The sequence below is a fragment of the Spirosoma sp. 48-14 genome (genome assembly GCF_001898575.1).
Classification (GTDB): domain Bacteria; phylum Bacteroidota; class Bacteroidia; order Cytophagales; family Spirosomataceae; genus Spirosoma.
In genome coordinates this window covers 208948-266618 of record NZ_MKUD01000081.1, presented here as the reverse complement: position 1 = coordinate 266618, position 57671 = coordinate 208948, and the positions used below count along the sequence as shown (strand labels likewise).

At 49.6% G+C, this 57671-nt stretch carries 53 protein-coding genes and 1 tRNA gene (2 of these 54 only partly in view); 24 read left to right on the top strand and 30 right to left on the bottom strand.

Annotated features, from left to right (window positions below; translation table 11 throughout):
* Positions 1–1626 carry the 3' portion of a 7TM-DISM domain-containing protein gene (locus BGO59_RS33290; protein ID WP_293691531.1) on the top strand. 348 nt of this gene lie to the left of the window's left edge, so 1626 of the gene's 1974 nt are visible here — the last part of the coding sequence; the start codon falls outside the window, past its left edge; the stop codon is at positions 1624–1626.
* A gap of 16 nt (positions 1627–1642) precedes the next feature.
* Here the strand turns inward: BGO59_RS33290 and BGO59_RS33285 are convergent, their stop codons facing one another.
* The 3 genes from BGO59_RS33285 to BGO59_RS33275 form a co-directional block, all read right to left on the bottom strand.
* Positions 1643–2374, bottom strand: a complete 732-nt coding sequence (locus tag BGO59_RS33285; protein WP_293691529.1) for a hypothetical protein — start codon at positions 2372–2374, stop codon at positions 1643–1645.
* Positions 2375–2496: 122 nt separating this feature from the next.
* Positions 2497–3375 carry a LytTR family DNA-binding domain-containing protein gene (locus tag BGO59_RS33280; protein WP_293691527.1) on the bottom strand — a complete coding sequence of 293 codons (879 nt, stop codon included), beginning with the start codon at positions 3373–3375 and terminating at the stop codon, positions 2497–2499.
* Between the two features lie 58 nt (positions 3376–3433).
* Positions 3434–3877: an Rrf2 family transcriptional regulator gene (locus BGO59_RS33275; protein WP_293691525.1), complete on the bottom strand. Its 444-nt coding sequence runs from the start codon at positions 3875–3877 to the stop codon at positions 3434–3436.
* A gap of 394 nt (positions 3878–4271) precedes the next feature.
* On the opposite strand from BGO59_RS33275, the gene BGO59_RS33270 reads away from it, so the two are divergent.
* The 9 genes from BGO59_RS33270 (at position 4272) to BGO59_RS33230 (ending at position 16444) form a co-directional block, all read left to right on the top strand.
* Positions 4272–4532 carry an ACT domain-containing protein gene (locus BGO59_RS33270; RefSeq protein WP_293691523.1) on the top strand — a complete coding sequence of 87 codons (261 nt, stop codon included), beginning with the start codon at positions 4272–4274 and terminating at the stop codon, positions 4530–4532.
* Between the two features lie 26 nt (positions 4533–4558).
* Positions 4559–5002, top strand: a complete 444-nt coding sequence (locus BGO59_RS33265) for a DUF4395 domain-containing protein (protein ID WP_293691521.1) — start codon at positions 4559–4561, stop codon at positions 5000–5002.
* 296 nt (positions 5003–5298) lie between these two features.
* Positions 5299–8340, top strand: coding sequence for a TonB-dependent receptor (locus tag BGO59_RS33260; RefSeq protein WP_293691519.1), 3042 nt, complete (start codon positions 5299–5301; stop codon positions 8338–8340).
* A 149-nt stretch (positions 8341–8489) separates the two neighbouring features.
* On the top strand, positions 8490–9842 hold the full coding sequence (locus BGO59_RS33255) for a RagB/SusD family nutrient uptake outer membrane protein (protein ID WP_293691517.1): 1353 nt from the start codon (positions 8490–8492) through the stop codon (positions 9840–9842).
* 21 nt (positions 9843–9863) lie between these two features.
* Complete coding sequence (locus BGO59_RS33250; RefSeq protein WP_365982101.1) at positions 9864–11243, top strand: DoxX family protein; 1380 nt, start codon at positions 9864–9866, stop codon at positions 11241–11243.
* A 14-nt stretch (positions 11244–11257) separates the two neighbouring features.
* Positions 11258–12958 (top strand): hypothetical protein, encoded by a 1701-nt coding sequence (locus BGO59_RS33245; protein WP_293691515.1) that lies wholly within the window; start codon positions 11258–11260, stop codon positions 12956–12958.
* A gap of 116 nt (positions 12959–13074) precedes the next feature.
* Complete coding sequence (locus BGO59_RS33240) at positions 13075–13650, top strand: cytochrome c (protein WP_293691513.1); 576 nt, start codon at positions 13075–13077, stop codon at positions 13648–13650.
* 1 nt (position 13651) lies between these two features.
* Positions 13652–14893, top strand: coding sequence for a sulfite dehydrogenase (gene soxC, locus BGO59_RS33235; protein WP_293691511.1), 1242 nt, complete (start codon positions 13652–13654; stop codon positions 14891–14893).
* Positions 14894–14995: 102 nt separating this feature from the next.
* Positions 14996–16444: an NAD(P)/FAD-dependent oxidoreductase gene (locus tag BGO59_RS33230; protein WP_293691509.1), complete on the top strand. Its 1449-nt coding sequence runs from the start codon at positions 14996–14998 to the stop codon at positions 16442–16444.
* Positions 16445–16517: 73 nt separating this feature from the next.
* Here the strand turns inward: BGO59_RS33230 and arsB are convergent, their stop codons facing one another.
* The 12 genes from arsB to BGO59_RS33170 form a co-directional block, all read right to left on the bottom strand.
* Positions 16518–17558 (bottom strand): ACR3 family arsenite efflux transporter, encoded by a 1041-nt coding sequence (gene arsB, locus BGO59_RS33225; protein ID WP_293691507.1) that lies wholly within the window; start codon positions 17556–17558, stop codon positions 16518–16520.
* Positions 17555–18004 carry an arsenic resistance N-acetyltransferase ArsN2 gene (gene arsN2, locus BGO59_RS33220; protein WP_293691506.1) on the bottom strand — a complete coding sequence of 150 codons (450 nt, stop codon included), beginning with the start codon at positions 18002–18004 and terminating at the stop codon, positions 17555–17557. The genes arsB and arsN2 overlap by 4 nt, the downstream gene beginning before the upstream one ends.
* Positions 18005–18015: 11 nt before the next feature.
* Complete coding sequence (locus BGO59_RS33215) at positions 18016–18447, bottom strand: arsenate reductase ArsC (RefSeq protein WP_293691505.1); 432 nt, start codon at positions 18445–18447, stop codon at positions 18016–18018.
* A gap of 24 nt (positions 18448–18471) precedes the next feature.
* Complete coding sequence (locus BGO59_RS33210; protein ID WP_293691503.1) at positions 18472–19362, bottom strand: arsenite methyltransferase; 891 nt, start codon at positions 19360–19362, stop codon at positions 18472–18474.
* A 60-nt stretch (positions 19363–19422) separates the two neighbouring features.
* Complete coding sequence (locus BGO59_RS33205) at positions 19423–19752, bottom strand: helix-turn-helix transcriptional regulator (protein ID WP_293691501.1); 330 nt, start codon at positions 19750–19752, stop codon at positions 19423–19425.
* A 350-nt stretch (positions 19753–20102) separates the two neighbouring features.
* Positions 20103–20423 carry a hypothetical protein gene (locus BGO59_RS33200; RefSeq protein ID WP_293691499.1) on the bottom strand — a complete coding sequence of 107 codons (321 nt, stop codon included), beginning with the start codon at positions 20421–20423 and terminating at the stop codon, positions 20103–20105.
* A gap of 85 nt (positions 20424–20508) precedes the next feature.
* Entirely contained in the window at positions 20509–21930 is a 1422-nt protein-coding gene (locus tag BGO59_RS33195; protein ID WP_293691497.1) for a capsule assembly Wzi family protein, read from the bottom strand.
* Between the two features lie 520 nt (positions 21931–22450).
* On the bottom strand, positions 22451–22813 hold the full coding sequence (locus tag BGO59_RS33190; protein WP_293691495.1) for a LytTR family DNA-binding domain-containing protein: 363 nt from the start codon (positions 22811–22813) through the stop codon (positions 22451–22453).
* Positions 22814–22997: 184 nt separating this feature from the next.
* A complete protein-coding gene (locus BGO59_RS33185) occupies positions 22998–23258 on the bottom strand; it encodes a hypothetical protein (RefSeq protein WP_293691493.1) in 261 nt (86 codons plus the stop codon).
* Positions 23259–23803: 545 nt separating this feature from the next.
* Positions 23804–23875 (bottom strand) — tRNA-Arg (locus BGO59_RS33180).
* A gap of 71 nt (positions 23876–23946) precedes the next feature.
* Entirely contained in the window at positions 23947–25212 is a 1266-nt protein-coding gene (gene hflX, locus BGO59_RS33175) for a GTPase HflX (protein ID WP_293691491.1), read from the bottom strand.
* 146 nt (positions 25213–25358) lie between these two features.
* Positions 25359–26744, bottom strand: a complete 1386-nt coding sequence (locus BGO59_RS33170) for an MATE family efflux transporter (protein WP_293691489.1) — start codon at positions 26742–26744, stop codon at positions 25359–25361.
* A 369-nt stretch (positions 26745–27113) separates the two neighbouring features.
* On the opposite strand from BGO59_RS33170, the gene BGO59_RS33165 reads away from it, so the two are divergent.
* On the top strand, positions 27114–27887 hold the full coding sequence (locus BGO59_RS33165; RefSeq protein ID WP_293691487.1) for a Nif3-like dinuclear metal center hexameric protein: 774 nt from the start codon (positions 27114–27116) through the stop codon (positions 27885–27887).
* A 9-nt stretch (positions 27888–27896) separates the two neighbouring features.
* Here the strand turns inward: BGO59_RS33165 and BGO59_RS33160 are convergent, their stop codons facing one another.
* Entirely contained in the window at positions 27897–28712 is an 816-nt protein-coding gene (locus tag BGO59_RS33160) for an aldo/keto reductase (protein ID WP_293691485.1), read from the bottom strand.
* A 142-nt stretch (positions 28713–28854) separates the two neighbouring features.
* Here BGO59_RS33160 and BGO59_RS33155 point away from each other — a divergent pair, with 142 nt between their 5' ends.
* From BGO59_RS33155 to BGO59_RS33145, 3 genes are all read left to right on the top strand, one after another.
* On the top strand, positions 28855–30354 hold the full coding sequence (locus BGO59_RS33155; RefSeq protein WP_293691483.1) for a capsule assembly Wzi family protein: 1500 nt from the start codon (positions 28855–28857) through the stop codon (positions 30352–30354).
* Positions 30355–30478: 124 nt separating this feature from the next.
* Positions 30479–32035: a DUF4394 domain-containing protein gene (locus BGO59_RS33150; RefSeq protein ID WP_293691481.1), complete on the top strand. Its 1557-nt coding sequence runs from the start codon at positions 30479–30481 to the stop codon at positions 32033–32035.
* Between the two features lie 153 nt (positions 32036–32188).
* On the top strand, positions 32189–32605 hold the full coding sequence (locus BGO59_RS33145; protein ID WP_293691479.1) for a hypothetical protein: 417 nt from the start codon (positions 32189–32191) through the stop codon (positions 32603–32605).
* 55 nt (positions 32606–32660) lie between these two features.
* Here BGO59_RS33145 and carB read toward each other — a convergent pair whose 3' ends face one another.
* Positions 32661–35537, bottom strand: coding sequence for a carbamoyl-phosphate synthase large subunit (gene carB, locus BGO59_RS33140; protein ID WP_293691477.1), 2877 nt, complete (start codon positions 35535–35537; stop codon positions 32661–32663).
* A 469-nt stretch (positions 35538–36006) separates the two neighbouring features.
* Here carB and BGO59_RS33135 point away from each other — a divergent pair, with 469 nt between their 5' ends.
* Both BGO59_RS33135 and BGO59_RS33130 read left to right on the top strand, forming a co-directional pair.
* Entirely contained in the window at positions 36007–37440 is a 1434-nt protein-coding gene (locus BGO59_RS33135; RefSeq protein ID WP_293691475.1) for a hypothetical protein, read from the top strand.
* Between the two features lie 86 nt (positions 37441–37526).
* Entirely contained in the window at positions 37527–37982 is a 456-nt protein-coding gene (locus BGO59_RS33130; RefSeq protein WP_293691473.1) for a PA2169 family four-helix-bundle protein, read from the top strand.
* Between the two features lie 94 nt (positions 37983–38076).
* On the opposite strand, the gene BGO59_RS33125 is transcribed toward BGO59_RS33130, so the two are convergent.
* The 4 genes from BGO59_RS33125 to BGO59_RS33110 all read right to left on the bottom strand — a co-directional run bounded on the left by BGO59_RS33125 (position 38077) and on the right by BGO59_RS33110 (position 40487).
* Positions 38077–38967 carry an aldo/keto reductase gene (locus tag BGO59_RS33125; RefSeq protein ID WP_293691471.1) on the bottom strand — a complete coding sequence of 297 codons (891 nt, stop codon included), beginning with the start codon at positions 38965–38967 and terminating at the stop codon, positions 38077–38079.
* Between the two features lie 152 nt (positions 38968–39119).
* Entirely contained in the window at positions 39120–39455 is a 336-nt protein-coding gene (locus tag BGO59_RS33120) for a type II toxin-antitoxin system RelE/ParE family toxin (protein WP_293691469.1), read from the bottom strand.
* Positions 39427–39600 carry a hypothetical protein gene (locus BGO59_RS33115; RefSeq protein ID WP_293691467.1) on the bottom strand — a complete coding sequence of 58 codons (174 nt, stop codon included), beginning with the start codon at positions 39598–39600 and terminating at the stop codon, positions 39427–39429. Before BGO59_RS33115 ends, BGO59_RS33120 begins: the two co-directional genes overlap by 29 nt.
* 29 nt (positions 39601–39629) lie before the next feature.
* Entirely contained in the window at positions 39630–40487 is an 858-nt protein-coding gene (locus BGO59_RS33110) for a prephenate dehydrogenase (RefSeq protein ID WP_293691465.1), read from the bottom strand.
* 104 nt (positions 40488–40591) lie between these two features.
* Between BGO59_RS33110 and BGO59_RS33105 the strand changes: the two genes are divergently transcribed.
* Positions 40592–40984 (top strand): GxxExxY protein, encoded by a 393-nt coding sequence (locus BGO59_RS33105; protein ID WP_293691464.1) that lies wholly within the window; start codon positions 40592–40594, stop codon positions 40982–40984.
* 61 nt (positions 40985–41045) lie between these two features.
* On the opposite strand, the gene BGO59_RS33100 is transcribed toward BGO59_RS33105, so the two are convergent.
* Together BGO59_RS33100 and BGO59_RS33095 are read right to left on the bottom strand one after the other, a co-directional pair.
* Positions 41046–42221, bottom strand: a complete 1176-nt coding sequence (locus BGO59_RS33100) for an aminotransferase class I/II-fold pyridoxal phosphate-dependent enzyme (RefSeq protein ID WP_293691462.1) — start codon at positions 42219–42221, stop codon at positions 41046–41048.
* Between the two features lie 147 nt (positions 42222–42368).
* A complete protein-coding gene (locus BGO59_RS33095; RefSeq protein WP_293691460.1) occupies positions 42369–42929 on the bottom strand; it encodes an NUDIX hydrolase in 561 nt (186 codons plus the stop codon).
* Positions 42930–43035: 106 nt separating this feature from the next.
* Here BGO59_RS33095 and BGO59_RS33090 point away from each other — a divergent pair, with 106 nt between their 5' ends.
* On the top strand, positions 43036–43611 hold the full coding sequence (locus BGO59_RS33090; protein ID WP_293691459.1) for a hypothetical protein: 576 nt from the start codon (positions 43036–43038) through the stop codon (positions 43609–43611).
* An 84-nt stretch (positions 43612–43695) separates the two neighbouring features.
* Here the strand turns inward: BGO59_RS33090 and rihA are convergent, their stop codons facing one another.
* Positions 43696–44634, bottom strand: a complete 939-nt coding sequence (rihA, locus tag BGO59_RS33085; protein ID WP_293691457.1) for a pyrimidine-specific ribonucleoside hydrolase RihA — start codon at positions 44632–44634, stop codon at positions 43696–43698.
* A 180-nt stretch (positions 44635–44814) separates the two neighbouring features.
* Between rihA and BGO59_RS33080 the strand changes: the two genes are divergently transcribed.
* Positions 44815–46482 (top strand): M28 family metallopeptidase, encoded by a 1668-nt coding sequence (locus BGO59_RS33080; protein WP_293691455.1) that lies wholly within the window; start codon positions 44815–44817, stop codon positions 46480–46482.
* 17 nt (positions 46483–46499) lie between these two features.
* On the opposite strand, the gene BGO59_RS33075 is transcribed toward BGO59_RS33080, so the two are convergent.
* Positions 46500–47183: a peptidoglycan recognition family protein gene (locus tag BGO59_RS33075; RefSeq protein WP_293691454.1), complete on the bottom strand. Its 684-nt coding sequence runs from the start codon at positions 47181–47183 to the stop codon at positions 46500–46502.
* 255 nt (positions 47184–47438) lie between these two features.
* Between BGO59_RS33075 and BGO59_RS33070 the strand changes: the two genes are divergently transcribed.
* From BGO59_RS33070 to BGO59_RS33060, 3 genes are read left to right on the top strand one after another with little or no spacing between them, the layout of a single operon-like run.
* Complete coding sequence (locus BGO59_RS33070) at positions 47439–48722, top strand: TolC family protein (RefSeq protein ID WP_293691452.1); 1284 nt, start codon at positions 47439–47441, stop codon at positions 48720–48722.
* 1 nt (position 48723) lies between these two features.
* A complete protein-coding gene (locus tag BGO59_RS33065) occupies positions 48724–49683 on the top strand; it encodes an efflux RND transporter periplasmic adaptor subunit (RefSeq protein ID WP_293691451.1) in 960 nt (319 codons plus the stop codon).
* Positions 49684–49685: 2 nt separating this feature from the next.
* Positions 49686–52868 carry a CusA/CzcA family heavy metal efflux RND transporter gene (locus BGO59_RS33060; protein WP_293691449.1) on the top strand — a complete coding sequence of 1061 codons (3183 nt, stop codon included), beginning with the start codon at positions 49686–49688 and terminating at the stop codon, positions 52866–52868.
* Positions 52869–52968: 100 nt separating this feature from the next.
* Here BGO59_RS33060 and BGO59_RS33055 read toward each other — a convergent pair whose 3' ends face one another.
* The 3 genes from BGO59_RS33055 to BGO59_RS33045 form a co-directional block, all read right to left on the bottom strand.
* On the bottom strand, positions 52969–53691 hold the full coding sequence (locus BGO59_RS33055; protein ID WP_293691447.1) for an RluA family pseudouridine synthase: 723 nt from the start codon (positions 53689–53691) through the stop codon (positions 52969–52971).
* Between the two features lie 170 nt (positions 53692–53861).
* Positions 53862–54101 carry a 50S ribosomal protein L28 gene (gene rpmB, locus BGO59_RS33050; RefSeq protein ID WP_020601072.1) on the bottom strand — a complete coding sequence of 80 codons (240 nt, stop codon included), beginning with the start codon at positions 54099–54101 and terminating at the stop codon, positions 53862–53864.
* A gap of 60 nt (positions 54102–54161) precedes the next feature.
* The gene (locus BGO59_RS33045; protein ID WP_293691442.1) at positions 54162–54332 is read right to left on the bottom strand and encodes a DUF5522 domain-containing protein; all 171 of its coding nucleotides are present in this window, start codon (positions 54330–54332) and stop codon (positions 54162–54164) included.
* A 119-nt stretch (positions 54333–54451) separates the two neighbouring features.
* Here BGO59_RS33045 and rocD point away from each other — a divergent pair, with 119 nt between their 5' ends.
* Positions 54452–55705 carry an ornithine--oxo-acid transaminase gene (gene rocD / locus BGO59_RS33040; RefSeq protein WP_293691441.1) on the top strand — a complete coding sequence of 418 codons (1254 nt, stop codon included), beginning with the start codon at positions 54452–54454 and terminating at the stop codon, positions 55703–55705.
* Positions 55706–55807: 102 nt separating this feature from the next.
* Positions 55808–56869, top strand: coding sequence for a sensor histidine kinase (locus BGO59_RS33035; RefSeq protein ID WP_293691440.1), 1062 nt, complete (start codon positions 55808–55810; stop codon positions 56867–56869).
* A 5-nt stretch (positions 56870–56874) separates the two neighbouring features.
* On the opposite strand, the gene BGO59_RS33030 is transcribed toward BGO59_RS33035, so the two are convergent.
* Positions 56875–57093, bottom strand: a complete 219-nt coding sequence (locus BGO59_RS33030) for a hypothetical protein (protein ID WP_293691439.1) — start codon at positions 57091–57093, stop codon at positions 56875–56877.
* Between the two features lie 248 nt (positions 57094–57341).
* On the bottom strand, positions 57342–57671 hold the 3' end of the coding sequence (locus BGO59_RS33025; protein WP_293691438.1) for a hypothetical protein. The gene runs 585 nt beyond the window's last position; 330 of the gene's 915 nt are visible here — the last part of the coding sequence; its start codon lies beyond the right edge, outside the window — the gene reads right to left on this strand; it ends in the stop codon at positions 57342–57344.

The following is a 57671-nucleotide window of genomic DNA, read 5'->3' as shown; positions in this document are numbered from 1 at the left end:
TCGTTCGATTCCCTTCAACTTTTCATTGTCGACAGCCACAATCGGGTGTTGTCGGCCTCACCCGTAATCGGCTGGAAAACGCCCGCTACCCAACGAATTCGGTATCACCGTCATTACTGGTTTCCGTTTACTGTACCTGCCCATGAGCGCGTAACAGCCTATTTCCGCATGTATAAACAGCGGGGTACGCAGCTTGTACCCATTAGCCTGATTCGGGAGTCGGCCTATGAATCGCTGGTTCAGAAAGGCTACTTATTTTGGGGGGGCGTACTGTTTGCACTGACGTTTGTGGCGGTTATGAGCCTTATTTTTTTTCTGACCACGCTCGACCAAATTTATTCGAAATACATTTTCTGCCTGCTGGGTCTGGTCGGTTTTTTTGTCATCAACGACGGTTTTCTGAATCAGTTTGGTTTCGAGCTTCAGTTCTGGTTGCCCCGGCAGAATATCTATTTCCTGTTCCCTCTGATTCTGTTCTATTCGCAGCTAACCTTCGTTCGTACCTTTCTGTCGGTCAAAAATACGCCTTCCCGGCGCTGGCATACCATCGGAACGGTGGTGCTCTGGTGTGGCCTTTTCTGCTTGCTTGGCCTGACCATTGAACTGATTACCCCCTTTTCGCCCACGGTCGAATTGATTATGGTGCGAATCTTCTCGATTTTTTACTGGTTTCCCATGCCCGTGATTGGGGCCTATATTGTGGTAGGAATTGTTCGGCGGTATCACGTTGGCGAAGCCTGGTTGTATCTGATTGCCGTTTCGCCGTTTTACGCCCTTAATCTTGGGCAGGTCTTCGCCAATTTTGGTTTGATTCCTACCGTTGAGCCAGTCGCCAATTTTACCTATTATGCCGTAGCGGCTTTGTTTGAAGTGCTGGTGTTGACCATTGGTTTAGCCTATCGCTACAAAATGGAGCGCGACCGAACCGAGCGGCTCATTAAAGAAAGTACCGATCAGCAGCAACGGGCCTACGAAGCCGAAGTACAGGCATTGGCCTTGAAAAATAGCCTACTGGTCGAGAAAGAACGGATTGCCCGCGATTTGCACGATAACGTAGGGGCGCATCTGGCCTTCATCGTGACCAATCTGACACATATTAGCGATCAGGCCGAAAAACAATCGACGAAAGAAGGGAAGCAATGGGCGTCGCGCTTACGGACGATTGTCATGCACACCCGCGAAGCCGTTAAGCTACTTCGCGAAACCATTTGGGCCATTCACCAGGAAAGCTTTACCGTCGAGGAGTTTGACGAACGATTGAATCAGTATATCAATCGCTATTTCCATGAACCGGATGGCCTGCATGTCGATGTACAGGTCATGGGCTCGCAATCGCAACGGCTTTCATCGACTCAGGTACTAAATCTGTTTAGAATCGTGCAGGAGGCCCTGAACAACGTTGTCAAGCATGCGCAGGCTACGGTCGCCAACGTGCAGTTGCAGGTGAGTTCGGGCGGGCGGATTAACCTCAGGATTCATGATAATGGCTGCGGCTTCACCTGGAACAATACTGTTGTATCGAGTCATCACTACGGCCTTCAGAATATGCAGACCCGCGCGCAGGAACTAGGCGGCACCTTCCGGGTTTTTGCTGAAGAAGGCACCACCGTAGAAGTAGATGTATAGGCGATTAACGCATCGTTCAGCTTGGCTTGTTACGAACAACCTTCTTTATCAGCCGATAAATGGCAACCAGGTGTGCGAACAAAACGGTAGGAACAACAAAACCCGGAAGCCAGACGTAGGGGACTTTCAGAATGCCCACATTGGGTTGATCGAAACCGAATTGTTGAAAGGGGAAGGGCGCCGACAAAATAGCATGAATCACAATATTCAGCACTAAGCCCAACACCAGCATGTTCCAGACTAAAAGCCATTGGTTTGACAATTGGTGGCGTTGAAACGTAAAATAAGCCACAACAGGAGCCGTCAGGCCCGACAGAATATCAACGTTGCCTCCTTCAAATGTCATCAAGTGCGGCACCTGATGGTATAGATAAAGCCCGTACAAACTTAGCTCTACAGGAACCCGTACAGCGTGGAGAACGGTCAGTGTCGACAGTGGCAGTTTTTCGATCCAGAGCCGCCCCTGGGTTGTGATGAACAGGCCTATTATAAAAAGTAATGGTGGACCAATAACCAGTACTAAACCTGGCGGTCTGGCATCGAGGTGGAGAAAAATCTGATTGTAGGCTAGAAGGGCTAAAATGATTAGCCAGATCGATACGCCAACGAACAATCGATTCGCTGCACGTTTGGAAACCTGTCGAACCCCGCTATAGAGATAATAACCAGTTAAGAGCGTTGTTGCTCCAAAAAAAGCGTCGAGCCAGAGCGGTGTCGTGTCGTATAGATGAGAAAGATTGGGTTGCATGATAACGGCCTGTTAGAGCAAGTCCTATTACTTGCGATGGCAAAGGAAGGACAGTCGTCAGACAGAAATGCAATGGCCAGCCCTCTATGACGATGAATAGTATCCAAACGAACGATGAATGGTCAGGCGATTGGGGTAGCCTCAAACCATTTTTTAAAATCAGGACGCCGATACCGGCTTACCATCACCTCTTCGTGCGGTTGCTGCCTGTGCAGGGCCGGAACAAGCAGGACGGCCAGCTTACGATTGGTATCGTCCTGAACCGTCCGAACGGCGTTTTGGGCCGCCAGAAACTGGCGATTAAGCTGAAAAAAGGATCGGTTATCGAGTTGAGGGGTCAATTGGGCAAAGGAAGAATAGGACGTAGACACCTGCTGTCCATCGGTTTTGACCAGTAAGATCAACCCACCTGTTGAATAGAAATAGGCAATCTGATCGACAGAGAGCCGGAGTTTACCCGTATGCATGGCTATCGTAACCAGTTGGGGCACTGGCAAAGGCGTAGTGATTGGGTTGGAACCCAGGGGACTTTCGGAAATGGATCGACTTTTTATCTCGCGCTCAGTTAAAAAAGCCCGTAAAATATAAAGCCCTACGTAGCCGCCATTCAGCAGTGACGCCAATGTGATACAAACCGTTATTCCTTTCAACACCGTTGGCAGAGCTGGCCAGTGGCTTGTGTATAGCCGTTGAGCAAGTGGGAAGACAATAGCAAAGGTCACTAACGTAGCTACTCCACCCACAACAAACTGAGCCGCCAAACGCCGGGTGGGCTGCTGACCAAACGGCAGTCGGGCATCGAGCCAGTCAAAAACAGCCAGATTCACCTCCCAGCAGGAGGCCATCACCGTTGCTACCGTCAGAAAATAAGGCCATGGAAACTGATAGCCCGGTTGCCCTGGAAATAGCTGACCAAACACCACATGTGAAGCGACCAGCGCAGCGATGGGCACCAGCGCAAGGCGGAGGTAAAGGTGTTGTCGGCGCGTAAGCGGGGCCATACCGGATCAGCGTTTGCATTGCCTGTGTAGGGCAAATGTAGCAAAAGCCAGCGCTGGATTATACAGGTACCAACATAGTCGGTTCCTTTATGCCATCGACGAGCATCTGTAAGGTTGTTTTTTCGTAAACGGCCAGGTTGGCGTCCCGAACACGTAGCATGATGGGCCTGATCTTACACGTCTCTTCGCTGTCGCAGTCGTCGCAGCGGGTGTAAAAATGAAGGGACACACAAGGCGTTGGTGCTATGGGGCCATCGATAATACGAACGAGTTGGGCCAGTGTGATCCGATCCGGCTCCACCCGCAGCATGTAGCCACCCCCTTTCCCTTTCTGGCTTTGCAGCAATCCATGATTCCGCAGTTCCAGTAAAATGCCTTCCAAAAATTTTTGTGGAATGTGTTCCTGCTCGGCAATGCGTGCAATCAGCACGGGTCCGTTCCCATACGCCTGGGTCAAGGCTTTCATGGCTTTGATCGCGTATTTTGCTCTTTTAGAGATCATATAGCATTTTATTTAGTGTGTGATTCCGATAGGGTTTTAGGATAATATATTTATCCGATAAATTTTATATACTAATTTGGAAAATAAAAAATCTCCCGCTTACCTTTACGGCGTCAATGACCACAAACTCAGTTCGTAATGGACTTCTGCCTGCTCCGATGTTGTTGTAAAATGAACCATTATCCTTGTTAATGGGAGGATAGTAGCCGTGTAGTTTCATCGGTTCCAGTTCTGGTAATTCCTTGATTAACTAGCCTTCACATACATTCGATTCCTTCATCGACAGGCAAAAGTAAGAATTTACTTTAAATCTATATTAAGTACATAGATTAAATATTTTTAACAATTCACTTCGTCAACAAACAACAACGTTCAACGACAATTCGCTTCCGGTATGCTATCAGCTTCAACAACAGGAAACCGCCAACTGGTCTACCAGATTATCGGGTTCGACCGACTGAATTTCGTAGACGACGTAGCCAATGCCGTTCCACAGGATGACCAGTGTCGAATTACGGGACTGTCGTTTGTGGTCAATGGCGTTCGGGTCGATGGTCAGCTGACGGTCTGGGTACAGGACGATAATCAGCTGGCCCGAATTTACCGGCAGTTGTCTGCCATACAGGGGCTGGTTAGTGTGCGGCAGAGTGATTGACAAAGAATACCGAAAACAACTAAAACATGAGTAACCAGATTATATGTCCCACGAGTGGGGTTCAGATCAATGAGACGAAAGTTCGTCTGGTAGCGGGTCTTGTCCTGCTTATAGCCGTTGTGTATTTGCTAACGAATTGGTTGGCTTTGCCTCTTTTACTGTTTGTCGATTTTGGTCTTCGGAGCACCGATTTAGGAAAATACAGTCCATTAGGAACGATAGCCGACGGCTTGGTAAATACTTTCCATTTGCCTTATAAAGGCACCGATCAGGCTCCTAAGCAATTCGCGGCTCGCATTGGCTTCGGCTTTGCTATCCTGATTATGGTACTACATATAGCAGGCGTTTCAACTCTACTTGCAGTAAGTGTGCTGGCCGTTTTTGCCGCACTGGAATCAATTGTTGGCTTTTGCGCTGGCTGCTACGTGTATACGTATTACCTACGGTTGTTTGCTAAAGTAAATGACTAAGAAATTGTTTGCATTCGTGACGTCAGGTTCTTAAACCTGACGCGTGCGGTTTCTCAAAACCGAACGGTTTGTCTAGCTCAGTTTTGAGAAATCGTACGAGGGCAGATTTGAGAATCCACCCTCACCCTAACCGATCAAACCACTTAGGCTGGCGGCAACCGGTATAGGTGGGATGAATAAAAAAACCGAAACGGCGGCAACCGTTTCGGCAGGTCACAACAAGCTAGTTTTTGATCCATCAGGCGCTTACGACGCCGGGTGGACTACCCTGTTTCTCACGTAACCATTACAAAGTAATGCAAAAACTCTATGCAGTATGGGTAATTTTTTTACTCGTTTCGCTGGATCTGACTGCTCAATCAACCGACAGATCCGCTAATTCCTCAATAGCTACGCTTTCCGGCACAGTCCGGGCCGATAACGGTGAATCGCTTCCCGGTGTCAATATTGTTCTGAAAGGTCAGTCGAAAGGGACCGTTACCGATGCAAACGGGCAGTTTAGCTTGTCGGCTAAACCAGGTGATCAGCTCATTCTGTCGGCCATTGGCTATAAAACCATCGAAGTGCGCGTCAACGGAACGGCACCCTTACAAGTACAATTATCGGCTGATTCACGGCAACTTAGTGAGGTTATCGTAGTCGGGTACGGCACATCGGAACGGAAAAATCTGATTGGTTCCATTGCCAAAATCGATCCGGCCGATACCAAATCCATTCCTGTGGGTAGTGTGGATGCCCAGTTGCAGGGAAAAGTACCGGGCGTGCAGATTTCGAGTGCTACGGGTGTGCCGGGCGAACGGGTCAACATTCGCGTGCGTGGAGCTACATCGATCAATGCCAGTAACGACCCGCTCTACGTGGTCGATGGTGTATTTATCAACAGCAACAGCCTTCAGACAATTGGTACCGGAGGGAAAGCTACCTCACCCATTGCGGATATCAATCCGTCTGATATTGAGAGTATTGAGGTATTGAAAGATGCTGAAGCTACGGCATTATACGGCTCTCGTGGGGCCAACGGTGTGGTACTGATTACAACCAAGCGCGGTGCTTTTGGCCAGCGGTCGACGCTGAAAATCGATGCGTCGGCGGGGGCCGCGAAAGCTGCCAAACTCTGGGAGTTGACGACTGGCCCCGAACATGCCACCCTGGTAAATGAATGGTGGGTAAACACGGGTAAAGATACCCCCTCGCTGAACCGGACATTTGCCAACCGCCCATTTCGACCCGTCTCAGAAGGGGGCCGTGGTTTGCCCGAAGATCAGAAAACCTACGACCGACTGGGCGAACTGTTTCGAACGGCTCAACTCCGCAATTACGACATCTCCCTGTCTGGCGGTACTCAATCGACCAAATACTACATCGCAGGTGGCTACAACACACAGGAAGCCATTATTCGGCCCATCAACTTTAACCGGGCCAGTTTTAAGGTCAATCTGGATCAGCAGGTAAACGACAAAATACAGGTGGGTGTCAGCAATACATTCACCCGCACATACCGGAATCAGGGTCGGGCGGGCGATGGCCCTGCGGGTGGGTTGTTACAGGCGGCTTTGCACACACCTACGTACCTGTCGCCGACCAACGATCAGGGGGTGCTGGTAGGCCGCGCCGGGTTCGATAACCTAACCTTGCTGATCAACAACTACAATGTTCATACGACCAGCCTGCGCTACATCGGTAACCTGTATGCGGATGCCCAACTGCTACCCGGCCTGAAGTTTCGGACCAGCTTCGGCATCGATTACAACAACTATAACGAGTCGGAATACTGGAATTCCAAACTGATTTCGGGTAGCCCGAACGGCTATGCCACCTCGAGTATTAGTCAGTATACTACCTGGCTGAATGAGCAAACGCTGACGTATCGGAAAAAGATTGGCTCGAACCACTCATTGGGTGTACTGATCGGGAATACGTTGCAGAGCGATAACCTGACCCGTACGTATGCTGAAGGGCGGGGCTTCCCGAACGATAATTTTACGCAGATTTCATCGGCAGCGACTACGGCCAGCTCGCAAAACTGGAGCAAGAGCACGCTGGCATCGTTTTTCGCCAAGGCCGATTATAATTTCGCCGGTCGATACCTGATCGATGCCAGTGTACGGGCCGATGGGTCGTCGCGCTTTGGCTCATCCCGCAAATGGGGGTATTTTCCATCAGTAGGGGTGGCCTGGCGCGTGAAACAGGAATCGTTCCTACAGAACGTCACGGCTATCAGCGATTTAAAACTGCGGGCTAGCTGGGGTGTAACGGGTAACCAGAACGGCATCGGCAATTTTGCCGCACAAGGGCTCTGGACGGGTGGCACGGGCTATCAGGGAAGCCCCGGTATTGCACCCCAGCAACTGGGTAACCCCGATTTGCAATGGGAGCGAACCCGCCAAATCAGTGCCGGACTGGACGTATCGCTGTTTACCGACCGGATTGGGCTGGAGCTGAACGTCTACGATAAATACACCACCAACGGCCTGTTTCAGATCGCGCTGGCCGGTACGACAGGCTTTAGCAGTTATTGGAGCAACGCGGCCGAAATCAGCAACAAAGGATTTGAACTGGGTATCAACACGGTCAACCTTCGCCAGAGTGGGCTGACCTGGACGACCAGTTTCAACGTGGCGCAAAATGTGAACCGGATCGAAAAACTGGCGACGCCACTCAAATACGGTAGCCGCGATCTGATTCTCCAGCAACAGGGCTTTCCGCTGTATTCGTTCTGGGTGTACAAACAATTGTATGTCGATCCACAAACGGGCAACGTGGTGTACGACGACGTAAACAAAGACGGTAAAATCACTGTCGATGACCGGCAACTGGTGGGCAGCATCTGGCCGAAATTCTTTGGTGGCCTTACCAACAGCTTTTCGTACAAGGGCTTCGATGTGAACCTGTTTTTCTCCTATCAATACGGCAATAAGATTTACAACCACAATCGATTCTTCGGGGAAGGTGGTGGAGCGCGTGACGATGCCCGGATCATCTTCAAATCGAATCTGGCGCGCTGGCAGAAACCGGGCGACGTGACGGATGTACCTCGTCCCGATGGTATCAATGTCAACAACTACCGGGATGGCGGAAGCCGCTGGCTGGAAGATGGCTCATTTCTGCGACTAAAATCACTAACAGTAGGCTATACGGTTCCGAAGGCAATCACGAGTCGATTAGGCATTCAGAACGTTCGGGTGTATGCCGTTGGCACCAACCTGTGGCTGCTCACCAACTACACCGGCCTCGATCCCGAATCCAGTTCCAGCAGCGATCAGAATGCACAAGGTATCGACCTCGGCACTCCTCCCCAGCCCGTTGGTATTCAGGGTGGAATTAGTTTGACTTTATAAAATTCGCTCCAACCATCTTAAGAAAGGGGCGCCTTCCAAAGGAAACTCATGGCCTTATGGAAAAACAGCTACCCTTGGTGAGTCACCCTTCTCCTGAAATCAGGAGAGGGGCCGGGGGTGAGGTGGTACGACCAATCATACATAAACCAATGAAATCAATCAACTCTCTCTTTTTTCTGCTTCTGCTGGTCACGGTCAGTAGTTGTAAAGATTTTTTAGATGTAAAACCGCTGGAGTCGATCTCCGATACGGAAACGATTACCGATCAGAACTCGGCGCTGACTGCGCTGCGGGGAGTATATAGTGCCCTGGCCAGTGGCGACTATTACGGGACAAGTTTTCAATCCATCGGCTACCTGTCGGGCGACAACATCCAGTGGACGGGCTCGCAGTCACAGGTGCAGGAGTTTATCAATAAAAAGGTGAATGCCGATAACTCGACCATTTCGAGTGTCTGGATTGCGATTTATCGGACTATCAACCGGGCCAACAACATCATTGCGAAAGTGCCAACCGTAACGGACCCGGCCCTGACCACAGCCTTGAAAAACCAGTACCTGGGTGAAGCCTATGCCATACGGGCACTCGCTTACTTCGACCTGTCCCGTACGTTTGGTGGGGTACCGATCATTACTGATCCGACCATCAAACCGACGGATAACTCGGGTATCAAACGGAGCACACAGGCCGAAACCTACGCACAGGTGCTGAAAGACCTCGAAACCGCCGAGCCGCTGTTACCCACCACGGTTGATCGTTATCGGGTCACGCAGAAAACCGTTTTTGCGCTGAAATCCCGATTCTATCTCTACCAGAAAGATTACGCCAAAGCCGAAGACTACGCCAGCCGACTCATCAGCGATGCGACCAACTACAAGCTGGTGAAACCGTATGGAGCCTTCTTCCAGAACGATGCGCGGGGAACGGCAGAGTCGGTGTTCGAAATTTTCTACAACGGCACGACCGAAGTGAACAGCCACCGGGGGCAATGGCAACCGCAAACCAACGGTGGTACACGGCAATGGGCACCCAACGATGCACTGGTTGCCTTGCTGAACGATCCGGCTGTTGGGGGCAATCGCTCGGTGCTGGTTGCCAAAGACAATCAGAACCGCTGGTATGGAAACCTCTACTACCGCAACCCCGGCTCCGATCCGTCGTATGTGTTCCGCATTGCCGAAGCCTACCTGATTCGGGCGGAGGCTCGGGCTCAACAGGATAAACTGGCTGATGCCCTGACTGACCTGAACGCCGTCCGTGATCGGGCGGGACTGACGGCTCTGACCGCTACAACGACCTCAACAAAAGACGCCGTTCTGCTGGCGATTGAAAACGAGCGACGGGTCGAGTTTGCGCTGGAGCCTCATCGCTGGTTCGATGTGGTACGCACGGGTCGGGCCGGAGCTGTTTTCAACCTGACCGATGCCAATCGGTACGTATTGCCGATTCCGGTTCAGCAGCTACAGACCGACAAAGCACTTACGCAAAATCCTGGCTACTGATTATTCCTAAACCCTATAGCGATGCCTTATTCTGACACCACGTTTGCTAATCCGCAAACCTTCCAACAGGCCGAGTTACAGACCGACAGTGGCTGGACATCGGTCGAAAAAGGAATATTCCGGTTCGTATTCCTCTATTTTCTGATTCAGATTCTGCCACTCGATCCGCAGTTTTTCCGAAATCTGGTTTCGTTCGGTGGCGGGTACACACGATACCTGTTCAATCTGTCGCATTATGCCCCCCGTTTTGTGGGCACTGAAGATAGTTTCGCTAACTGGGGTATCGTTGCCCTCGTGGCTCTGATTGGTTCGGTTGTGTGGTCGCAGCAAGATGATCGAAAAACGAATTACGATGCCCTGTTTTATTGGCTGCGGGTAGCGTTACGCTACCGACTGGCTCTGGGCGTGATCGCGTATGGATTTATCAAACTTTTCCCGTTGCAGGCGCCCCTTCCGTCGATTAGTAATCTGAACACCGCCTATGGCGATCATACGGCCTGGAAACTTTTCTCATTGTCGCTGGGGGTTGTACCTTCCTATGAATCGTTTCTGGGGCAGGTGGAACTGGTGGGTGGCTTGCTGTTGCTGCATCGGAAAACGGCAACTATCGGTACGCTGATTCTACTGCCATTTTTGGGTAACGTGTTCTTCTCCAATCTGGCTTATGAAGGGGGCGAGTACGTGTACAGTGGCCTGCTGATTTCCTTTGGGCTGGTTCTGTTTGCCTTCGATGCGATTCGGTTGTTTCGGCTGGTTTCCCTCGAAGTGGCGGCCGTACCCAATCGATTTCATCCGATATGGCGCGAACAGTGGCAACAGTACAGTCGGCTGGCACTGAAAGGAGCATTTATCGGGCTGACGGTATTGCTCTATGGCTTCACAACGTACACGACCTACCGACAGGGCTCTATCCGCTTTCCGAAAACACCCGGATTAGCCGGAGCAGCCGGTATTTATAATGTGAGTGAGTTTAAGCTGGCTGGTAAAACGCTGCCGTATTCGAAAACGGACCCCGTTCGCTGGCAGGATGTCGTTTTCGAAAAATGGAATACCATCAGCATCAAATCGAACCGAGCTGTTGACCTGGTCAATGACAATACCGAACAACTGTCGGCCACGGATGCCGGGCGAGATTATGAGTATGCAGGCTCGCAGGGTCGGCACTATTATCGCTACACCGTTGACCCAACTGGCCGACTACTGACGCTTAAAAATGCAAATCCGCATTATCCTAACGAAACCCTGCAACTGACCTATACCAAAGCCGGTGACGGCCGGATTATTCTGGCGGGTGTCGATGAAAAGCGTGACTCCGTGTATGCGGTATTGGACAAACTGGATAAAAAATACCTGATCGACGAGGCTGCCAAAGCGGGTCGACGGGGATCGCTCAAACTCTAACCTTCTTCTGAATCATGGCAACTCCCAATATAACCCCTGAACGTGCTGATTTAGGGTTGATTACGCCGGAAGAATTAAGTGCGTCGTCTGTCTCAAAAGCTACCAGTAGGAAAGTACCCGCCGACAGTCAGCCCGGTTCAGCTACGGCCTGGACCGAAGGACAGAAGATTTTGTTTCGCATTGCGTTTGTGTTTTTCATCAGTATGTCGCTGCCTAACAGCCTCGACTGGTACAAGGAACTCGTCTCGTTCGACTGGCTGCATCTGCATTACCGCGATCTATACGATATTGCCCGTTTTGGCTCTGGGTTGACCTTATTTGGTAACAAGCTGTTTGGTAGTACGCTGAACGGCTACGCACCCTGGATTATCACACTCATCTTCGCTACGGTGGTTGGACTGATCTGGACAACTGTTGTTCGGAACCGACAGATTATCAACTATAATCTGCTCTATTACTGGTTGCGGGTAGTGGTACGGTATCGGGCGGGTATCGGGATCATTGGATTTGGGTTTACCAAGCTGATGCCAACGCAGTTGCCCTATCCATCGCTGGGGGTGCTGAATACGAATTTTGGTGATCTGACAGCCCAGAAAATCTATTGGTTATCCATCGGTATTGTGCCCTGGTACGAAGTCTTCACGGGCGTGGTCGAGGTACTGGCGGGTGCGTTACTGTTCTTCCGGGCCACCACGTTCTGGGGTAGTGTCCTGCTATTTGGGGCACTGGCCGATATTGTTTACGTCAATTTTGCCTACGATGGCGGGGTGCATGGCTATAGCTCGTACTTCGTGTTGCTGTCGGGCTTTTTGCTGATCTACTACCTCAAAGACCTGTATAATCTGCTGATCCGGGAGCGGCTGACCATTCCGAATTATTTTGTTCCGGTATTTAGCGGTTGGCAGCAATATGCTCGTATTGGCCTGAAAACGACTACAATAGGGTTGTTTCTGGTGCTGTTGTTCTGGCTTCAGTATGTCAATTTTCGGTACGATCCCTACAAACAACCGGCTCAGAAAGGGTTGAAAGAACTACGCGGTAATTACAACGTGACCCAGTTTAAGCTAAACGGGGCCGAACTGCCTTACTCCCCGCTGGATTCGCTTCGCTGGCAACAGGCTACATTCGAAAACTGGACAACGCTGACCTTCAAAGTAAATAAACCTGTTGAACTGGACCTGTCGAACGGTGGGGGAGCCCCCATGCGTGACATCAACCGAACCTTCGAGTTGACGGGCGTAGCGGGTGGCCAGCGGGTGTTCTATTACGAAGCCGATACGGTACACCATGTGCTGTATTTGCAGGATAAAAACCGGGGAGCGCGTAATCAGGAAAACCGGGAGTTTTTGGGCAACAACCGCGATCTGGGCGGTACGTCCGAAGGAGCCAAAGCCCGGTTGAGAGGAGAGCGTCGGAAAGGGGACAAGCAGGAGACTGATAACTGGATTCCGAAAGAAGCGCTGGCGATCATCGGCCCGGAAGATCCCAAAATCAATCCAATTGCCCGCTCTACTCGTCGGACTAAAGGGATTGAAGCCGAAAATCGACCCACAAAACGCAACCGGATGATTCTGAGCTATACAGCACAAAATGGCGGTCAGCGGGTTATTTTACAGGGTATTAACGAGAAAAAAGATTCCATTTATGTGGTACTCGATCGGATTCAGCGGCCATACGCCTTATCCGAAAGTACCCTCAAAGCCGGAAGTTATTAAGGGGTAAGTGTTTAAGTTTTTGTTTCGATAGTTTTTTGTCCTTCCGAGGAACGAAGGATCTCAAGCGTCAGGATATTCGGGATTCCTCGTTCCTCGGAAGGACAAAAAAAACCATTATGGAAAGTCTAAACAGTACCTTGCTGTGGTTGTCTGCAATCGTTACGTTTTGGGTGAATTTTTTGCCTGATTCAGAAGGTCAGGGCTGGTTATATGATAAAACACCTGTAGTTGTTCGAGATACATTTCCAGCTACGTTTGGCATTGGCCGGGCCGCGACTCCGGTCGAAATTGCCCGGCTCGATATTGATGTACGGCCCGATGGGAAAGGCTTACCCCCAGGCGAAGGGAAACCAACCGTGGGTAAGTTGATTTTCGCCCAGAAATGCGCAGCCTGTCACGGCGTAGGGGGCGTTGGTGGACCAAATGAATCGCTGGTGACAACGGCTTCCGAAGGAACGAAAAAACGACCGGAGAAAACCGTTGGCAATTACTGGCCGTATGCCACCACTGTATTCGATTATATCCGGCGGGCCATGCCGTTCAGCGAGCCGGGTTCACTCACTAATGAGGAGGTGTATAACCTGACGGCCTATTTGCTGACTGCCAACGGTATTATCGACGAAAAAGCTGTGATCAACGCCCAAACGCTATTCGTGCCCGACGATTGGAAAGGCGGCCCCGAAATAAAGTGATATGAAGAAAATCCTTCGACTCAATCAACTGACCACTAAGCTTTCCCGACGGGCTATGCTGGGCGGAGCCGCTACGGCGGCTGTGGCTATTGTCCAGACCGCACAGGGGAAAAGCGTTCAGGGAAGTATTTCCGTTGCCGAACTGCTGCCCGATGACCCAACGAAGCGAGTAGGTACCTTGGCGGGCGAGGTTGGTACGCGGTCGTCGTTTGAAAAGCTTGTCAAGAAACCGTCGGAGATTTCGTCGCGGTCGCCCCTTCAGGATTTTTATGGCATCATCACTCCTTCCGATCTGCATTTCGAGCGCCATCATGCGGGTGTTCCCGTTATCGACCCGGCCAAACACGAGCTACTGATTCATGGGCTGGTCGATAAGCCACTGGTGTTTACCATTGCCGATCTGAAGCGATTCCCTTCCGTATCGCGGATTGCGTTTCTGGAATGCTCGGGGAATTTTCGTACAGGTAAGGAAACCATGAGTCCGCAGGATATTTGTGGCCTGACGAGTCAAAGCGAATGGACGGGCGTAAAACTCGCTACGCTGTTTCGGGAAGTGGGTGTGAAGCCGAGTGCAAGCTGGTTTCTGGCCGAAGGGGGCGATGCGGCCGTAATGACCCGGAGTATACCCGTTAAAAAAGGCTGGGACGATGCGATTATTGCCTACGCTCAAAATGGCGAAGCCTTACGACCCGAACAGGGCTATCCGGTTCGATTGTTTCTGCCGGGTTGGGAAGGGAATACTAACGTGAAATGGCTCCGACGGATCGAACTGGGTGATGCGCCCTGGCACACACGGGAAGAAACCTCGAAATACACCGAAAACGTCAAAGGTGGTAAAATCCGGCAGTTCAGTTTCGACATGGATGCCCGCTCGATTATCACCTTTCCGGCTTATCCGAAAACGGTTGAAAAAGGATGGATCGAAATTCGGGGCATTGCCTGGAGTGGTCGAGGGAAAGTAGCGCGGGTAGAGGTAAGTACCGATGCTGGTAAAAGCTGGCAACTGGCTACGCTTCAGGACCCGATCCTGGATAAAGCGCATACCGGATTCCGTTATCTGTGGCACTGGAATGGCGCTGACACCGAGATTATGAGCCGGGTTACCGACGAAACGGGTTATATTCAGCCGACGTTTACCCAACTGATCGAAGCGAGGGGCTCGGATGGCGGCTACCATTTCAACCCCATCACGGCCTGGCAAATCAAATCCGATGGGCGCGTACTAAACCGACCCGAAAGGTGAATTTTTCTGTGCAGTGTGCTGTGGGGTCAGATTCTTCAACCCGCCCGCACTAAATTACACAGCACTAAACAGTAAACGAATCTATTTTAAGACAGCGAACAAATGGCGAAAACCGAGGTAGATGCCGTGGTAGTAGGGTCAGGACCTAATGGGCTTAGTGCGGCCATTACGTTGCAACGAGCCGGATTGTCAGTGCTGGTACTGGAGGCCAAGGAAACCATTGGTGGGGGGACGCGCTCGGCTGAACTGACCCTGCCCGGTTTTGTGCACGACGTTTGTTCTGCCATTCACCCGCTGGCCGTAGGCTCTCCCTTTTTTCAGCAATTACCCTTGGCCGAACATGGGCTGGAGTTTATCAATCCCCCTGTGGCAGCCGCCCATCCGTTCGATGATGGCACAGCAGCCGCTCTTCGGTATTCATTAACAGAAACGGCCCAATCACTCGGCGCTGATCAGGAAACATACCGGAACTTGTTTGAACCCCTCGTTCGACACTGGCCGGGGCTGGCACCGGATGTATTGGGACCTTTGCGTTTTCCGAAACATCCAATCGATTTAGCCAGCTTTGGTCTGGATGCCCTGTTGCCCGTTACACAACTGGTCAAACGGTTCAAAACCAAAGAAGCCCGTGGGCTATTGGCTGGTATGGCCGCTCATTCCATTCAGCCCCTGAGTAATCTGACCACATCGGCCATTGCCCTGGTGCTGACTACTGCTGGACATCTATACAACTGGCCCATCCCCAAAGGTGGTTCGCAGGCGATTGCCAATGCAATAGCCTCCTATTTTCAATCACTGGGGGGACGGATCGAGACGGGGAGGCTGGTCCGCTCTATGAACGATATTCCATCGACGCGGGTGGTTCTGTTCGATCTGACACCGAAGCAACTGCTTTCCATTGCCGGAGATCGCTTATCGTCCCTGTATCGTCGGCAATTGGAACAGTACCGCTATGGAATGGGTGTTTTTAAGATCGACTGGGCGCTGGATGGCCCAATCCCGTTTACCGCTCCCGAATGCCAGCAGGCGGGTACGATACACATTGGCGGTACGTTCGAAGAGATAGCGCAGGCCGAGCAGGAAACCTCTGATGGAAACCACCCTGGTCGACCGTTTATCCTGCTGGCTCAACAAAGCCTGTTCGACCCCAGCCGAGCCCCAGCAGGGAAGCATACGGCCTGGGCGTACTGTCATGTGCCAAACGGCTCGACCGTTGACCGGACGGAGGCCATCGAGAAACAGGTTGAACGGTTTGCACCTGGGTTTCGCGACCGGATTCTAGCTCGCCATACCATGAATACCGTACAGATGGAAGGCTATAACCCTAACTACATCGGGGGCGACATCAACGGTGGTATTATCGACATCGGGCAGTTGTACACGCGTCCGGTCATAACCTTATCTCCCTACAAAACATCGGCTCCCGGCATATTTATCTGTTCTTCGTCAACACCACCCGGTGGGGGCGTACACGGTATGTGTGGCTATCATGCCGCCCGTGTAGCCCTCCGCGAAGGTTTCGGAAAACCCGTACCGATTCATCTGGCCTAAGCAATCGCCTTAGTATCGTCAGCCTCTTCCTGTTAAATGAGCTTACTGAATGAGATGCGTCCGGTTGTTCTTCTCAGACAGGAGTGGTAAAGCGATTTTGTTGTTTTAAGGCGAAATTAACCAGCAGAATCAGCACAGGGACTTCTATTAAAGGCCCAATCACTGCTGCGAAAGCGGCTCCCGAATTAATCCCAAATACCGCGATTGCTACGGCAATGCCCAGTTCAAAGTTATTTCCGGCTGCAGTAAAGGCCAAGGCCGTTGATTTACCATAATCGGCTCCTGCTCGTCTGGAAAGATAGAAAGCAGAAAAAAACATGATAGCAAAATAGACGGTGAGCGGGATGGCAATGCGTACTACATCGAGCGGAATGGAAACGATGAGCTGGCCTTTCAGACTGAACATGACCACAATCGTGAAGAGAAGCGCAACGAGGGTAAGGGGACTGAGAGCGGGTAAGAATGTCTGCTCGTACCAGTGTCGGCTAACGAGTCGTGTAAGGATGAATCTTGAGAGAATACCCGCCAAAAACGGAATACCCAGATAGGTGAATACACTACGAGCGACTTCGCCAATGGTAATATGTACCTCGTAACCGTGCAGGCCAAACAACGGTGGTAAAACTGTAATGAATAGCCAGGCATAGACCGAATAAAACAACACCTGAAAAATGCTGTTAAACGCCACCAGCCCCGCAGCATACAGCCGATCGCCACCCGCCAGATCGTTCCAGACAATGACCATGGCAATGCAGCGGGCGATACCAATCATAATGAGGCCAGTCATGTAATCGGGCTTGTCCGACAGGAAAAGAACAGCTAAACCGAACATCAGTAACGGGCCAATAATCCAGTTCTGAACGAGAGAAAGAGCCAGGATTCTCGCATTGGCAAACACAGTTGGCAATTCCTCGTATTTGACTTTTGCCAGCGGTGGGTACATCATCAGAATCAGGCCAATTGCCAGCGGTACGTTAGTTGTGCCGGAGTTGAACTGGTTGATAAGTGTCTGCGATTGCGGGAAAAAATAGCCGATGCTTACACCAGTAAGCATGGCTACAACGATCCATAGCGTTAAGAATCGATCCAGAAATGAAAGGCGCGGTGTACTCATGCAGGTTGGCTGTTTAGAGCCCGTTTCATTACGATGGCCGACGATGGGCAAAGGCCACTGAATTGCTGCGTCTGTTGAATGGGGTCAGGGACCAGTTCGCGGCTTATCGGGGCGAAATCGTAACGAGTAAAATACCCATTGGCAGTAGTCGTAATCAGGTAAATGTCCTGCAAGTTGGCTGCCCTGGCAGTATCCAGTAAGCGATCAAGTAACCGAGCAGCAATGCCTTTGCCCTGATGGGCCGGATCAACGGCAACCGAACGTAGCAAACCAACCGAGCCAAAGGATTCCAGCCCGGCTACGCCGACCAGCGTTTCGTTCTCTTTGGCAATGACAAAATTGGGTAGACCTGTAGGTAAATCCTGAATGGGTAAATCGTTTTGCGCTAGAAGACTCTCGATGGCAGCCTGATCGTCGGGCCGAGCGGTGTCAATATGAATGGCCATTTTTAAATGAGTTAGTGATGGGCTAACCTGGTTTCGATGAAATCTTTAGCGAAAACTTTAATCTGGTCGCGAACCTGACGGAATGACGTCAGCGCATCAACACCCGGCTGATGGCCCGGATCGGGAAAGCTATGATGAATCGTTTCGGCGCTCGACGGAAAGAGCGGACATTGCTCACGGGCATTGTCGCACACCGTAATCACATAATCGAACGGAATAGCTAGGTACTCATCGACATGGTTAGAAGTGTGCTGTGAAATATCGACATTATCTTCAGCCATGACCTGAATGGAGAGAGGGTTTACACCGTGAGGAGCTACGCCCGCGCTATAAACGTCGGCCTGTTCAGTGTGTTCCGATTGATCGGCAAAGAAGCGCAGATAGCCTTCCGCCATTTGTGAGCGGGCCGAATTGCCTGTACAGAGTACGAGGATACGTTTCATTATAAATCAGGTTTGATTTAAGGGTTAGTTACAACAATCGGGTCCACAGCAAGCGGCAGCCGCTGGTTTGGTTTCTACCAGGCGAACGGGCTTCTGGGCAAAAACAGTAATGCTGTAGATGCCACGCTCCTGCTGGCGGTACTGAGCGATTTCTTCCTCGGTCAGGTAATTTCGCAGGACAGAATCGGGCAGATTGATCTCCCGCTCTTTCTGTACCTGAATGGCAGTGAAACCGTTGTCTATGATAAGTTGCAGATAGGCCTCTTTCTGGATAGCACCGGATACACAGCCTACATACAGTTCGGCATCCTGCTGTAAGCCCTGCGGCAAATCGCCGTTCAGTACAATATCGGAAATGCTGAAATGACCACCAGGTTTTAAAATGCGGAAAGTTTCGGCAAAGGCTTTTTGCTTATCGGGAACCAGATTCATGACGCAGTTACTAACCACTACATCGGCCAGGTTGTCGGGCAGGGGCATATCTTCGATATCGCCGTAAACGAATTCTACGTTGGTATAGCTTCGGGTTTTCGCATTTTTTCGAGCGCGGTCAATCATCGCTGGGGTCATATCCAGGCCAATTACCCGCCCTGTTTCGCCGGTTTCGGCACGAGCCACGAAACAGTCATTACCTGCCCCCGAACCTAAATCCACGACTGTGTCGCCGGGCTTGATGTGGGCAAACTGGGTGGGTAAGCCGCAGCCTAAACCTAAGTCAGCATCAGCGACGTAGCCCGCCAATTCGTTATAATCCTGCGCCATCATGATCGGTATATTGGCTTCAAGCTCAGGTCCCGGTCTGGATTGGTCGCAGCAGGAGGTAGGTCCGCAGCCGCAGCCATCCGATTCAGGTTGTTCGGCAATGGCGCCATATTTCTGGCGCACAACTTCTTTAATTTGCTCAGCAGTTTCCATGTTCAATTTATCGGTTTAATGTAATATTGCGATCAATGTGGCCAAAAAAAAAGCCACTATTTAACAGCAGGTAGTGGCCACTACAAACGTATCCAGCAGTGAACCAAAGGCTTGCCGGGCTTCTTCCCACACGGTTTCGTTGATGCAGTAGCAGACGCGGGGCGGATTAATTTCTCCCTGAATGATGCCAATGCGTTTCAATTCCTTCAAGTGTTGCGAAACAGTTGCCTGGGCCAGGGATAGTTCATCCACTAAATCGCCACAAACACAGGCTTTCTTTTGAGCCAGTAATTGCAGGATGGCTACCCGTGCCGGATGAGCAAACGCTTTGGCTAAATCGGCCAGCCGATTTTGTTGTTCCGTAAAAATCTCTGTTTTCGTGACTCCCATAGCGCAAAGGTACTAGTAAATTTATATATCGCAATATTGCGATTGATATTTTTTGAATTGATACAAACTATCGGACGTATTACCTTTATCTAGCCCCTATACAATCAAATGCTGATCGTAGTCTTGCAGTCGTTTATCTACGATGAAACCAGATGGAGGGTGTGTCAGAACCTGGCTGGCAGTTCTGTTGCATAGAGTGTATAGGTTGATTTGGGATTTACCTTGTTGTGTGGACAAGTAAGGCTGAGAATAAAAAAAACGCAGTCACATCGGTGTAACTGCGTTTTAACCAGCCCTGTCAGCTATGATTACCGACAGAAAACATGACAACTTGATAAACTGGTTTACATTTAATTGACGCCATCGGCTTTTTTCGTCCGATCTTTCGCGGCTGCTTTTAATTCTTTAGCCTCACTTTTCAGCTCTTTCTTATGAGCGTGTTTTATTTTTCGATCGGCTTTTGCTTTGCGTGTATGGGCGTCAGAAATCCCGGCTATTTCGAGTCCTTTGCCGGTAGCTGCATTGGAGCGAAGCTCATTGGCTTTAGCGGCTTTCTTTTCCGCTTTCTGTTCTTTTTTCTCGGCCTTAGCTTCTTGAACGGCCTGCCCGAAACTGGTTTTAGTCAGGGTTAGCATGGCTACTACTGAAACCCCTAAGATGATCTTGTTCATAACGTTTATTGTTTTAGTGAAAGGTACTTTTACTCTCTAGAATTAATTAATTTTACTTAACTGGAACTACTCAGATTTGTTTGTTTTAGAGATAACCATCTTTTCGAATACCTAGATAAAAGCCCACCGAATTAGCATACAAATCGCCTATATCGGTTGCGATAGAAGCACGAGCGGTTACTCCTTTCAAAATAGCTACCGGCGAAGCCAGAGTCAATAGTGAGGAAAACTGGTGAACGGGGTTCGGGAATGGTTGCTCATAAGTGCCCAGATTTTCGCTGTAAGAAGCCTTAAATTGGAACGAAAAGAAATCGAGTATTCGGCCCGACATACCCATATGCATTACTGCTACCCGGTTGTTGTTAGTGAATCCATACTGAGGTAAGTCGCTCCGACTAGCCGGGGTAGGACTAATGAAAGGTGTGCCAATCGTTTGCCCATACCGCGACCAGCCATCCTGATACTGCGAGTGGTTAAAATAATTGTCACGACCTCGCTGGGCAGAACTTTCTAAAAATTGGGAACCTCCCTGACTCTGCGTGTAAAGGTATTCAAGCAGTAAGTCCTTAATTTGAATTCCTGTCGGATTGCGGGGGCGCCTATTACGGATGCGCAGTCCATTCAGACCATCCTGTATGTTGGTCAGGTAGAACAGGGAGCCATCTTCGTAGATGTTCTGTCGATACGCAAACAGTGAGAACGAGCGGCCAATATATTCAAATCCTAGATCGACCGTTCCCAGGTGATTGCCAATACGATTCTCATGGTCAAAATGGCTAACGCGTGTTGTGTCGATATCCGTTCGATTGCCCAAGGGCAACGCCAGTACCATATTGACGTAATCGCTGAATTGATTGGGAAGCTGGTTGTTTTTGATTGTCGAATTATTCGATAAGCGGTCAGTCTGCCCGCCCCACATGACCTGGTGATTGATGCCCGCATAGAATTTCGTTCGCCAGTTGGGCCTTCCCAATCGTGCATACAGGGCTTTCTGATGTAACATGGCATTATCGACAAATCGGCCCGACTCAAACCAGCCGTGGGCATAAAATCCTTTAAAGCCGATGAGCCCTTTTCGAGGGAGGTAATCCGGTATGGCAAATTGTACTTTAGTCAGAGGCAAGGCATTACCTGACCAGGCATAAGACCCTGAACTTAATGTCGAATCGACCAGGCCAATAATTTCCCGTCGTCGGCCAGCCCATACTTCCATACTACGTCCTAGTTTGAGTTTCAAATAGGCTTCCGGAATGAGCAGTTGATAGGTGTGACCTGCATTGAGAACGGCCTGTACTCCCCAGCCAAAGTCAATTTTTCGTTTAATGAATTTCAGGCTATCGGCATGTGATCGAATAGCTCGATAATCCTGCCGTATGGACTGCCGTAGTGTCAGAAACGGACTGTCGTTTGGCACAATACCGTATTGATTACTGCGCAACCAGAATGGAGTAGCTGGGGATGTAGCTGCATAAAAACCGACTTCGGTCTGATAACGGACTTTTCGCAAGCCTTGAGACCAACTGGTTAAACAGGACATGAAAACGAGTAGAACAATCAGAACATAGGTAAAAGGTTTGGTCATAAGGAAAGTAGCAATTGGAAACTAGTTGGCGCTGAAAAACTCAGCGCCAACTGCATCAGTGAACTGTGAAAGTGGAAAGCGTAGGTTTACTTGGGCCGATAAAGGCGGCTACCTAACCTTGTGCGTGTAATGGGCATCATTAGCCTGCCTAACCAGCCTGTTGACGAACGGTTGACTCTTGTGGATAATGAATCGTCAGGCGTTTGCAGGCTATTTACTTTCGGCTGGACAAATCGAAAGGCGACGTAACAATAAGCAAGTATGACCCCCGATTCCACGATCGTCTCTAGCGGCTCGCGTTCATAGTGCCCATACTTCATGTCCTGGTACCAGTCGATCAGCAACCAGCAGTATCCTATAAAACCGAGTAGACCTGCCAGGATACTACTCATCATTAGCAAGGACTGTCTCATGATATGGTTAATTTATGATTATACGTTATCCATTAGCTCAGATTTGACCCATGATGCTTAAGCTTCAACAGGACAGGGTCAATACGACGGCGGGATACTCTGATAGTGTGTTGGTTGGGCAGGCTCACTTCCAGTGTAGTTGAGTTCGCGTAATCATACTTTTGGACGAAACTTGGGTTGATCAGATCGGATTTGTGAACCCGCACAAAATCGGGTAGCATCTCTTCAAACCATTTGAGATTTTTGGCAATCAACATTGGCCTTTTAGAAGCCTGAAGGTGAAGCCACGTATAATTGCTTTCGCCCTGCAAGCGAACAATCGTGTTGAGCAGAACAGGTTCTGAATAACCGGGAATTTTAATTGAACGGGTAATCTGATTAGCAGCAGAAATCATAGCGTGAGTGGTTAATGGCAAAGTGGGGCAAGCGACTTCTGAACGAAATAGCGAGTAACCCCAACGAATTGCTTCAATGGACAATAGCAAACGTATGCTGATTGACTCGATGAAAGACTGTGTAAAGAGCCAGTATCGTTTCAACAGACGAAGATTTTCAAAAAGAAGAATGGCAAAAAGCCGCCTATAGAATCAATGGGTCGTAGGGTACGAGCGTAGGATAGGCAGTGGTAAAGTGGGCCGTTGGCCTGGAGAGCGAGCGATGTTTCGAGCGCTGGAGAGGTAGAAAGGAGCGTTGGGCTCGGGAGGTAGTTGGGTATTTTGCGGAGAGGGATTGGCCGGAGCGAATCCAGGGTGCTGAGCGTCTCTGTCGATCATGGATCGTAGGCAAGGCTCGCTCCCAAGTGAGGGTTGCCTGGCTGTTGGCAGTGTTAAAACGATTCATCAGTTAATACTAGTAATAAAGTAATGAAGACTATTATAGGTAATGTGGGGTTTAGTACAAATGACTAATCTTACAGGCTGAACAATTTGTTAACTAGCCCAATTTTAAAAAGTTTTCACTAAGGGTCAGTTTTTGAGCAAACGGTAAGCATAAACGTAATTTATTTCATAACTATTTAATCATCAGGTATTTGTTTTTTTTAGGTGGACAATATCCTTATGTTAATCTGGCTGGCACACCTACAATAAGCAGGCTAATGAATGAATGTATGATTACTATTTATTTAGATTAAATTTAAGTAATAGTACTTATGTAGCGAGCGAAAATATTTCCAGCTAAAAAAAGGCTTTCTTCGTTCTCGGGATGGGTTTTTGTAGATATGTGGCTGAATAAGCATTGAGTTATATCAATCCTTATTCAGCAGTCTGTTGAGTATGATTCGCTATATGATGCAAGGCATTAAGTTGTATGACAGAATAGTAAGATTCAGGTATTTTCTTTACTGTATAAAAAAGCCCGCTTCTAGCTCAGAAGCGGGCTCTCTGTAGCCTCGACGGGAATCGAACCCGTATCAAACGTTTAGGAAACGCTTATTCTATCCGTTGAACTACAAGGCCAAAAGTAGCCCCTCTCCTGGCAGGAGAGGGGATGGGGTGAAGTGTAATCACGCAAAGTTGTCGAAAAACCATCAGCCTGCCAAACCATCGCCGTATTCGGCTGATTCTGAGAGTGGGACATGCAACCAGTTTGGATAAATCTGGTAGTGCTTCTCTTTCACCAGGTCGTAGAGTAACTCACGTAACTCGCCCACATTTTCGCCTGTTTGCGCCGAAATAAAAGCAACATAATCGGCTTTCTGGGTCAGGTACGTTTTCTTCAGATATTCCAGCGCTGTTTTTCGTCGTACGGCTACCGGAATGACCACTTCTTCGTGCGAATCGTCATCGTCCTGATCAAGCTGGCCCGTCCATTCGTCTTTCGGAACAAACTGGTCCATCTTGTTGAAGACCAGTACCATCGGTTTATCGGCAGCTTTAATGTCGGCCAGGGTTGAATTGACTACCTCGATTTGCTCTTCAAAATTAGGATGCGACACATCGACTACATGTAGCAGAATATCAGCCTCCCGAACCTCATCGAGTGTCGATTTGAACGACTCAATCAGCGTAGTCGGCAGTTTACGGATGAATCCAACCGTGTCGGTCAGTAAAAATGGAATGTTGCCCAGTGTTACTTTCCGAACCGTCGAGTCGACCGTTGCAAACAGCTTGTTTTCAGCAAACACATCGGTTTTTGCCATCGTACGCATCAGCGTCGATTTGCCTACGTTGGTATAACCCACCAGCGCGACCCGCACCAGTCGATCACGCTCTTTCCGGCGCGTTACGCTTTGTTTGTCGATTTTGGCGAGTTTTTCTTTTAGGAACGCAATCCGATCTTTTACAATCCGGCGGTCAGTTTCCAACTCTTTTTCTCCTGGTCCACGCATCCCGGTTCCCCCTTTCTGGCGGCTCAAGTGCGTCCACATGCGGGTTAACCGTGGATAAAGGTATTGATACTGGGCCAGTTCGACCTGTACGCGGGACTGAGCCGTTTGCGCACGCATCGAGAATATGTTCAGAATCAGCAGACTCCGGTCCAGTACTTTGATGTCCTTGAACTCAGCTTCTAGATTACGTACCTGGGCTGGTGTCAGATCGTCATCAAAAATGATGGAATCGACGGGGTTGTCGATGAGAAAGGTCTGAATCTCTTCCAGCTTTCCTTTGCCGACAAAGGTGCGGGTATCGGGCCGATCGAGCTTCTGGGTGAATGCTTTTATCGTTTCAACCCCCGATGTTTCTGCCAGAAATGCTAATTCGTCCAGATATTCCTTGGTTTGATCGGCTGTCTGCTTTTGCGTAATCAGCGCGACCAATACAGCGGTTTCGGGTTGTTTGTGTGTTTCAATCATATAAAAAAATGGAGGCTATAGGATGTATGATGCAGGCTATATGGGTGGAGTTAAGCATACTGTCTATATCATACATCATGCATAAATAGAACGACCCCTTAGGGGTAAAAGTTTCGGTAAAAACAGGCATAACGACTTGGTTTTCATTATACCTGAACGGTTTTCCAGCGCCCTCGACGGAACACCAGAATGGCAATAACGGCTAATAACGTTTCGCTGATGGCCACCGACCAGAATACGCCGGGAGGCCCCCAGTTGAAGACATGGGCGAGCGTGTAGGCCAGCGGAATTTCAATTAGCCAGAAGCATACAATATTTATGATAGTTGGTGTACGGGTATCGCCCGCGCCATTGAGCGATTGACTCAACACCATACCATATGCCATAAACAGGTAGCCCAGACAAAATACGCGCAGACACTGAACAGCAATATCAACCACGTTGGTATTGTTATCAAACAGACTAACGACTTCGGCTGCACCCAGAAAAAAGCCTACGCCAACCGTAGCCAGAAAGATCATATTACAGAACGCAGCTCGCCAGGCTGAGGTTTCGGCCCGTTCGGGTTGCCCCGCCCCCAGATTCTGCCCTACCAGTGTAGCAGCTGCATTGGCCATACCCCACGAAGGCAGAATCGTGAAGATAATGATTCGGATGGCAATCGTATACCCAGCCACTACATCGCTGCCATAAGTCGACAGGATGCGGGTCAGAAATATCCAGCTAGCTGACCCCACCAGGAATTGACTTGTGCCGCCTATAGCCAGACTGATGATGTTTCGAATAACCTCCATGTCGGGCGTTAGATCGGAGCGAAGGACCTGGATTCCACCTTTCTGACGCGTCAGCGCATATAGTTGGTACAATACACCCAGTGAACGGCCCACTGTGGTGGCTACTGCCGAACCCATAACACCCAATTCCGGGAAAGGGCCCCAGCCAAAAATAAGCACCGGGCACAGAATGATATTGAATCCGTTGGCGATCCATAACGACCGCATAGCCATTGATGCATCGCCCGCACCCCGCAGGCAACCGCTTAGGGTATACAGCAGCATGATAGCGGGTGAACTGGCAAAAATCATCCGGGTGAAATTCGCTCCATTAGCAATCAGTTGCTCGTCGCCACCCATCAACCGCAGAATGCCTTCGGCAAAGATAAAGCCCGGTACACCCATCAGGACGGCCATAACCAGCGAAACCAGAATAACCTGACCTACTGCCTGAGCGGCTCCCCGCCGGTTATCTTCGCCAACTCGCCGGGATACCATGGCTGTAGCTGCCGTACTTAAGCCGATAGCAATGGAGTATACAATGGTGAGTACCGATTCAGTTAATCCTACGGTGGCAATCGCCTGCGTCCCGATTTTCGCTACAAAAAACACATCGACGACCGCAAACAGTGACTCCATCACCATTTCCAGAATCATCGGAACCGATAAAAGAAAGATAGCCCGGTTGATGCTACCCGATGTAAAATTGGTTTCTGAACCGCGCAATGCGTCCAGTAATAACCGAATGTATTTGGTCATTGGACAAAAAGACTAGACAATAGCTGAAGAGCTACAGGCACTGTATGAGTGAAATGGAAATGAAATCGACTGCCCATGCGAGCAGAAACACTAGAGAGAAGAAGAAAAAACCACGTGGGTTTTTAAGCGAGGAACTTCATCGGATTTGACGGGCTGGCATTGAGGTCGCCAGTTTAGGCTGCAAAACTACAACTTTATTTTCGGTAAATCCAAAATCATGTGCGAAGTCTATTGAGCGAATGAGTGATTGAGCGATTGAGTGAAAATAGTATGCGTCAGCTATTCACTCAATCGCTCAATCACTCATTCGCTCAATCACTCAATAGACTTCCTTGCTCAACATTTTGCTAAGTTAGTAGTTAAGCAAGAATGCACAGTGCACCCGTTTATCTGGCTGATATAGACCGTTTTCTACAAGCCAGCTTAGTCATTGATCGATACCCCGAAACTGAACGGGGTGGTATTTACTATCCATCCAGTCGACCTATCCATCGGATTGGGTTGGCATTAGAACCGTTCTCAAAGCTGTCCGATTGGGTTCTGGAAAATCAATTGGATGCCCTTTGGCTACATCGACCCTGGCAACTTGATTTGGCGGCCCTTCCGAACGATTTCGGGGTTTTAACTCACCATCTACCCTTCGATGAATCGCTGTCGATTGGGTATAATCAGCAGCTCGCTACCCAATTGGGAGCAACAAGCGATCTGGAGCCACTGGGATATAAGCAGGATTCGGCTAAAAATGGGAGCGTGTTGCCTCAGCGTCCATTGGGTATGCTTGTGGATGTAGCGCAGCGGGAATTTGATGAGTGGCTCGATACCATTCAGGAACTGTTTGGGGGCTATGATCGGGCCGAGGCTGGGCATAGTATGGCCAGATGGCAACCCATGAGCTCGCGAGTTGCCGTAGTAGGGGCAATGACGAACACACTGGTTCGGGAAGCGTCCGAACGAGGGGCGCACCTGTATGTAACAGGGGCCTATCGAAAACCGGGCCAGCAAGCTGTCGATGAAACCGGTATAGCCGTCATTGCCGTAGGGCACCGTCGTAGTGAAGAATGGGGCTTACAGGCTCTGGCCGATCTATTACAGGCACACTTCCCAATCGAATGTGTCATACGGGAACCGTTACCCATTCGCTAACATGGCTGACTAGGGCAGCGTTCTGGGATCATCGGCAATGCGGGTGTTATCATAAAAGGTATCCAGCAGCGCCATATCGTCATCGGAAATCGTGAAATCCCAGACGTCGAAATTTTCCTGAATGCGTTCCCGTTTAACGGATTTCGGAATGGTAACCGCACCATGCTGTAACGACCAGCGGATCAAGAGTTGAAACGTGCTTTTGCCGTATTTTTCAGCCAGTGCTATCAATCGTGGATCGTCTTTTTTCTGACCCCGAACCAACGGCGCGTATCCTTCTACCTGAATCTGCTTTTGCTGGCAATAGTCCAGTACTTCAGGAACGAAACAATAGGGGCTGAATTCGATTTGATTAAGAGCCGGGGTGATTGTGGATCTGGTCAGTAATTCGTCGATATGAGTCGGGTAATGGTTGGAAATGCCAATGGCACGGGCTCGACCTTCACTATAAATTTTTTCGAGGGCTCGCCAGGTATCATGCCGATGGGCTTTAACAGGCCAGTGGACAAGGTATAAATCAATAGAATCGATGCGAAGGCGTTCCAGGCTTCGGTTGAAAGCCCGAAGGGTTCGGTTATATCCCTGGTCGTCGTTCCATACTTTGGTGGTGATAAAAATATCGCTTCGCGGTATACCACTAGATCGGATCGCATCCGCTACTTCGCGTTCGTTTCCGTAGGCGGCTGCCGTATCGATCAGGCGACAACCGGCTTCGAGCGCCCATTCTACAGCCTGCTGTACTTCATTAGTCTGACTTGGGGCATACACACCGAGTCCGAGCAAAGGCATTTCAACACCATTGTTTAACGTAACGGTTTCGTTCATATGTTCTCTAACAGGTTATCCCTATATAATCTAAAAACTGTCAAATATGTTTCGACCGTATGTATAATTGTAAGGCTGATAAACGATTTAGAAAGGATAACTGTATGTTTGTCAACCGTTGTCATGAGTATTGGAAATGTCTATGCGAACGCGCTACCTGGTTACTGTTTTATTGGGGTTTAGTGTGCCGTCGACCTGGGCGCAGTTGGTCCGGGATACCACTATGATTCGGTATTCAGTAGAAGTGGGAGGGAGCTATACATCGGCCCCTCAGAATCCGTTCTGGCTGCGAACGAACCAGTACAATACAGTGCCTGTTCGCGGGTCATTCGGTACGCTTCGGTTGGGTATACTACGCGATTACAAACGGCGCCCGGATACGACAGCCCGGCGAAAATCCCGCTTCGACTGGGGCTTTGGGGTATATGCTGTGGGGAATGCCGGTCCGCAACCTACGTCCGACAATCCGGCTATTATACTGCCCGATGCCTTTGTGAAGTTACGATTTGGGCAGTTCGAACTGTTTGGTGGTAATCGGCGGGAAGTAGCTGGCCTGGGCGATACGCTCCTTACATCGGGCTTTGTGGCCTGGTCGGGCAATGCACAGCCTTTCCCGAAAATTCAGTTGCATACGCCCAATTTCGTACCCATTGGCTTTACTAAAAAACTTTTGGCATTTCGGGTTGGATATGCACATGGATGGCTGGTAAATACTTATGTACAAGAAAGTTATTTGCATCAGAAATATCTGTACGGACGCCTTGGAAAGCCACACTGGCGCTTCCAATTCTATGCAGGACTCAATCACCAGGTGCAGTGGGGGGGGCATGCCGATTACCTGATTGGTACACCATTAGCGGTGAATGGAAGTCTGTCTACGTCGTTTCAGGATTACCTCTCCCTTGTGACGGGTAGATACCCTGATGCGCTTCAGAATGACCGATTTACGGAATTCGATGGTACTAATCGGCTTGGCAATCACGTCGGTAGCTACGATGTGGCGGTGGAATGGAAGGGAAAAGCGTCTAACTGGCTGCTGTATCACCAGCATATGTACGATGATGCATCGGGGTTAGCCTTAAAAAACCTGCCTGATGGCCTGACTGGCGTCCGTTTTTTGAATCATTCGTCCGCAAAAACAACATTCCGACTTCAGCGGGTTGTGCTCGAATGGCTAACGACGACCGACCAGAGCGGCCCTATTTTTGACCCATATGCACGCTGGCAGGGCGCCGATAATTACTTCAACCACAGCCAGTATATTCAGGGGTGGTCGTATAAAGGGCGTACGCTGGGAACACCGTTTATTCTTCCCCGTACCGATTTCAGGCCGGATGTCAATAACGCGTACACCGGAAACGGGTATTATCCGAATAACCGGGTAGTGATGTGGTATATGGGCGTAATGGGTGGGTTTCGGAATGGGCCTGCCTTGACAGCACGCGTGTCGTACAGTCGGAATTTTGGCTCGTATAAGCAGCCTTTTTTGGATGTGCTTCACCAGTTTTCGACCAGTTTGGGAGCGCAATGGCCTCTAGGAAAACGATCTCGAACGGTATTGACAACGTTGGTCGCACTGGACCGGGGTGAGTTATTACCCGACTCGTTCGGAAGCTACATAAGTCTCAGAAAAGCCTGGTAAAGTAGCAGCGGAGATGTTCTTCTGCATTGAAAATTTTAATTAAATTTTAATTCAAGTAAATCCGTTTTCGATCTCTAGTCGTATAAGCATTGATTGTTTTTAATGCCATTTTAACCATACGATTATGAATCAGAAAAAGCTACTTGGACGTTTCGCTGGTCTCCTGGCGATGATCGGTCTGGTAACACTCAACGCCTGTCAGGATCACCGCATGGTGCCCGATCTGAATTTATTACCTGATGCAAACATTTATGTATTGACCGATGCCAACCAGCTTTGGCGGGTCAGCGTCAGGACGCCTTCGGCCCCTTCGAACTTTGTACCGATTACCTTCCCGATGGGTGGACCGCAGGGCGAACGAATTCTATCGATCGATTTTCGTCCGGCTACTGGTCAACTCTATGGCGTGAGCAATATGAAGCGCCTGTTTATCATTAATCCAACGTCGGGTGTTGCTCGCCCACTAACGGATACCCCATTTACATCCAGCGATATTGGCACCATCATGGGGCTTGATTTTAATCCTACCGTCGATCGGATTCGGCTGGTAACTAACACGGGCATTGATTTACGGCTGAATCCAGAAACAGGGATGATTGCCGCAACGGATACACCGATCAATGGCGTACCAGGAGCGGCCATTTCTGAAGTCGCCTATACCAATAACCGGGCGGGCGCTACCACAACGACCCTCTATGATATTGACCCGGCAACGGATCGGCTGTACATTCAGAATCCGCCTAATAACGGTACGCTGGTCGATGTAGGCCCGCTAGGTCTGGATATCACTGGAGCGGCCGGATTTGACATTGCTCCAACGGGCGAAGGATTGGTAGCGGTGACCTTCAATGGGAAGTCGGAACTACAACAAATTAATCTGTCGACGGGTCGATTGCAGAAATTAGGGGATTTACAAAATAATGTGATTGGACTGGCTATTCCGACCGAACCCGTAGCCTATGCGCTGGATGGGTCGAATAACCTGCTCATCTTCAATCCACAAAGTGCAACCACTATTACTTCGAAAACGCTCTCTGGATTGCAACCAGGCGAAACCCTGCTGGGTATCGATACGCGCCCGGTCAATGGACAATTGTATGCACTGGGTAGCTCGAACCGACTGTATACGATTACTGTGGCCGCTTCAACGACCTGGAGTGTTACAACGGTTGGTAATCCTGGTTTATTTACGCTGTCGGGAACGGATTTTGGGTTCGATTTCAACCCTACCGTCGATCGTATTCGGGTGGTGAGCAATACGGGACAGAACCTGCGCCTGGATCCTACGAATGGTGCCCTGGCGGCTACCGATGGCGCTTTGGCTTTTTCGCCACCGGGTGGTGCGCCTAATGTATCGGCAGCCGCGTATACAAATAATTTTGCCGGAGCTACGTCGACCGTATTGTATGATATCGATGTTCGCTCGGGAGGAGCCATTCTCTTTCAGCAAAATCCACCTAACAACGGTACGCTGGTCAGTGTAGGGCCTTTGGGTGTTGAGGTTGAGAGTGCCAATGGATTCGATATTGGCGGCACCAGTGGCACAGCGTATGCCTTGTTACGCGTCGGCGGCACCACACGTGTGTATACGATCAATCTGGCAACGGGGTCAGCTACGGCAGGTACAACCCTTTCTGGTAACCCAACCGTACGTGGCTTTACACTCGGTTTAGGCTTTTAGTGAATCAGGTTTGGAGTCTACTGGCCCACTTTACACGATGTGAAGTGGGCCAGTTTATTTTAATGAAATCGGCTGGTAAACAGATTTTTAGGGGCTGCATTCCAACGATTCATGTTTAGGGTGTATCTTATGTGAAAGTTGATAGGATGCATCATGAAACAATTTGTCTTTGTGCTGTTGGGGGCTATGCTGTTGGGAGGGTGCCATAATGAAACGGTCTCTCCAGCTTATGCCGGAAACTGGATATGGTCGCAGTCGGCAGGAGGCTTTGCCGGGATCGTCTATAAGCCTAAGGCGGGGGAGCAAGTCCTATTGCGACTCGATGAAGCTGGAAAACTGACGATTACGCGCTCCGATACAATTTTCTTTTCCAGTGATTACAGTGTTCAGAAAACTGCGAAGGCTGACGAGTATGTACTGGCAATCAGCAATAAAAAAGTGTATTCGGGAGCTGTCAAAAACTTCGTTCCGGTTCTATACGGCAATCAGCAGATGATTTTTCAGACGGGAAAACTGACCCTGTACGATATCGATATTACAGATGGGTTCAGCCATATCTTCATCCGATAATAAAACAAAGCGCCCCAACCTTGTCTGAAGATTGGGGCGCTTTGTTTATTGGAGATTACCGGCTCAGGTACAAATTCCGCTCGGAGTAGACCTTCTGGAAGTAATCGTCGGTGAGGTCATCGATGAAGTAGATGCCTTCGCCAGTCGATTTCATTTCGGGGCCAAGTTCCTTGTTTACATTCGGGAATTTGCTGAACGAGAACACTGGAATTTTAATCGCATAGCCTTTCTTGACAGGCTTGAACGTGAAGTCTTTCACCTTCTTATCACCCAGCATCACCTTGGTTGCGTAGTTGACGTACGGCTCCTGGTACGCTTTGCAGATGAACGGAACCGTCCGGCTGGCGCGTGGGTTGGCTTCAATCACATACACCTGCTCATCCTTGATCGCGAACTGGATGTTGATCAACCCAACGGTTTTCAGGGCTACGGCTATTTTCTTCGTGTACTCCTGAATCTGGTTGATTACGTTTTCGCTCAGGTCGAAGGGCGGTAGCAACGCATACGAATCACCGGAGTGAATACCCGCTGGTTCGATGTGCTCCATGATTCCGATGATATACACATCTTCTCCATCGCAAATGGCGTCGGCTTCGGCTTCAATCGCGTTCTCGAGAAAATGGTCGAGCAGGATGTTATTATCAGGAATGGTCTCCAGAATTTTCATCACGTGCGCTTCCAGTTCGTTCTCGTTGATGACGATCTTCATGCTCTGTCCGCCAAGTACGTAGCTCGGACGCACCAGCAGCGGGAATCCTAACTCGCGCGACAGTTCAATGGCCCCTTCAGACTCCCGAACCGTACCGAATTTCGGATATGGAATTTCGAGTTTGCGGAGCATTTCCGAGAAATGGCCCCGGTCTTCGGCCAGGTCGAGGGCTTCCCAGCTTGTACCGATGATTTTGATGCCGTAGCGAGTCAGCTTTTCCGCCATCTTCAGCGCCGTCTGACCACCCAACTGAACAATAACCCCTTCAGGCTGCTCGTGCATAATGATGGCGTGAACGTGCTCCCAGAAAACTGGCTCGAAGTACAGCTTATCTGCAATATCGGGGTCGGTCGAAACCGTTTCCGGATTGCAGTTGATCATGATGGTCTCGTAACCCGCTTCCTTGGCTGCCAGTACCCCGTGTACGCATGAATAGTCGAACTCGATACCCTGCCCAATCCGGTTGGGGCCCGAACCCAGAACGACCACTTTTTTGCGATTGCTCCGAATGGATTCGTTGCCCGGCAGATCCGAAACCGGCTCAGCGTGGTCGGTCGTGATGGGTACCTGATTGTTGAAGGTTGAGTAGTAATAGGGCGTTTTGGCCTCAAACTCAGCCGCACAGGTATCCACACACTTGTATACACGCCGGATGTTGTGCGCCTGACGGTACTGATACACCTTGCTTTCTTTTACCTGAAGCAGGTGAGCCAACTGGCGGTCGGCATAGCCTTTCTGCTTGGCCGTACGCAACAGTTCGGGCGGAAGGTCTTCCAGGTCGTACTGCTGAATTTCGCGTTCGAGTTCGATCAGTTCTTCAATCTGGTGCAGGAACCAGGGGTCGATGCGGGTCAGTTGCTGAATGGTTCGGAACGACATCCCGGCCTTGAAGGCATCGTAGATGTGGAACAGCCGATTCCAGCTTGGGTGTTTCAGGCTTTCGGTCAGGGCGGCCCGGTCGGTCAGTTCGTGACCATCGGCACCCAAACCATTGCGTCGGATTTCGAGCGACTGACAGGCTTTTTGCAGGGCTTCCTGGAAGTTCCGTCCAATGCCCATCGCTTCCCCTACCGACTTCATTTGCAGTCCCAGCGAACGATCGGCACCCGGAAACTTGTCGAAGTTCCAGCGAGGCACTTTCACAATCACATAGTCGATAGCAGGCTCGAAGAAGGCCGAGGTAGTTCCTGTAATCGGGTTGATCAGTTCGTCGAGGTTGTAGCCAATGGCCATTTTAGCGGCAATCTTGGCAATCGGATATCCCGTCGCTTTCGATGCCAGTGCCGACGACCGGCTCACGCGCGGATTCACTTCGATAACAATAATATCGTCGGTTTGTGGATTCACCGAGAACTGAATATTACACCCTCCGGCAAACTGTCCAATGCCCTGCATAACCCGGATCGAGAGGTCGCGCATTTGCTGATACAGCGTATCGGGCAGGGTCATCGCTGGCGCCACCGTGATACTGTCGCCCGTATGGATGCCCATCGGGTCGAAGTTTTCGATGGAGCAGATGATGATGAAATTCCCCTTGTTGTCGCGTAGTAATTCCAGCTCGTATTCCTTCCAGCCCATAACGCTCTGCTCCACCAGTACTTCATGGACGGGCGATGCATGTAAGCCGTGAGTCAGGGCTTTATCAAATTCCTCGGGGGTATTGACAAAGCCGCCACCCGTTCCACCCAATGTAAACGAAGGCCGGATAACGAGCGGGAAGCCAATTTCCTGTGCAATTTCTTTACCTTCCAGAAACGAGCGGGCCGTACGGCCTTTGCAGACACCTGCACCTAGTTGGAGCATCAGCAGCCGGAATTTCTCGCGGTCTTCGGTGGTTTCGATGGCTTTAATGTCAACACCGATGATCTGAACACCGTATTTCTGCCAGATACCGGCCTTGTCACAGTCGATAGCCAGGTTCAGGGCAGTCTGGCCACCCATTGTCGGCAGAACGGCATCGATGGGTTTCCCCATTTCCTGATGTTTTTTCAGGATCTCGACGATGGACTTCTTCTCCAGCGGCAACAGATACACATAATCGGCGTTGATCGGATCAGTCATGATCGTAGCCGGATTGGAGTTGATCAGGGCTACTTCGATGCCTTCGTCGCGGATGGAGCGGGCTGCCTGCGAACCGGCATAATCGAATTCACAAGCCTGGCCGATCACAATAGGGCCTGAGCCGATAATCAGTACTGAGCGAATGTTGGTATTTTTAGGCATTTTTCAGCAGGGCAATGAACCGCATGAGCACGTCCACCACACGAGTGGATTGGCTGGGCGGCCCCGAATGAATAATTAGCTAAGCGCAGTATCTGGCGACCCCTGGTAGGAGGGGGCGGTCAAAAATCCTGCAAAATTAGGGGTTTACCGGGGAATGGAAAAGGAGAATGTCAGAATAAAATAAGAAGTATGCTTTTTTGGTCTGAAAGGTGATCTATTTTGGTTAGTCGTTTGTGCTGGATGATGCTGTCAGTACAGAAGAAGGAAGTCCGTGTTGATTAATCACAACCTTTTGAGGAATTATTGAATCTCAAGAGATGCAGAAGGGAACCCATTACACTAAGGGCTGTGCATCAAAACGAAAGTCGGATGAGGTACTTACTAGCCGAAAGCACATGATAAGATATGAATAGAATACTATCTCGTACCCGCTCTTTTTACTAATTTAGATTCGAAACGTCACTACGTTATGACTCGACCTTATTTACTTATTGTTTGCGTTCTGGTTAGTTGCCTGGCTGTCACCTGTGTTCGGGATTATCCATCGACCGATCCCCATAAAGCACCGGCTGTAACCAATCCGGCCGGAGGAGGATTGCCCTCTCAAACGCAGGAGTCGTCGCAGAAACGACTGTACCTGGCCAACGATAAAATTCGTATGGCGATTGATCTAAACGCAGGAGGAGCCATTACGTATCTGTCGGAAGCGGGCAGTAATGTGAATATGGTCAATAACAACGACCTGGGCCGTCAAATTCAGACCTCCCTCTATGCAGGGCCTTATCCGTATAGCGTAAATGGTAAAAATCCTGTTGAACAGTGGCGGAATCTGGGTTGGAACCCGGTTCAAACGGGCGACTATTTCAACCATCCGGCCCAGGTTGTCAGTTATCAGCAGGGGCAGAATTTGTTGTATGTCAAGACGATTCCCTTGATATGGCCGCTCTTCAACGAACCCGCCGATTGTTTCTTTGAACACTGGATCGAACTGAAAGAAAATACCGTTCACATGCGCAGTCGAATGACGATCAACCGGGTCGATACGACGCAGTATGAAGCGCGTACGCAGGAATTCCCTTGCGTTTATCTGAACGGCCCGTACTATCGCATTATCACCTATGATGGTATGAAGCCATTTACAAACGATGCCGTTTCGGAATATAGCGAACAGGATAACATCAATCGGTATGGTACAGAAAACTGGATCGCCCTGCTCAATACATCAGGACGGGGGGTTGGGTTGTACAAGCCCAAAGGCGAGGTGCGGTTCAGCTCGGCGGGTTTTGGGGTTACGAAAGATGGAGGGGAGTTTGACGTGTCGTCGGGGTATGTATGTAGCCAGCCTGCTCTACTGGTCGATTATAATGGCGTATATGAATATGAATGTGACCTGGTGGTAGGGTCATTGGCCGATATCCGGCAGTTTGCCTACAACCAGCCCCGGCCTCCGGCTGCTCCCAACTACCGATTCGTTACTGATCGGCAGGGGTGGTATTATGGAAATACCCGCGACAAAGGCTGGCCCATTCAAAATGAGCTGAACGTACGCTGGTATCGTGCCGACCCGACAGCCAGAGAATTCAGAGTTATCAGCCCGATGGCCTACTGGAAAGCTTCGGATGTGCCGAAAATTTACATACAGGCCGCTTTTCAGACGAAAGGAACGGTGGCCCGGTTTGTATGGCGAAAGCCTGGCGATATTGCTATCATTGAAATGCCCGGTCGTTATGTCGATTTCCCAATTATTGGCGACGGGCAGTTCAGAACCTACGAAATTAATATGAGCCAACTGGCTGGCTGGGATGGTGTTATCAACCAGATATCGTTAACCAGTCCCGAAAGCCAGTATGAATTTGAGAAAGGGTCGATCGCACGGATACGAAGTATTACAACAACGCCCTGAAACGATTTCTTAACAGACTTTTCATAAACATTTGACCGTACATCAAGTTGTAAATTCGAGTAATAACCAATCGAATATCAACTGTTATGATTACGAACGACGAAATTGTTGATGATCTGAACGAACTGGTCAAAATTAATAACGACCGCATTCAGGGGTACGAAAAAGCGATTAAAGATAATGAAGATGCCGGGCTGGATGATATCTTCCGGCACTATGTAGTGCAGAGCCAGAACTTCCGTAGCCAACTGGCCGATCACATCGTCCGAATCGATGGACTGGCTGTGTCTGATGCTACATCAACTGACGTAACCAGCAAAATTCACCGGGCCTGGATCGATATTAAGTCGGCCATTACCGGGAAAGACCGGGATTCTATTCTGAGCTCGGTCGAGTTTGGCGAAAACGCGGCTGTTGAGGCTTATCAGGATGCGATTGAGAAAGATCACATTCCGGCCTACATCAAAGAGGATTTGCAGAAGCAACTGACCGAGTTGCAGAGCGCTCTGGATCGGATCAAGTCGCTCGAAAAGGCAGCTTAAGGAGGACTAATCCTGAAAAGAACAGCCCGAAAGTTCCAAACTTTCGGGCTGTTTTGCGTTGATGAATGTTGATAAACAAAGACAGACTCTTGGCTTATACCGGCAAAGGCATATCTTTCAGATCTTCGTCGGTTAATTTGATCGTAACAGCTTTTACGTTCTCTTCCAGGTGTTTGGCAGATGATGTTCCGGCAATAGGAAGCATAACAGGCGAAGCGGCTAATAACCAGGCCAGGGCAATCTGATAGTCAGTAGCGGGTTTACCATCTACCTGATGTCGGGCAGCCACCTTCTGGATGGCTTGCTGGGCCGAGACGTTTCCAGCGTTGAGCGGGAACCAAGGGATAAAGGCGATGCCGTTTTGTTCACAGTATTTCAACACATCGTTCCAGGTCTGATCCCCGAAATTATACTTGTTCTGTACTGATACGACATCGAAATACTTTTTGGCTTCTTCGATCTGATCGATATCTACTTCCGATAGGCCAATGTGCCGGATTTTGCCTTGTTGCTGGGCTTCCTGCAGAAAACCGAGGTATTCATCAGACGAAACTTTCGTATCAAAACGGTGAAGTTGGTATAGGTCGATTCGATCCAGTTTTAAGCGTTTCAAGCTGCCGTTCAACGCTTCTTCCAGATGCTTACGACTACCATCTACAGGCCATTGGTTAGGCCCTGTTCGGAGTAAGCCCCCTTTTGTGCCGATCACCAGCCCATCTGGATAGGGGTAAAGCGCTTCGGCGATCAGCTCCTCCGATACATAAGGGCCGTAGCTATCGGCCGTATCGATAAAATTGATACCCAGCTCCAGCGTGCGCTTTAATACACGGATGGCTTCGTCATGGTCTTTGGGCGGTCCCCAGATACCATCGCCTGTAATACGCATGGCACCATAAGCCATTCGGTTGACGGTTAGATCGCCCCCAATCGTTATTGTTCCAGCCTGCGCGGCCAGTTGTGATTCGGCAGATTCAGTTGATTGCATAGGTTTTATTGATCATTCAGGGTATGTACTCCATAGGTGGAGGTTCTTCTGATAAACTATCTAAAACCGATTTTGTATCCGCAACCCGGTAAAGTTTTTGTTTCCTTACCGTTTCTCGATTTCCTGAATGACCTGACAGAGCAGCCAGCTATTTATTCTGAATCGAAGAATCGCTCTGCCATGTTACGCGAACTATGCTGTATCGTGATTATATCTATCTGTGTGGAACTGACAATTTTATAAACAATACGATATGACTGATGGATCAACTCACGTAGATGTGGCAGATCGAACTCAGGTACTTTACGCCCCATTTCAGGCTGATGTCGAAGGAGGTCTGCTTTGGCAATAATAGAATCCTGTAGATGATTGGCATAACTTGGTGAATAATGAGCATGATATTCACCAATGGCATCCAAATCCTCAATGGCTCGATTGGTAAATGTTATGCTTACCATTTTACCATTTGCGTAATCGTTGCCGAACATCTTCTAGTGGGACGGTTTCTTTCCGTTCCGATTGTAGCAAGCCTTCCTGCACATTCTGTATGAATAGTAAGCGCTCAATTAATTCTTCAACAGAGAACTCTTCCGGCATTTTCTCCAGTGATTCCTGGACAACTGTTTTTGTCATAGTCTCGTCTTTTTACCAAATATACGGGTTTACCGTTTCTCGATGCCCTCCAGTACCCGTCGAATTACGTTAGCTCGCTGCATGAATTCGAGGGAGTTCGCAATATCCTGCTCGTCGATGATCTGTTTGAACTTTTGCAGAAACTCGATGTAGGCCGCCAGGGCGTCGGAAACGTTGACTCGGTTCTGGTCGAAGATGGGTGCCCACATCTGCGGGGAGCTCTTCGCCAGACGCACTGTCGAGCTAAAGCCGGTACTTGCCATGTCGAAAATTGCTTTTTCGTCTTTCTCTTTTTCCAGCACTGTAAGGCCCAAGGCAAAGGCGCTGATGTGGCTCAGGTGCGAAACGTAGGCCAGATGCAGGTCGTGTTCCTGGGGCGTCATGTAAAACAGCTTCATACCGATGTCGCGGAACAGACTTTCGACCAGATTAAGGCTGTCGGGGTTACTTTTTTCGCGGTCGCAGATGATGAGGTTTTTGCCCGGCAATAATTCTCGGAAAGCTGCTCCGGGCCCCGAATTCTCTGTGCCAGCCATCGGGTGAGCAGCTACAAACTGGGCTCGTTTCGGGTGGGCATCGGCAATGGCACAAATGGTTTCTTTGGTTGACCCTAAATCAACAACGGTGGCCCCAGGCGGTAGCTGATCGAGTACAGTTGGTAATAAGTCGATGATGGTATTGACGGGCGTAGCCATAACGACCAGTGTGCTTTGGGCAATAGCCTCCGACAAAGGCAGTACGTCATCGACAATCCCTTTCGCTAGCGCCAATTGCCCGTTTACCGCCGATGTATCGACGCCGATAAAACGCATTTTGGGGTATTTTTCACGAACCGCCAGCGCGAAAGAGCCTCCTAACAAACCAATACCTACAATAGAAACTGTCATCGGAACCGGGATTTTTATGATTTAACTGACTAACTATGATTATCTATTGATCAACAATAACTAGTTTGTAATCATTATATTGTCGTTCAGTCACTGATGGAATAATGGTTAATTCAAAATACAAATACTCGGAGTTAACGGGTAGAATAATTGGGTGTGCTTTTGAAGTGCATAAGATACTGGGTAACGGATTTCAGGAAGTTATATACCAGAGAGCATTAGTAATAGATCTAGATGCATGTGGAATTATATACACCCGTGAATTTGATATGCCGATCTATTTCAAAGGTAGACATGTTGGTTCTCGTAGAGTAGACTTCCTGGTAGAGAATACATTGTCTATTGAACTGAAAGCTATTGCTGTGCTTACAGATGATCACCTAGCTCAGGCTATCAATTATTTAGAAGCCTATAACCTTGAGATCGGGATGCTTATCAATTTTGGAAGCCCTAGTTTACAGGTTAAACGACTTTTGAACAAAAAATTCATGGGTTAGCATCCAGTACATAAGCTAACTGACGCGGGCAAAATAATCAGGGACAGTCAGTATAATCATACTAATCCTGGTTCAGACGGTCAACTGCTGCTGTTATCCGTTCCTTGGGCATGCATAAGGATACACGCACGTAGCGGTTCCCTTTCGGGCCGAAGATGAAGCCGGGGGCTATGAAAATATGCTTGTTGAGCAACAGATCGTCAACGAAGGCTTCAGCCGATTCTACATGATCGGGAAGTTTGGCCCAAATAAATAAGCCTTCCTGATCGGTCGTGTAAGTACAGCCTAGTGCATCCAGAAACGCGTGAACTGCATCGAGCCGACCCTGATAAACCGCATTACGTTCCTGATGCCAGGCTTCGGAATTGGTCAGGGCTTCAGCCGCTGCGTCCATCAACGGTTTGAACTGCCCCGAATCGACGTTGCTCTTGATGGTCAGTACAGCATCGACATACGGTTTGCTACTTGCCAGCCAGCCAATGCGCCACCCCGCCATATTATGCGATTTACTGAGGGAGTTTAATTCAATGCCCACCTCTTTTGCGCCGTCGACAGCCAGCAGACTGATTGGTTTCTTCTTATTGAGAATCAGGCTGTACGGGTTGTCGTGGCAGATAAGTATCTGATGGTCGTGCGCAAACCGGACTGCTTTTTCAAACAGCGCATAGGTTGCCGGAGCGCCCGTAGGCATGTGCGGATAATTGAGCCAGAGAATCTTTGTCGGAGACCCTTCAGGCGATGCGTTTACCAGATCGGCCATCGCTTCCCAGTCGGGTTGCCAGCCACCGTGTTCAAGAAGAGGGTACTCGCTCACCCGCGCTCCTACCATCTGACTAACGGCCCGATACGCCGGGTAGCCTAGTTCGGGCACCAATACACCATCGCCCTCATTCAAAAACGTCAGCGAGATGTGGGTAATACCTTCTTTGGAGCCAATGAGAGGGAGTATTTCCGTTTCGGAATTTAAATCAACGCCGTACGTATTCTGATAGAAGCTGGCAATGCCCTGACGCAGACCAACGGTTCCCTTGTAGGGCTGATACCCATGAGCTGTTGGCTGCTGAGCCGACTGAATCAGCGCATCGATGGTATTGGCAGAAGGCATCAGATCGGGGTTGCCAATGCCCAGATTGATAATGTCGTGACCAGCTGCCTGAAGACGGCGAACTTCGGCCAGCTTAACGGAAAAATAATATTCCTGCGTCTGATCGGCGCGGTGAGCAAGAGGGATAATCACTTCTTAACCAGGATTTAACAGATTTTAGGATGAAACAGATTTTGTTAAAACCTATCCATCCATTCATTTGAGACCGCAAAGATACTTGCTTAGGGAATGTGCTAGCTTATTAGATCAATAAGAAACAAAGTCATATAAATCCCTAAATCAGTGTAATCCCGCTTCTAAAAGGTATTTCAGCAAGGGAGCTATGTGTAATGACTGCATCATTTCACCTGAATTGACGATTTCCTGGGCCCGCTCACGCGATACGATATGGACGGTGATTTCTTCCGTTTTTTCCAGATGTTGTGCCTGTTTCAACTCGACGCCCGTAGCCAGGAAGGAGTGGGTCAGGTTCGCGTGCGTGCCAGGGTTAGCCGATAAGGTCATCAGAGGCTGCCAGGTACCACCGCCAAAACCAGTTTCTTCCAGTAGCTCACGCTGGGCGGCTATTAGTGGCTCTTCGCCGGGATCAACTACGCCCGCACAAAGCTCATAATGAACATCGCCAATACCGTGTCGATACTGCCGAATCAGAACCAGTTGCCCTTCGGTTGTAACGGCAACCACGTTGATCCAGTCGGGATATTCGAAAATAAAATAGTTAGGAATGGAACCGCCATTCTCCATCCGAATGGCGTCTTTGCGAACCGTAAACCACGGTAATTGATGGATGTATTCGGAGCTTTCGACCTGCCAGGGCCGGGGATCGTTCTCTGGTTTCATGTAGGCAAAGGTAGGCTTTTTCGGCAGAGCCATATTAACTGACACCTTTGATTCGTTGTAAAGTGGACTTTAGCTTTGGCTAGTCATCTGTACAATCCGCGACCTGATGAAACAATACAGTCCTTTTTTAGTAGCTGCTTTTTGCCTGTTCCTGTCGTCCTGCCATCGGCCCATTGCCTACTTTCAGCGAACGTCACATCCCGAGGCTACCCGATTATCGCTTGAAAAACGGCCTGTTCCGATAGCTGATAGTGTCCCGGATGTCGATTCTGTTGTTGACCAACTGGCAACCGATGCGCCTGCATTTGTATCAGAGCCAGTAGCGAGCCTGAAAAATGAGCTGGTCCATCGGCAGCTGGTTGAGCAGCGGATGCAGCGCGTTCAGCGTATGATGCCCGTGTCCAACGAAACGACCCCCCAACAGCCCGGGCCAAAACCTAAAAAACAACTTCGCCTGGGCAACCGGATTCGGCAAAGCCTGGGCATGCCGCTTCGGAAAGAACTGAACTGGTGGCAACGAATTAGCTGGAAACTAAAAGCATCTGTAATCGTTATTTTGGTAGCCGTCGTGTTTGCTATTCTGGGTATTACAACTCTCGCTATCATTTTTGGATTGCTAGGTGCCTTCCTGATGATCAGCGGTTTGAAACGTTCCTTTAAAGTGAAGCGCCCGTGGTTTTAAATTTTCGACAGGATTTACGGGATGAACAGGATTATAGCCAGTGGAACCATCCTGTCCATCCCGCAAATCCTGTCGAAAAAGAATTTAGGGTAACTTCTTCACCGCATCGTAAATCAGGTTCAGGTATCCTTCCCGGTCAATATCATACACGAATTCGACATTGGGTGTCTTTTTCAGGACATTGAAAAAATCGACAACAGTGGTTCCCGTAGTCAGTTTTCCGGCTGTTTCGACATCCACAAAACACGATTTTGACTCAAACAGCGACGGGTCGATCAGCCAGGCAATGGCACAGGGATCGTGCAAGGCTGCTCCTCCGTTTAGTTCTGGGCGCTCCTGCCGATAAAAAATCGAGAAGAAGTCCATCAACTCGGCCACGACCGTACCCGATTGATTGCCGATGGATCGGAACCGCTCAATATCTTCCTGAAATACCAGTGCCTTATGGGTTACGTCGAGGCCGCACATCGTAATGGGTACGCCCGAACTAAATACAATGGCTGCGGCTTCTGGATCGACATAAATATTGAATTCAGCCGTTGGGGTCATGTTGCCCCGGAAAGCGCCACCACCCATAATCGAGATGCGCTCAATTTTTGATTTCAGGTGGGGGTAGGCCAGCAGAAACGTGGCAATATTGGTCAAAGGCCCGGTCGGAACAAGGGTAATGGCTTCATCACTCTCGGTCAGCATTTTCGCGATGGCTTCAACAGCCGACAACGTCTCGGGCTGGAGCGTAGGTTCGGGTAGGCTCGGGCCATCCATTCCCATTTCACCATGTACATAATCAGCAATGATCAGCTCACGAAATAACGGTTTGTCGGCACCTTTATAAACGGGAATGTTTGCGCCTGTCAGCGCCATAATTTTCAGCGCATTCTTCAGAGTTTTGGCCTGTGTCTGGTTACCAGCCGACGTAGTGATGGCTTTAATATCGAATAGGTCGCTGCCAATAGCCAGCATGAGCATCACGGCATCGTCGTGGCCGGGATCGCAATCTATAATAATCGGACGTTTCTTCATGGTTTGTCGTTTGCGTTGTGTTCGTAAGCCGTTCGATTGGCTTTCCCCAAAATATGAGGGCCCAAATATATCATCTTTGTGCATACCCGGCCGGATAGCTGTATATCGGCATTCGTTTCCAATTGGTTCTGCTGAATTGGTGGCTTATCTTAGCTACTGTTTTGATCCAATCATTTGTCGATGCGCTCAATTGCTACAACACTTCTCAGCTCAGGCCTGATACTCTGCGGGCTCACTTTTTCATTGGGGCAGTCAAACGCCATTCCTGCCGATGCCCAGCAGGTGGTGAAAACGGCCCGGCCCGACGCCATTCAGAACCATATGCGTATTCTGGCCAACGACTCCCTGAAAGGCCGCAAACCCGGTACGCGCGGCTTTGCGATGGCGGCCGATTACGTCGTTTCCCAGTTTAAAGCCCTTGGTCTTCAACCAGCGGGAGAAAATAAGTCGTTTCGGCAGTCTGTACCGCTGCGTCGCTGGCAAACTAACGAAGCGGGTAGTTCGATGGCGATGATCACTAATGGCCGTGAGCAATCGTTACAATATGGCAAACAGTTTATCCTGAATCCGAATCCCGATCATCCGACCAGTGAGGTGTCGGCTCCGGTCGTTTTTGTCGGCTATGGCGTATCGGCTCCCGAACTCGACTACGATGATTACGCTGGTATCGATGTAAAAGGAAAAATTGTCGCCTTTCTGAACGGGGCTCCGGCTAGTTTCCCATCCAATCAACGGGCCTATTATTCCTCATCGAAGGCTGAGAATGCCGTAGCGCATGGTGCTTTGGGGACCATAGCTTTTAGTATGCCTACCGACCTTCGTAATCGTATCGAAACAGCTGCGCCCCGCAATCGGCAGGGTATTTATCGCTGGGTCGATAAGCAGGGGAAACCCCAGCGCACCTACCCGGCTATAAAAGGGGTTGCATCGCTTGGCGATTCAACGGCTCGACTACTTTTTGCCAATGCACCAACGCCATTCAGCGATGCGATAAAACAGGCTAACAAAAACCGTCCACAGGCATTTCCGCTCAATGTGTCAGTGCGGATGCAGACCCAGACCGATCTTGTAGAAGATGTGGCTGGGTTTAATCTGGTATCGCTATTGCCCGGCACCGATCCTGTGCTGAAAAACGAATATGTGGTGTATGTGGCTCACCTCGACCACCTTGGAATTGGCCGGGTGGTGAAGGGTGACTCTATTTACAACGGCGCTCATGACAACGCATCGGGGGTAGCGATCAACCTCGAAACAGCCCGGCTGTTTACGTCTTTACCCAAAGCGCCCCGTCGGTCGGTGCTTTTCGTGTGTGTAACGGGCGAGGAAATGGGCTTGCTTGGGTCTGATTATTTTGCCTCAAACCCGACTGTTCCCAAAGACAAAATTGTGGCCAACCTGACGCTTGACATGCCCTTCTTTTTTCATCCATTGCTCGATATTGTGCCGTATGGAGCCGAACATTCGAGCTTAAGCAAAGAAGTAAAACAGGCTGCTAACTTTCTGAACATTGAAATTAGCCCAGACCCGATTCCTGAACAAACGGTATTTATGCGGAGCGATCACTTTAGTTTTGTTCGGCAGGGAATTCCGGCGTTATTCATTAAAAGTGGCTCGCAAACTGGAAATCCGACCCTTGATGGTACCAAACTCAACCTCGACTGGCGGGCCTCCATCTATCACTCACCCCAGGACGATATGAACCAGCCTTTCGATTTTAAGTCAGCCGCTAAACATGCCCAACTGCAATTTTTAGTAGGATACCTGACGGCCCAGGATGAGCAGCGCCCTACCTGGAACAAAGGTGATTTCTTCGGGACGAAGTTTGGAAAAGGGCAGCTAGTTAAGTAAGAGCCTACTGCTTTCTATTATAATAATATCGGTAAATCGACGGAGTCGGGTTTGCGGGGACTACCTTTTAAATGTAAATCCCGGACCCGGCTTCTAACTTTACGCATAAACGACTTGCCCGGATCGATCTTGCCTGTCAGGTAGTTAGGGTCGGTTTCGCGCCAGAGCGGAGTGCCGATGAAATCCGTATACTCATAATGGCCGATCAGGTAGTCGATTCCCTGGTAGTGACGTTTCAGATACCGTACCAGTTGCACATTGGCTTTCATCTGCGCTCGGGTCAGGTCGTTATTACCCACATTTTCAATACCGATAGCACAGTAGTTCAGGCCAATGCAGTGCCGCGCAAACGTAGTATCGGGCAACAGGCGAAAGATGGTGCCATCCCGATCGACCAGGAAGGGAACGGATGTATTCAGGCGGCTGGCTGCTTGAAGATCAGGCCGACCCGGTAATACAGACGGATTAAAGATATTGAAGGTAGCCTCCAGTGTCGGAACAGCCGTCCAGTGGAGCACAATCATCTTCGGTTTAATATAGGGTTCGGTTTGTTCAAGGCCATGCCGTTTGGCCAGATAGTCGAGAGACAATTGCCGACGTTGCTCGTCAAAAACAATCGGTTTATCAATGATGTGTAGAGAGCGCTTTGTGCAGGAGGTGAACAGGAATAAGCTGATGAAGAAGTAAATCAGGAATTTCATTTTCAGGTGAAGTCGGTGGGAATGCTGACAAGTCGATAATGGATTGAAGATAGAATCAACCCAGGAATAATAGGACTGTACTTAAATAGGCATAGGTATTTTTTCTAAGTAATCGCCTTTCTAAAAACCTAGGCTATCTTGCCTCGTTTTAACTGATTGTAAAAATAGCCATAAGTACATTTAACTACCTTTTAATTCTGATTCTTCGGTAATCGAATTGATGAAGCGTTATTTTGTTTAGGCATTTCTAAGTGGATGAGAGTAAACATCGCATCATATACGCTGTTGTTTGTTGGGTTATTTTATTTGCCTGCTTCGGCTCAGGTTACATTAAACTTACGACAGACGCTTCAACAAGTACGCACCAATAGCCCGGCTCTCCGAGTCGAACGGCTCAATATCAATGTGGCCCAGGCCGATCAGGTAACTGCAAATTTGCGGCCAAATCCATTGCTAAATAACCAGACGCTCTTTCAGTTAACACCTACGCCGGGCTCCGAAGCCGTTGGGTTATTGAGTCGGCAACGGCGGCAGTTCTGGATTCAGGCTACCAAAGAGTTTGATATTTACAATAAACGAACGTATCGGAATCGGGCAGCCGAAGCCAATACCAATCTGGCTATTCGGAGCGTAGCCGAAACGGAACGGAATTTACTCTTCGATGCGGCCAACCGGTATCTCGATGCCTGGTATGCCCGTATTCAGCTGGCCCTTTTGCAGCGAGCCAAAGCCAATGTGGATACACTGGTGCAATTGAACAGGGTACGGCTGAAAAATCTGGTCATTACCACCACCGATCTGACCCGTACACAGTTGATTTCGGATCAGTATGACCTCCAGACCCGAACGGCCCAGCAGGACCTTCGTAACCGGCTGAATGAATTGCAGCTCGTACTGGGGATTGCCGATAGTGTGAATGTGGCACTAAATGATTCGATCATCCATCCGGCTTTTACTAATCCATTGCGGTTGTACCCGACCATCAATTCGACGGCTGATAGCCTATTGCGATTGGCTACGGCCAACCGAACCGATGTGCTGGCGGCAGAAGCTACTATTGAATCGGCCAAACGAAATGTCGACTTGCAGCAGGTGTTGGCTAAGCCGCGCAACGAAGCCGGTTTTATCTGGAACCCACAGAATGCCATTCCATATGCGGGTGTGTTTCTGACCATTGAGTTGCCGGTATATAGCCGTAATCAGGGCGAGATTCAGAAATCAAGGGTGTTGCAGGAGCAGGCAAGTCAGGCGGCTACGCTGGTACAGACCCGAATCCGATCGGAGGTGCAAACGGCATATCAGTCGTTTATGACCAGTCGTCAGAACATTGAGCGGTATGTTGGCATTCGGCGCGATGCCGACCAGGTACTGGCTTCCGTACGCTATGCCTACCTGCGGGGAGCCACAACACTGATCGATCTGCTTCAGGCCGAAAGCTCGTGGTTCGATACCCAAACGGCCTATTATCAGAGCCTTTATACCTACCGTCAGAATTACGTCCGGTTGTTGTACGTCACCGGGCAGATCAACTTATACTAGCATGACCTTTCGCCATATACTTGTTGCCTTAGCGCTTTTGACAACGGCCTGTAAAGAAAAACCCAAGTCGGTAGTCAAAGCCATACCTCGTCCGACCATTAGTACCGACGGAAGCCAGATTTCGTTTCCCGATGCGGTTATGATGCGGGCCTTCGAAACCCAGGCCGTTCATTCATCAGCCGTTCGCACCGATTTTATGGCCCCCGGCCATATTGCGGCTATGGTAGTTCGTTCGGTCGAAAATCCATCCGAACACCTGGTACTGTTCGATGACCCTGGTTTGGCGGATAATTACACGGCCATTCTGCAACACCGGATCAACATCCAGACGCAGAAAGGGAATCTCGAACGGATTAAGGATTTGCAGGCGCATGGAGCCGCATCGGGCAAAGAAGTTATTGAAGCCCAAACCCAACTGGCCAATGAAGAAGCGGCCATCATTTCGGACGAAGCGACGCTGAAACTGGCGGGTTTCGACCCAAAAGCCCTGCGGCAGGCTCGCCCGAATACGATTTTAGTAGTTTGTGAAATACCTGAAAATCAGTTTGGTAGTATTCGAAGTGGGTTGAAATGTACGCTCAATTTTACGGCGTTTCCAAATGAACGATTTCAGGGTGTGATCGATAATGTCAATGATTACGTCGACAATACCACGCGGCAGATTAAACTTCGGATTTCGGTTGCTAACCCCGATGGTCGATTGAAGGCGGGTATGTTTGCTACGGTTCAGTTTGGGGTTGTCGATGGCAACTTTATGACCGTTTCGCGCGATGCGGTCGTAACGGTGCAGGGCCGCGATTATGTGTTTGTGAAAACCGGGCCACAGGCTATTGAACGACGGGCCGTACAGCTAGGTCAGCAACGAGCCGACCGGGTTGTGGTGCAGAGTGGACTGAAAGATGGAGAAGCCGTTGTATCGGCCAATGTCCTGCAATTGAAAGGGTTGAGCTTCGGGTACTGATTATGATTCAGCATTTAATAACATTTTCGCTCAAGAATCGCTGGGTCATCGTCGGATGCGCCGTAGCGTTGATGGGCCTTGGCCTGTGGTGCTTCAAACTGCTCAAGATTGAAGCCTATCCGGATATTGCCGATACCAACGTCATTGTCATTGCCAAGTATGACGGACGGGCGGCTGAGGAGGTTGAGCAGCAGGTAACGATCCCCATCGAGCGGGTTCTGAACAGTGTTCCGCATGTAACCGACCGACGTTCTCGGACCATCTTCGGTTTGTCGGTGGTGCAGTTGAATTTCGATGAAACCGTTACGGACTACTTTGCCCGTCAGCAGGTTATTGAGCGGCTGTCGGGGGCCGAACTGCCGGATGGCGTATCGCCCGAACTGGCTCCCTTGACTACGGCCGTTGGTGAAATCTACCGGTATGTGATCGAAGCCCCGCCAAGTATGACGCCTATGCAACTGCGGGATTTGCAGGACTGGGTTATCATTCCGCAACTGCTACAGGTGCCGGGGCTGGCCGATGTAACGACCTTCGGTGGGCCGATCAAACAGTTTCAGGTGATTCCTGATCCGGCAAAACTGCGTAAATACAGCCTGACCTTGCAGGATGTGATCGATGCGGTTCAGAAAAATAACCAGAATACGGGTGGGAATATCATTGCACGCGGAGGGCAGGGCTTTGCCGTTCGGGGGCTCGGTGCGCTGAAAACGCCCGAAGATATTCAGCATATCGTCCTGAAAGCGAATGAGGGTGTTCCGGTACTGTTGCGTGATGTGGCCAGTGTCGAAATCAATCCACCGTCGCCATCGGGTATTTTGGGCTATCGGATTCCCGACGAAAACCTGGATGTGATCGGCGCTACGGAAGGGATTGTACTGCTCCGTCGGGGCGAAAACCCCAGCGAAGTACTTGAGTTGTTGAAGGCGAAAATAGCGGATCTGGAAGCCCGCGAACTACCGCGTGGCGTTCATCTGCGCGTACTGTACGACCGGGGCTTTTTGATCGATCATTCGCTCGAAACGGTTGCCCACACGCTGATTGAGGGTATCTCGATTGTGGCTATTCTGCTGGTTCTGTTTTTAGGCAGTTTACGAGCGGCTTTGGTGGTTACGGTCACCATTCCGTTTTCGCTGCTGTTTGCGTTTATACTCATGAAACTGGTGGGCATTCCAGCCAACCTACTGTCGCTGGGGGCTATCGACTTCGGTATCATTGTGGATGGAGCCAGTGTTATGGCCGAACACCTGATCCGAAAATATCGATCCTCGGGTCCGGCCGAGCGAAATCAGGGCATTGTGAATGTGACATCCAGGTCGGCAGGCGAAGTGGCGCGGGAAATTTTCTTCTCGGTTACGATCATTATTCTGGCCTACATGCCCATTCTGCTCATGCAGCGGGTAGAAGGGAAGTTGTTCAGCCCGATGGCTTTGACGCTTTCGTTTGCCGTAATTGGTTCGCTGATCTGCGCGCTGACCCTTATCCCGGTTTTAATCTCGTTTGCCTTTCGGAAAGCACTGGCCCCTGATGGCAAACCGCTCAAAGAGCACAAAAACCTGCTGCTGTCGCCCCTGGAACATGGCTATCAATGGTTGTTAAAATCGGTCCTGTTTCGGATGCCGCGTCTGGTTGTGGGCGTAGGGATGATCGTCGTGCTGGTCATGATTGGGTTTGGCCTGAAACTGGGTACTGAATTCCTGCCCGAGCTGGATGAAGGGTCTATTTTCATGCGGGCGTTTATGCCGTCGGGGATTACGATTCAGGAAAATGCCAAGATCTCGCCTAAAATCCGGGACATAATTAGCACCTACAAGCCAGTCAGTTTTGTGATTACCCAGGCCGGGCGTAACGATGACGGTACCGACCCTTTCCCAACCGACCGTACCGAAATTCTGATTGGCCTCAAAGATTACAGCACATGGTCGGATACGATTTCGAAGAAAGAGATTGTCCGTTCGATGCAGAACCAGTTGCAGGAAGCCTTTCCGGGCGCGTTTTTCTCGTCGGGCCAACCGATTATCGACCAGGTGATGGAGATTGTGACGGGGAGTGCTGCCGATCTGGCCATTTCGGTTGTCGGTAGTGATTTATCGCTGATGCGCAGCAAAGCCGATAGCATCGCCACACTGGTACGGGCAATGAATGGGGCCGTATCCGTGAATATTGAGCAGGAGGGGCCGCAGGACCAGTTAGCCATTCGAATCAATCGGCCGGCAGCTGCCCGATATGGCATCAACGTGGCCGAAATCGAGAGCATGATCGAAGCGGCCATTGGTGGAAAAGCCATCGGGTCAATTTATGACGAAGCCAAACGGTACGATATAGTAGTTCGCTTCACGCCCGAAAGTCGTGGGAGTATGGATGCCATCCGGTTGCTTCAGGTTCCATCGGCTTCGGGAGCCTTAATTCCCATGAACGAACTAGCCGACATTCGGTATGTGCAGGGACAAACCAATATTTACCGCATCAATGGCAAGCGCATGGTGACAGTCCGAACCAATATTCGGGGCCGCGATCAGGGCGGTTTTGTCAAGGAGATTAGCCAGAAGGTTCGCGAACACGTAAAAATCCCGGAAGGCTACAGTGTTATTTACGGAGGGCAGTACGAAAATCTGGAACGGGCGGGTGGTCAACTGGCCGTCTCGATTCCGTTGACAATTGTAGTCGTTTTCCTATTCCTGTTTATGCTTTACGGCAATGTTCGGGATACCTTCCTGACGCTTACCTGTTTGTTATTTGCGCTGGCGGGTGGTATTGGGGCTCTGTTGCTGCGAGGCTATAACTTCAACGTTTCGGCTGGAGTGGGCTTTGTTTCGATTTTTGGGATTTCGGTAATGGCTGGTGTACTGCTGGTATCGGCCCTAAATCGTAATCTGATGAATAACCCGAAGTCGTTGATGGAAATTACCATTGACACGGCTCAGGAACAGTTCCGGGCCATTATGGCCATTATGGTCGTGGCTATTATTGGTCTGGTGCCAGCCGCTATTTCGAGTGGTATCGGCTCCGACGTACAGCGCCCACTGGCTACGGTAATTATCGGTGGGCTAACGACTACATTGCTCTTTACCCCGCTGATTATTCCGCCCTTATTCTATATTGTTAACCGTAAGCGCCCCCGGCCAACTCCGCTTGATTCGTCGGGACACCACATTCCTGAACCCATCGAAGAAGGAACGGAGATTTAGGTAATGAATAATGAAAAATGTATAATGTATAATGGACAAACATTTCTAGATGGATTCATTGTCCATTATACATTATACATTTTTCATTATAACTTCTGTTTCAGGCAAACTTTTCCAACTGCTTCACCAGCACATTGAAATCTTTTGGATAAGGCGCGACAAACGTTTGCTCTTCGCCATTCAATAGAGCGAAGGTCAGCGAATGGGCGTGGAGCGCTACTCGTTGGATGAGTGGTTGTTCTTCGGTGCCCTGCTTCAGATTGAATTTACGCTTCACATCAGACAGATAAACAGGCTCTCCTCCATAAGTAGCATCAAAAACAATGGGTGCCTTAAGGCACATCAGGTGTACCCGAATCTGGTGCATCCGGCCCGTGATGGGCATGCATTCTACCAGCGTTGTTGTCCGAAATGCCTGTAACGTGTTAAAAATCGTTTCGGCAATTTTTCCCTTCTCCCGGTCAATCCGCACGGCTGTACCGTCTTTGATGGGTGAAATGGGTAAATAAACGGATACGTTATCGAAATTGTGTACACCGTTCGTAACAGCATGGTAGCGCTTGGTCACCTCCCGATGTTCGAATTGCATGGCCAGATGGCGATACGCTTCCGGGTTCTTGGCAATCGCCAGAATCCCCGACGTCTCTTTGTCCAGACGATGGCCTAGTTGCGCATCAGCATGGTATTCCTTCGCCATTCGCAGAATGCTAATGCCCGTCCGGTCGGTTGTCCGTTCATCGAGCGAAGCTACGTGCGGAGGTTTATTAATGAGTATATAGTCCTCATTTTCAAATACAATGAGGTCTTCAAAATTAAGTTTCATTGGGTAGGTCATTTGATTGACATGACTGGCCCTCCCTTATCATTTATGGGCCTTATCGCTGAAAACAAGCAACGGCAACAAATGACTGGTATGACTAGTGAATGACAATAGAACAAACACAAAAAGCCTCCTCCTGACCGGAAGAGGCTTATAGATAAGATCGTAGCGAATTAAGCGGTCAGCGTACCGCGCTGAGCTGCTTTGCGAATGGTGGCTTCCAGACCGTTTTTGTTGATGGTCTTGATAGCGGACGTAGCCACTTTCAGCGTGATCCACTCACCCGTCGATTCAACAAAGAACCGCTTCTTTTGCAGGTTCGGATAAAACTTACGCTTGGTTTTATTGTTAGCGTGAGAAACGTTGTTTCCGACGCGGGTGCGCTTTCCTGTGATTTGACAAACTCTGGCCATTACCGTACTCGTTTTCCGTATGAGGGCGCAAAATTCGCTAAATAATTCATAATCTGCAAGTCATTGCTTCTTTTTTTTGAAACCATAGGGGCAATGTCGGCAGCCATTCTGGCAACAATAACCCCGTTTGAGGTGATAGGCCGCTGTAAACACGAGATAGCCTTCCGGCGTATAGTAATAATCGTCGTCGGCTAAATCAGGGACTTTCTTCCTGGTAGGTTGTACAGGCATAGGGGTTGTGGGTCTGCCTAAATCCGTGTATTTTTGGAAAGAAACGGACGACAGAGCCGCTTAGTTGCAACCTGCCCAAAAAGCCTTCATCAACGTTTTCACTTTAACCGTTTGTAGCTATGACGATTGAACCAATCACCCCGACATCGCCCGCCGATAAAGCCATGGAACTTGAATGGCACTATGGCGCGCATAATTATCATCCTATCCCGGCGGTATTGACGCGGGGCGAAGGTGTCTTCGTGTGGGATGTAGAGGACAAGCGTTATTTCGATTTTCTGTCGGCGTATAGTGCCGTCAGTCAGGGGCATTGCCACCCACGGATTATCAATGCCCTGATCAAACAGGCGCAACGACTTACCCTAACCTCGCGGGCGTTCTACAACGACCAGACGGGTATCTGCGAAAAATTCCTTTGCGACTATTTTGGGTACGACAAAGCTCTGATGATGAATTCCGGGGCCGAAGGGGGCGAAACGTCGCTGAAACTGACCCGCAAATGGGCGTATAAAGTGAAAGGGATTCCGCAGAACCAGGCAAAAACAGTATATGCTGCTGGAAACTTCTGGGGACGAACCCTGGCGGCTATTTCATCGTCGACCGATCCGAGTAGTACCAACGATTTCGGTCCATTGCTGCCGGGCTACATTGTGATTCCCTATAACGACCTTAACGCCCTAGAAGATACCTTCAAACGTGACCCGAACATTGCCGGGTTTATGGTGGAGCCGATTCAGGGTGAAGCGGGTGTAGTGGTGCCCGACGAGGGCTATCTGCGTGGTGTACGCGACCTGTGTACCAAGTACAATGTGCTGTTTATTGCTGATGAAGTCCAGACGGGTATCGGGCGAACAGGTAAGCGGATTGCCTGCGACCACGAGGGGGTAAAACCTGATTTGCTGGTGCTGGGCAAAGCCCTGTCGGGTGGAACGATGCCTGTATCGGCTGTTTTAACGTCTGACGAGGTCATGCTGACCATCAAACCGGGCGAACATGGGAGTACATACGGCGGCAATCCATTGGCCTGCGCCGTTACGATGGAGGCATTACAGGTCGTTGAAGATGAGAAGCTGGCCGAAAATGCAACTGCCATGGGTGAAGTGTTCCGGGCGCGTATGACAGCGCTAAGTCAAAAAACCGACCTCGTAAAATCCGTTCGGGGAAGAGGGCTACTCAACGCCATCGTGATTTCCGAGCGCCCGGAATTCGGGGACGAAACCGCCTGGGAAATCTGTTTGAAGCTGAAAGACAACGGCCTGCTGACCAAGCCAACGCACGGCGATAAAATTCGATTTGCCCCACCGCTCGTGATCAACGAAGAGCAGCTTCACGAAGCGTGTGACATTATTGAGAAAACAATACTCGCTTTTTAAGCGCGTACGACCAGACGGGTAAGGAACGAGGACAGAGGCATGGTAAGTACCCATTACTCTGTCCTTTTTGTATACATTTACCAATAGTATAGTCAGGCCCGAATGCAGCCACTGAGCGATAAATGGATGCGGATACTGGGGGTTCCACTATTAGCTTTAGTGGGCCAATGGGCTATGTATGGATATACCAACGTTCCTTATCCTGATGATTGGCGCATTCCCTTTTTTTTCGTGCTGGGCAGTGTAGTCGTTTGGGAAAGTAACCGCTGGGGTATCATTTTTTCCAGGCGACGTTACCCCGAGCAAACACAGACCTGGCAACGGGTACTGTATCAACTCAGCTGGTTTATTGTCTTTGCCAGTTTCATTCGCATTACCCAGACCTGGTTTTATCAGCAGATAGGCCTCTGGCATTCAACGGAATTGTTTGAGTTCAAGCCGTATTTTTTTAATACGTTGGTGTCGGTAGTGGGTACCGTTCAGATTGCGGCTGTCTACGAAGGAATTTATCTATACCAGCGGTGGCGAATAACCTATGAAGAGGCCGAAGAGCTAAAAAAAGTGAATTTACAAAGCCAGCTCGATTCGCTAAAAACGCAGATCAACCCTCATTTTTTATTTAATAATCTGAATTCACTTTCGTCGCTTATAACCACCGATGCCCAGCAGGCCGAGCTGTTTCTGGACGAATTATCGTCGGTGTATCGGTATTTGCTTCGGCAGGATGAGCGATCTCTGTGCCCTTTGGCTGAGGAAATCCGGTTTATCAAATCGTATTTTTATCTGTTAAAGACCCGATTTGGTGATGGAATCTTTATGGAAATCGCTGTAGATGAGTACACTATGCTATGCCTTATTCCACCGCTGACCCTTCAACTCCTGTTCGAAAATGCCATCAGGCACAACATCATTTCGGTTGATCGGCCTTTGACTATTCGCGTATATACAGAGCAGAAGATACTGTACGTAGAGAATAACCGTCAACTCCGAACGGCTACAGCGGCTTCGAATCAGACTGGTTTGCAGAATAGTATGACGAAATATAAGCTGCTCGACCAGCCATCGGTAACTGTATACCAGGATGAGTCCAGATTTCGAGTGGGTGTTCCACTATTACCTCCTCCCGGTGAAGTAACGGTGTCTAAAAGTGAACGTAGCCGATAAGCTGGTTACCCTTGATTCTGTAGCCAGTGTTTTACTTCGGTGAGCATGAGCGCGGCCGATTTTCTTGTAGCGGCTACGTCGCTGTTAAGCTGATTGAGTCGGTTGCTTACCGCACTGGATAGATTGAAAAAAACGCTGAATTCGTTAATGTGCTGAGGGCCAGTAGGTAGGTCGCGGCCCGAAAAGAAATTAATCAGGTCCTGGTATTCGCTATCGGGATTCATAGCACGAAGGTAGGCACCTGAGATTTTATTTCCATCTCTTCAGGCATAAATACATTCGGCCCAAAAATTGCAATTACTTCCAACGGTGTTTGAGAGAACACCGTTGGAAAGTGCAACACGCTGGTTCTTTTAGAGCCAGTGTGTTTGCCTTTTTCATAACTACCGATGGGCTTGATTGTTGCAGTAATAACTAAAATGCTGGCTCCTCTCAGACCAGCATTTTATATTTTTCAGTCATTCGAAGTTTCTTACTGGGCGACAAAAGCCAACCTTTTACCGGCAGGATCAATGGCTAATCGAGTAAGTTGAGTGATACCGGCTGAACTAAAATCGGCAACGGGCTGCCAGCCTGAAGTAGTGTTGGGATTGTACTGATACAATACAGGCCCACGGGCCATCAAAATCAGGCCATCGGGTGTCCAGATAAAATCTTCACTGCCTTCCAGGGTTGGTACGATACCCGTTGACGTTCGTGTTTTCAGGTCAAGCTGTCGTATTTCCCAATGGGTAGCATCCTGTTTATGAACGTAGCTTAACACCTGCTTCCCTGGAATTTTTAGCAGTGTTCGGCCAATGCT

Bases quoted from the DNA above. Each gene is read 5' to 3' on its own strand.
- BGO59_RS33285 (WP_293691529.1), bottom strand. From the start codon at position 2,374: ATGCAACCCAATCTTTCTCATCTATACGACACGACACCGCTCTGGCTC.
- BGO59_RS33280 (WP_293691527.1), bottom strand. From the start codon at position 3,375: ATGGCCCCGCTTACGCGCCGACAACACCTTTACCTCCGCCTTGCGCTG.
- BGO59_RS33275 (WP_293691525.1), bottom strand. From the start codon at position 3,877: ATGATCTCTAAAAGAGCAAAATACGCGATCAAAGCCATGAAAGCCTTG.
- BGO59_RS33270 (WP_293691523.1), top strand. From the start codon at position 4,272: ATGCTATCAGCTTCAACAACAGGAAACCGCCAACTGGTCTACCAGATT.
- BGO59_RS33265 (WP_293691521.1), top strand. From the start codon at position 4,559: ATGAGTAACCAGATTATATGTCCCACGAGTGGGGTTCAGATCAATGAG.
- BGO59_RS33260 (WP_293691519.1), top strand. From the start codon at position 5,299: ATGCAAAAACTCTATGCAGTATGGGTAATTTTTTTACTCGTTTCGCTG.
- BGO59_RS33255 (WP_293691517.1), top strand. From the start codon at position 8,490: ATGAAATCAATCAACTCTCTCTTTTTTCTGCTTCTGCTGGTCACGGTC.
- BGO59_RS33250 (WP_365982101.1), top strand. From the start codon at position 9,864: ATGCCTTATTCTGACACCACGTTTGCTAATCCGCAAACCTTCCAACAG.
- BGO59_RS33245 (WP_293691515.1), top strand. From the start codon at position 11,258: ATGGCAACTCCCAATATAACCCCTGAACGTGCTGATTTAGGGTTGATT.
- BGO59_RS33240 (WP_293691513.1), top strand. From the start codon at position 13,075: ATGGAAAGTCTAAACAGTACCTTGCTGTGGTTGTCTGCAATCGTTACG.
- soxC (WP_293691511.1), top strand. From the start codon at position 13,652: ATGAAGAAAATCCTTCGACTCAATCAACTGACCACTAAGCTTTCCCGA.
- BGO59_RS33230 (WP_293691509.1), top strand. From the start codon at position 14,996: ATGGCGAAAACCGAGGTAGATGCCGTGGTAGTAGGGTCAGGACCTAAT.
- arsB (WP_293691507.1), bottom strand. From the start codon at position 17,558: ATGAGTACACCGCGCCTTTCATTTCTGGATCGATTCTTAACGCTATGG.
- arsN2 (WP_293691506.1), bottom strand. From the start codon at position 18,004: ATGGCCATTCATATTGACACCGCTCGGCCCGACGATCAGGCTGCCATC.
- BGO59_RS33215 (WP_293691505.1), bottom strand. From the start codon at position 18,447: ATGAAACGTATCCTCGTACTCTGTACAGGCAATTCGGCCCGCTCACAA.
- BGO59_RS33210 (WP_293691503.1), bottom strand. From the start codon at position 19,362: ATGGAAACTGCTGAGCAAATTAAAGAAGTTGTGCGCCAGAAATATGGC.
- BGO59_RS33205 (WP_293691501.1), bottom strand. From the start codon at position 19,752: ATGGGAGTCACGAAAACAGAGATTTTTACGGAACAACAAAATCGGCTG.
- BGO59_RS33200 (WP_293691499.1), bottom strand. From the start codon at position 20,423: ATGAACAAGATCATCTTAGGGGTTTCAGTAGTAGCCATGCTAACCCTG.
- BGO59_RS33190 (WP_293691495.1), bottom strand. From the start codon at position 22,813: ATGATTTCTGCTGCTAATCAGATTACCCGTTCAATTAAAATTCCCGGT.
- BGO59_RS33185 (WP_293691493.1), bottom strand. From the start codon at position 23,258: ATGAATCGTTTTAACACTGCCAACAGCCAGGCAACCCTCACTTGGGAG.
- hflX (WP_293691491.1), bottom strand. From the start codon at position 25,212: ATGATTGAAACACACAAACAACCCGAAACCGCTGTATTGGTCGCGCTG.
- BGO59_RS33170 (WP_293691489.1), bottom strand. From the start codon at position 26,744: ATGACCAAATACATTCGGTTATTACTGGACGCATTGCGCGGTTCAGAA.
- BGO59_RS33165 (WP_293691487.1), top strand. From the start codon at position 27,114: ATGCACAGTGCACCCGTTTATCTGGCTGATATAGACCGTTTTCTACAA.
- BGO59_RS33160 (WP_293691485.1), bottom strand. From the start codon at position 28,712: ATGAACGAAACCGTTACGTTAAACAATGGTGTTGAAATGCCTTTGCTC.
- BGO59_RS33155 (WP_293691483.1), top strand. From the start codon at position 28,855: ATGCGAACGCGCTACCTGGTTACTGTTTTATTGGGGTTTAGTGTGCCG.
- BGO59_RS33150 (WP_293691481.1), top strand. From the start codon at position 30,479: ATGAATCAGAAAAAGCTACTTGGACGTTTCGCTGGTCTCCTGGCGATG.
- BGO59_RS33145 (WP_293691479.1), top strand. From the start codon at position 32,189: ATGAAACAATTTGTCTTTGTGCTGTTGGGGGCTATGCTGTTGGGAGGG.
- carB (WP_293691477.1), bottom strand. From the start codon at position 35,537: ATGCCTAAAAATACCAACATTCGCTCAGTACTGATTATCGGCTCAGGC.
- BGO59_RS33135 (WP_293691475.1), top strand. From the start codon at position 36,007: ATGACTCGACCTTATTTACTTATTGTTTGCGTTCTGGTTAGTTGCCTG.
- BGO59_RS33130 (WP_293691473.1), top strand. From the start codon at position 37,527: ATGATTACGAACGACGAAATTGTTGATGATCTGAACGAACTGGTCAAA.
- BGO59_RS33125 (WP_293691471.1), bottom strand. From the start codon at position 38,967: ATGCAATCAACTGAATCTGCCGAATCACAACTGGCCGCGCAGGCTGGA.
- BGO59_RS33120 (WP_293691469.1), bottom strand. From the start codon at position 39,455: ATGTTCGGCAACGATTACGCAAATGGTAAAATGGTAAGCATAACATTT.
- BGO59_RS33115 (WP_293691467.1), bottom strand. From the start codon at position 39,600: ATGACAAAAACAGTTGTCCAGGAATCACTGGAGAAAATGCCGGAAGAG.
- BGO59_RS33110 (WP_293691465.1), bottom strand. From the start codon at position 40,487: ATGACAGTTTCTATTGTAGGTATTGGTTTGTTAGGAGGCTCTTTCGCG.
- BGO59_RS33105 (WP_293691464.1), top strand. From the start codon at position 40,592: ATGGTTAATTCAAAATACAAATACTCGGAGTTAACGGGTAGAATAATT.
- BGO59_RS33095 (WP_293691460.1), bottom strand. From the start codon at position 42,929: ATGAAACCAGAGAACGATCCCCGGCCCTGGCAGGTCGAAAGCTCCGAA.
- BGO59_RS33090 (WP_293691459.1), top strand. From the start codon at position 43,036: ATGAAACAATACAGTCCTTTTTTAGTAGCTGCTTTTTGCCTGTTCCTG.
- rihA (WP_293691457.1), bottom strand. From the start codon at position 44,634: ATGAAGAAACGTCCGATTATTATAGATTGCGATCCCGGCCACGACGAT.
- BGO59_RS33080 (WP_293691455.1), top strand. From the start codon at position 44,815: ATGCGCTCAATTGCTACAACACTTCTCAGCTCAGGCCTGATACTCTGC.
- BGO59_RS33075 (WP_293691454.1), bottom strand. From the start codon at position 47,183: ATGAAATTCCTGATTTACTTCTTCATCAGCTTATTCCTGTTCACCTCC.
- BGO59_RS33070 (WP_293691452.1), top strand. From the start codon at position 47,439: ATGAGAGTAAACATCGCATCATATACGCTGTTGTTTGTTGGGTTATTT.
- BGO59_RS33065 (WP_293691451.1), top strand. From the start codon at position 48,724: ATGACCTTTCGCCATATACTTGTTGCCTTAGCGCTTTTGACAACGGCC.
- BGO59_RS33060 (WP_293691449.1), top strand. From the start codon at position 49,686: ATGATTCAGCATTTAATAACATTTTCGCTCAAGAATCGCTGGGTCATC.
- BGO59_RS33055 (WP_293691447.1), bottom strand. From the start codon at position 53,691: ATGAAACTTAATTTTGAAGACCTCATTGTATTTGAAAATGAGGACTAT.
- rpmB (WP_020601072.1), bottom strand. From the start codon at position 54,101: ATGGCCAGAGTTTGTCAAATCACAGGAAAGCGCACCCGCGTCGGAAAC.
- BGO59_RS33045 (WP_293691442.1), bottom strand. From the start codon at position 54,332: ATGCCTGTACAACCTACCAGGAAGAAAGTCCCTGATTTAGCCGACGAC.
- rocD (WP_293691441.1), top strand. From the start codon at position 54,452: ATGACGATTGAACCAATCACCCCGACATCGCCCGCCGATAAAGCCATG.
- BGO59_RS33035 (WP_293691440.1), top strand. From the start codon at position 55,808: ATGCAGCCACTGAGCGATAAATGGATGCGGATACTGGGGGTTCCACTA.
- BGO59_RS33030 (WP_293691439.1), bottom strand. From the start codon at position 57,093: ATGAATCCCGATAGCGAATACCAGGACCTGATTAATTTCTTTTCGGGC.